The sequence below is a fragment of the Bradyrhizobium sp. URHC0002 genome (genome assembly GCF_054059515.1).
This window is the reverse complement of record NZ_JBSSCF010000001.1, coordinates 3,126,588-3,181,879: the sequence shown is the minus strand read 5'-3', so window position 1 is coordinate 3,181,879 and position 55,292 is coordinate 3,126,588. Positions and strand designations below refer to the sequence as shown.

Below are 55,292 nucleotides of genomic sequence, written 5' to 3'. Positions count from 1 at the left end.
ACTGGAGGCACCATCGACCTGGGCGGCCTCGACATGATCCTTGGGCACGTTCTCCAGAGCGGCCAGCAAAACGATGAAGATGAAGGGGATCCATTGCCAGGAGTCCCCCAGGACAACAAACCAGCGAGCGGCCCAGGCATCGGTTGACCACGCCCAATTCCCGAGACCGACCAATTGCCAGAAGGGCTGGAACGGACCTTTGGTCACATCCAGAATCATCTTGAAGGCATAGCCCACACCGAGCGGGGTAATCATGAGGGGGATGAAAAACAGCACCCGGAAGAAATTCTTGCCGATAATGGGCTGCGAGCACAGGAAGGCCAGCATCAGGCCGATGACGAATTGGATGGAGCAGCCGGCGACAACATAGAACAGGGTATTGAGCAGCGTGCCCCACTGATTACCGGAAAGCAGGGTGGCGGCGAACAGAAGCGCAATGAACATAGCCATGGCAGCGCTGATCAACCGCCCGGCCAAGCCGACCCAGGTGGCTCCGCTGACAACGGCGCGATAGAGCCACCACAGCAGAGCGCCGGCAATCACGAGGCTGAATACCCAGCCGGCGATGCTCATGCTCGTGAAGCGGCCAAGGAAGTGAACCTGCTGATTGCCGGTAAATTGCGCCGTAAAGTTCTCGAACCAAACCATCCGGAATTTGAGACCGGTGGCCGAGAACCTTACATGACTGATTGCAAAGACGATCGTGTAGAAGGTTGGGAAAATCGCAAAGAGCAGGACAAGTGTAACAGCCGGAGCGATGAAAAACGTTCTCGAATGGCGGTCAAACCACTCACCCCAGCTTTCACGCCGAGAAAGGCCAGCCGGGAAAATCCCCGGCTGGCTCGTAGCGGTCCCATCAGACATCAGGCTCGCTCACTTTGCAGGTCCCACAGCGAGTGCCATCTGCTTGATCTGCTCGTCGCGGCCGAAGTCTCTGGTGGTCTTTTCCCAACCGGCCTCAATGTTCTTCAAGGCCTCGTCCACGGTGATCTCGCCAGCCATATAGCGCGCCAGCTCGGTGTCGAGCACGACGGCGGTGTACTGCTGCGCACCGGGGATCTTGAGGTCCGAAGCCATGTTGGGGTTGTTGAGGGCATCGTTGATGGCGCCCATGTAATTCTTGGCAAGGCCCTCATCCATGCCGGATTTCACCCAAAGGTCCGTGCTCTTGAGCTGGCTGAGGCGGTATGGGTTGAAGCCCGTCCAGCCTATGGTCACGTCGACGTTGGATTGCTCTTTCTGACTTATGAACGACAAGAAGTCGTAGGCCGCCTGCTTGACCTTGGGACCCGACTTGGCGTTGACGGCGCCGCCCCAGCCGCCGAAGGCCGAGAACGGAGCATAGTTGATGCCGTCGATCGCATTCGGCGCAGACTCTTTGCTGACAGGAACAAGCTTGCCGGTCTTGCGGTCCAAGACTTCCTTCGAACCCACATTGGTGGCGTAGAGCTTGTTCTTGATCCCCTTTGCGTCGTCTTCGAGCTGGAGCGGGCCCGGATCGCCCCATTCGATCAGGAGGCCGCAACGGCCCGACTTGAACAGGGCACGGGTGTCGCCGATGTCCATGTTCAGTTCTTCAGGCGGTCCATATTTGGTTGTCTCCTTGTAGAGTTCAAAGGCCTTCTTCCAGCCGGCATTGTTGACAAGGGGCTTCATTGTGGCGTTGTCGAACTGAAAGCCCTGGGCCGTACCCTGGGTCTGAACGATCGTCGAAGCGATCGTCTGTACGGCGAAATAGCTCTGAGCGTTCCGCTTCTTGAAGATGCAGGAGCCGTAGCCTGGCTTGCCGTCGCCGCTCATATCCTGGCCGTTGATTGCCTTGGCGATGGCGAGATAGTCGTCCCATGTCTTGGGCGGCTGCAGGTTGTTCTTTTCCAGGATGTCCTTCCGGTAATAGACCATCTGGAAGTCGCCATCGACCTGAATCACCATCGTATGCCCGCCGATCTTCTGGGCAAATTCGCGGAAATAGGGAGCGATGTCCTGGAGGTCGATCTTCCCGTCCTTCGCTATGTAGGGATCGAGGTTTTCGAGCAACCCTGCGGCCGCGAGCTCGACGCCCCAGCCGGCGGCGAAGACGGCAACATCAATGGAATTCGTTCCCGTGGACCAGTCTTGCTGGACCTTCGGGAAGATCTCAGCATACGGCACTTCATTGACGATGATTTTAGCGCCCGTCAGCTTCTCGAATTCCTTGCCGCGCTGGGACACTGCGCCGGCGATGACGGGTCCCGGGCGCGTCAGGATGTTGATCGTAATGCCGTCATACTGGCCGGCACCGGCAATGCCCGACCACCCGCACAAGGCGACAGCCGACGCGGCAGCTGCCGCTAGCTTTCGAATGTCCATAGGTCCCTCCCGTGTACATTTATTATTTGAAGTGCTGAGCCTGAGCCCACGCAGTTCGTAGCCTACAGCATTTCGCTGTACGGAAAAGCCCGAGCATTCTTAATTTGGTGATTGGCGCGCCATCCCTCCGGCCTGGAGCTGGTGTGCAAGCGCAGCACGACCGCGTCCCGGCGTCACCGAACCATGTGACGTGACGCGCGTCTTCAAGCTCTTTGCCTTGCGCTTCGATGCGCTGACCATTCCCCGCCCCGGCATTGTCAATGAAATGTGGAGCGAGGTCGATTGGGATGCCGAACGTTGGACTCTTCCAGCCGCCAAGATGAAGACCGGTTGCGACCATGTCGTGCCTTTGTCACGGCAGGCACTCGCGATCCTGCGCAGCGTTCGGAAGCTGACCGGCCATCGCCGGTACGCGCTTTGCTGCTCGAAGTATGCCCCGCTATCGAACAACACGCTCAGCAGGCGCTTGCGCCTGCTTGGCATTGACACCAAGACTGATCATTGCGCCCACGGGTTCCGGACCACTTTCTCGCCCCTGTCTCCCCACGAAGAGTTCAAGGACGCCAAGGCAAGGGATGGCGATGTCGTCGAGCTGCAGCTCGCGCATCTCGATAACTCTACTGTGGAAGGTCTTTACAAGAAGCACGGACCGCTCGCGCTGATAGGCTCGCGCACGAAGCTGATGCAGCATTGGGCCGATCGGATCGATCACTGGCTCGATCCCAAGAAGGTGATGCCGATCAACGGAGGCGCGCAGGGTTGAGTCACCTATCATCAGGCTGGATAAGGTTGCCCAATTCAATCCGTGGCAAGCTCATGTCGGCGAGAAATTGTCCGCGAGCAGCCGCTGTGGTAACGCGCAGCCATCCCCCACTCTCGAGCAGACGGCAGAGGCGAACTCGTACGGGTAACGAAGAAAACTCCCAACTGAGTGGTCCGGTCTGGACGCTGGTATCGAATGTGATTGGTTTGCCGGGTGGTGCATCGGGCCTAGAAGGCGGACCCGCTGATTAAGAGACATGCTACTCGCATTGAAATATCTAGAGAATTTCTCCAACCAAGCCAAAATCAATCAATAGCTTACAGCGTGAAATCCAACTGCGAGAGGCGTAAGGCTGGACGGATCGACGCCCCGAAGCCGCCATTCTTGTGCAATCAATCGCCGCCTCAAATGGTCGCGAGGATACTAATCGGCAGGACCGACCTCGAAGCTGGGATGCAATCGAACCTGCCGGGCGAGCGCCGGATTAACCGGTCCGCTCGGTCGCGGATCCAAATCCGCCGCCCGGCGTTTTCAGCGTTAGCCGCATGGGCCAATCCTAGCAACTTACGTGGCAAAGAGCGCGCGCGTCGATCTGGCCACAATTGCAGTCCAGCGCCGGACCTGCTCACGGCGTCGCTCACACGTCAATTGGCCGCGAGATACGCGCTGTGAAGAATATCGGGATTCTCCCGCAATGCTTCGGGTTCGCCAGAAAACCGAATATGCCCCCGCTCCATGACGTGGACACGATGAGAAATCCGCAATGCAATGTTCGTGAACTGTTCGATCAACAACACCCCGACGCCATCCGCGGCAAGTTGAGCGATCACCGGAACCAGCCTGGCCACGATCACCGGGGCAAGACCGAAGGACAATTCATCCGCAAGGATATAGCGCGGGCGATCGACGATGGCCTGGGCAAGTACGACCATTTGCTGCTGGCCGCCGGAGAGTGATCCGGCCCGCGCGTCGAGCTTCTGGCGAAGCTCAGGAAACGTATCGAGCGCCGCCTCGATGCCGTTCTCGCGCTTGCGACCCGGCAGATGATGACCGGCGACCCGGAGATTATCGAGCACCGACAGTTCGCTGAGGACATGGTGCCCTTCGGGGACGGCTGCAACTCCAAGACGACGAACCTGCTCGGGCCGAAGGCCTGCGATCGATTTGCCGTCGATGAGGACATTGCCGGAGCAAACGGGCAATGCACCCGCCACGGCGAGAACCAGCGAACTCTTGCCCGCACCGTTGGCGCCGAGCAGAGCCGTAACCTGCCCCGGCGGAATCTCAAGATCCACGCCATGCACGACCTGCTTGCCACCGCGCGCAATTGCCAGGCGCTCGATCCGGATGCATTCGGTCATGCCGCTTCTCCGAGATAGGCGGCACGTACTTTCGGATCCTTCAAGGTAAGACCTACTGGGCCGTAGGCGATCATGGTACCGAAATCGAGAACCAGCGTCTTCGTGCAGGTCGACGAAATCAGGTCGACGTCGTGATCGACGAGCAGCACCTGGGCGCCGCTGAACTCCGGTATGCCTATGATGGTTTTACGCAGGAAATCCGACTCGGATTCGCTCAGGCCGGCACCGGGTTCATCCATCATGATGATCTTCGGCGCGCCGACGAGGCATCGCGCAATTTCGACCATACGCCGGTCGCATGTTGCGAGGGCGCTTCCCATCAGATCGGCTCGATCCGAGAGACCGGTATAGCGCAGAGCCGCATTGATGACGTCGTTGCGGCTGCTCGTCCCGAATGGAATATGATCGAGCATCCCTGCGACGTTGTCCCACACTGAGAGATTGAGCACCACTTGCTCGGTCTGGAAAGTACGACGGATCCCGAACGCTGAGCGCCGATGCGTCGCCAGACGAGCGATATCCTGCCCGTCGATCGTCACCGATCCGGCGGTCGGTGTGATGAAGCCGCTCATCACGTTGAGCAGCGTCGTCTTGCCCGCACCGTTTGGACCGATCAATCCCGTTACCGGTGCATCGAGCGACGCCGTCAACGCATTCAAGGCCATGACGCCGCCGAACCTGACCTCAAGGCCGTCGATCTCGATCATATGACTTTCTCCCGTCGCACCTGACCGGCAAAAGCCTTGATGCGTCCGACGGCATCAAGGATTTGGCCTGCGATGCCGCGCGGGGCAGTAATCAAGGCATGCAACAGGCCTGCCCCGAAGACGATCGTCGCGATATTGCCGTCGATATGCCAATCGTTGAGCAGTCCAGGAACAGCCCGCAACAGCAAGCCGGCCAGAATTGGGCCAAGCCAGCTATAGGCGCCGCCGATAACCGTCACTGCAAAGAGCAGGACAGACTCGCTCGCCGGAAACGAGGTCAAGTCGAGCGTGCCGATGAGGCCAGCGAGCAACCCGCCACATATGCCCGCAAGGAAGCCGGCGAGCGCAAAAGCCCATATCTTGTAGGCGACGATATTGACGCTTGCCGACAGCGCGCATGCTTCACTGCGACGTATCATCGCCCAGGCGCGCCCGACTCGCGAGCGCTGATGCCAGAGTACGACGAGATAGCCGACGACGAGCACTCCCAGGCAATAGCGAAAATAGCCTGCATCCGTCGTCGCCAATCCAGGGCGGCTCATATACTGGCGCGGCCCGTTGTAGATCTTGCCGATGAATCCGGCTCCTCCGTCAGGGAAATCGATTGCGGTGATCACCACCTGAAAACCGCCCGCGATCATCAAGGTCACCAACGCGAGGTACAGACCGCGCATGCGGAGTGCCGGCAACCCGAAGACCAGGCCGAGCAACGCTGCTCGACACCGCCGCACAATAGCGACATTTCGAAGGGCCAATGAATTGCATGCCAGGAGCGCAACGCGACCCAACCGCCGATGCCGACCAACGCGAACTGGCACAAGGAAACCATGCCCAATTGCGCATAGAGAATTCCGGTGGCGAGCGAGCCGAGGGCCAGGATAGCAGAACCGGTCAGCACACGCAGCCAGTAGGAGCTGGCGATTTCGGGCGTCGCCAGCGCCACCACCAGCGCCGCGGCAATTCCGGCGGCGACTCCGACCCATGCGCCACGGCGCACACTGCCTGCGGGAGCACTTGAGCGCGCGTCGTCGGCTCCCAGCCCTGCCCCTCCGCCGATCAGGGCTTGCCCATGACGCTGCAAGAAGACCAATGCGACGATAGCAAAAACGAAGGGGGTCAATGTGCGATAGGGCGCGATGAACGGAAATGGCGTACCGATTGCTTCGATCACGCCGATTGACAAGCCGCCGACCACCGCGATCCCCAGCGACTGCACACGCCCGGCGATCGCGGCCGCGATCGCCGGAATGACCATGAATGTCAGGAACAGAGGCTGCATCCGCGCGAGGTTTGCGAGCAGGATGCCGCTGACGCCGGCAATCAACCCCGACATCGCCCACGCCCAGGAATCGACCTTCAGAACGGGTACGCCGAGCAAGGCACTTATTTCCCGGCGATTGGCGAGCGCACGCATCGCCAGGCCCATGCGAGTCCGCCCCAGGAAAAAGATCGTGCCGACCGTAACGACGCAAGTGAGCGCCAGCGCGATCAGGCGCGTGTAGGTCACACGCACATCCAGAATACGGACACCCAAGCTGTCGGTCGGGAGACGCAGAACGCGGCCGTATTCGCCCCAGACGAAATCCATGACGCCGAGCAGCGCCAGCGCCAGGCCAAGTGTGGCCACCGCCCGCACCACCGGATCGCTATGGGCGACGCGCGGAGCCAGGAGGCGGCCATAGGCCAGCGAAACCGCTATCGCAGCGATCACGCCCGCTATCCACCCAATCCAGGGAGGACCGCCTGAATCCCCGATTTGCCAAGCGATAATCGCCGAAAACGCGCCGATCGCGCCTTGCGCAAGATTGACGACGCCGGACGCACGGAAAAGAATCACGATTGCGACCGCCGAGAGCGCATACACTGCGCCGGTGGCGAGCCCGGAAACGACGAATGGACCAAGGTTTGGCACGATCACCTACTCGATTGACTGGAGGCGCCAGGCGCTCTGCGGATTTCCGTCCGTGGACGGCAGTCCGCGCCGCCGCCGAGGAGACCAAGGGCGACAGTCATCGCCCTCGGTCCACAGCTGTCGCTTATTTGCGAATACCGACTTCCTTCTCGGTCGCCAGAACGTCGGCCAGATCAGGATCTTCGACCTCAAAGCAAGACTGCTGGGTCACCCATTGCCCGCCCGATGTCACGGCCACCGATCCGGCGTGGTTTGGATTATGCCGGTTGCCTGGGCCGAAATACCACGGCCCGCACGCGATGTCGGACTGAAGGCCCGATTTCATTCCGCGGAGAGCGGCCGTAACCGATGCCCGGTCGATCTTCGCTGGGTCCATCTGCAGCATGACCTCGACGATCCAACGCGCGGCCAGGTAACCCGCCTGATTGAAGGTATCGCGCTGGACGTTCTTGGCGGCATACTTGTCGAGCACCGCATACCAGTTCAGCATGTCGGGCGTTTTCTTGTCGAAAGGTTCAAGCTCGAGCTGCGCGTAAACCTTGTTATCCCAATAGGGACCGATCGTTTTCGGAAACTCGAGATTGTAGACGGAGGTCGGCGCTGCGAACTTCACCTTGGGAGCAAGGTCCTGGTCCTCGGCGGCCTTGAGCAAGGCGATCACACCGTCACGCGGCAAGCTCGCCTCGATCAGGTCAGGCTTGAAGGACATTGCCTGGAGGACGATAGAAGTCATGTCGATCGCCGCGGGATCAATCAGGATCACGTTGACCACCACGCCCTTGGACGCGCCCCACACCTTGACGCCGTCGCAGGAGAAATCGCCAACGCCGGGAATGTTGGGTGCAACGCAGACGACACTCTTGATGCCAAATTTCTGGTGCATGTACTGCACCGCTCCAAGGTTGCTCAATCGAGGACCTGCGTTCGTTGACGAATAGTTCCGGCCAAAGAAGCAATCCCGGGGAATGCCGACGCCGGCGACGACGAGCACGTCGTTCTTCTCGTAGGTCGCCTCGTTCGCCGCGCACTCGACGAAGCTGTTGCTGCCGGCCAGGGCGACCACCTTCTTGTCGGTCACCAGCTTGGCTGCAGCTTGCGCAGCCTGCTCGGGCTTCCAGGCGTCGTCCTCCAGCGTGTATTCGATCGGGCGGCCGTTGATCCCGCCATTCTCGTTGACGCACTTGAAATACGCTGCGGCGGCATCGCCCGACGAACTGAAGTCCGCCGGGCCAGTCCGACCAACAATGCCGCCGATCGGAATTGGCGCACCGGTTGCGGGCTTGCCCGTATTCAGTCCGCATTTCGGCGCCGAGGCAGATTCTGCGGGATGATCGAACGCCAATGTTGCAAGCGCGCATATGACCGCCACCACGGTCCCTTTTACAGATGGTCTCATCAAACTCCCCCTTTTGCTCAAGTGATAGACGGCTACGAGAAACCCAGCGCATCTTTGTGAAGCTCGCCGTCGGCGCTCCACACGATTGAAAGCTGCTCTCCCATGCCAGACATCTCCACTCCGGATGGCAATGACATCGGCGACAGCCCACTCATCAAATCGCACTCGACGCCGGGGCAAGCGGCGTCTTCCCTGCGATGAGATCCGCGGCGCGTTCGGCAATCATAATTGTCGGACCGTTGGTGTTGCCTCCCGGCACCGTTGGCATGACCGAGGCGTCGACTACCCTGAGCCCCTGCAGTCCACGCACGCGGAGTTGGGGATCGACCACTGCCGCAGGCCCGATCCCCATCGCGCAGGTGCCGACGGGATGATGACCGACCTCGGCCGTGCGCCGGACGAACGCGTCAAGGTCGGCGTCGGAGACGACCTCGGCGCCAGGCGACGTCTCTCGCTCGATCAGCGAGCCGAGCGGCGGGGTGTTGTAAATGCGCCGTACCAAACGAATGCATTCGCGTGCCGTCGCACGATCGCTTTCGGTTCCGAGAAAGTTGAGCCGGATACGCGGCGGGTCGCGTGGATCAGCCGAGCGCAGGCGCAACTCGCCGCGACTCTCCGGATAATTGATCGACGGATATCCCTCCAGCATGTGCTGCTGTGCCGGCGTGATCCCGGGAAACCACACTTTGGCGTCCATGCGCGTCGAGTTGAAGAAGAGTTGAATGTCCGGTCGCTCGATATCGGGTCGGCTGCGCACGAAGGCGAGCGCCGTCAATGCCTGGGTCGCAAAATCACCCGTACGGAACAGGGCCCATTGCAGGACCGACAGTGCAACGCGATCGGCGCGCAGGCGGCGCAGAAACGTGATCGGCTGCTTGATCGCGAACTGAATGTGAAATACCACGTGTTCGGACAGATTCTTGCCGACCGCCGGCAGTTCGTGGACCGGCGTGATCCCGTGTTCGGCAATTTCGTCGGCCGGCCCGATGCCCGACAGCAAGAGAAGCTGCGGTGAATTGTAGCTTCCACCGCACAGGATCACCTCGCGCCTCGCGCGAACGGAAACGCGCTTTCCGTTCGCGATGTAAGCCACGCCCGTCGCGCGGCCCTTCTCGATCAGGATCCGCTCCGTCAAGGCGCCGATCTTCACGGCGAGATTGGTCCGCTTCAATGCGGGGCGGAGGTAGACCGTCGATGCACTGCTGCGCTCACCATTCTTGATCGTCAGGTCGACGATACCAAATCCCTCGGGTTGCGCTCCCGAGAAATCCTCGGTCATCGGAATTCCTGCGGCAATAGCCGTGTCGCGGATCAACTCAAAATTCAGGTTGGAAACATCGGTTGGGCTGACGCCGAGCGGTCCTGCGCCCCCGTGATAATCGCCTTCGCCTCGCCAGCTACCCTCGGCGCGCTTGAAGTAGGGAAGAACGTCGGCATAGCTCCAGCCCTCGCACCCAGCCTGCCGCCACAAGTCATAGTCGCGCGGATGTCCCCGCACGTAGAGCATGCCGTTGATTGAGGACGATCCGCCGAGGACTTTGCCGCGCGGGAGCGAGAGGCGTCGTCCATCGAGAAAAGGCTCCGGCTCCGTCGCATAATTCCAGTTGAACTTGGGGCCACGCCAGATCTGGCGCCATGCCAGCGGCATCTTCATGAAGATGCTGTTGTCCTTGCCGCCGGCCTCAAGCACGAGGACGCTGACTTTCGGATCCTCGCTCAAGCGGTTCGCCAATACACAGCCGGCCGAACCGGCGCCTACGATGATGTAATCACACTCGTCCACGCACTCTCTCCCCAACCGCCAATCAGGCTCAGATGAACATGTCGTTGTTGATGGGGAGACCGTTTGCCTCGCAGTAACGTGTGTAATGTTCGATGAACCAGAAGACATCGGCGGTGAAATCATACTCGCCATTGTCATTGAAGAATTCGATCGCGCCGTTCAGCCAGAACAGCGCCTTCATCCCGTTAGGATCGTCGGAATACAGCGTATGCGCCGTGCCCGGGAGCTCGTAGATGAAATCACCTGGCCTGGCGATCCAGTCGTACTCGTAATAGCCCCAGGACCCTTCCAGCGTGACGGCCGACACAAAGCCGCGATGCTTGTGCGTGCCGATCCGGCCACCGCTCTTGACCCACAGAATGTTGGCCGCCGCGTTGTTGCGAACGTCGAAGCACAGATGCTTGATCGCCGCGACGTCGCCAAAGGGTATCCAGGGTGAGGACTTGTCATCGCCCGCGATGTAAGCCCCTTCCTTCGCGTAGCGCCTGATCGCTTCCGCGTGTGGCTCATCCGGCAGCTTCACGATTCTGCTCGCGTCACGCATTCCGATTCCCCCCGGAGCACTTGGACCCCTTGTTGGCCGGAGGTAATCACCCTGGTCGGAAAAGCGGTCAAAGAGGAAATCACCGCCGCGCCGCAACAACCCGTCCAAACATCAAGCAAGCCATTGATAATGATAGGGATGTTCCACCCCGTCCGGATCGGCGAAAGCAGCTCGGCGGGTGCGAGGGCGAGAACGAATAGAGCATTTCATCAATTTCGATTGATCAAATGATGCAAAGTCGGCAACTCTGCAACGAGAAGAAAAGCCTGGTGGCGGGGAGTGCGGGCAAATGATTTCCAAGATCGAAGAGAGCAGCCTTCTCGATCGCGGTGGACGGCCCACGCTGCGGGACATGCTCTCGCAGATCGTGTACGACCCCGCTCACGCGCATATCAGCTTGCGCAACGCGCGGCTTGTCCTCCATCGCGCCTCGATCGCCGTTCAGCTCCAGGAGGAACTGGTCCGCCGCTTCGGGTCTCACGACGCGCGGGTCATTCTGCTGCGGTTAGGCTTCCAGGCGGGAACGCAAGATGCGGAGTTTATCCGCACCTCCTGGCCCGGGCTCGACATGGGTGACGCGTTCACCGCAGGCACGCGGATGCACACCATGTGCGGCGTCGTGCGCGTGCAGACCGTCTACAACGACTTCAATTTCAAGCAGAACAAGTTTGCAGCAGAGTTTCTCTGGCATGGTGGCATGGAGGCAACTGAGTTTCTCAATCGCCAACGCAGCGCGTCAGAGCCCGTCTGCTGGATGCAAGTCGGCTACGCGTCGGGATATGCGAGCTTTTTTTTCGACAAACTGATCGTCTACAAGGAAACGGAATGTGCCGCGATGGGGCACAAGCACTGCCGGGTGACCGGCAAAACGGCCGACGCCTGGGGCGCCGACGACCCCATCGTCCGCATGTTCCGCGAGGAGGTCGTTCCATCGATTGCAGAACTTCCGCGCAAGATCGGCGGCGTCAAAACGGCAATCCATGCGTCAACGAAGACAACCTCCAAACACGGGGCTGCAAGCCTCGATGACGTTGTGATCGAGCCTGCTCGCAGCCGGCTGGATAGCGTTGCCGCAGGAGGGCTCCCTGCGCTGATCGTCGGTCCACATGGTTGCGGGAAACACCTCGCGGCGCGCTACCTGCACCACCGGCACCACGGAGCCGACGGCCGATTGCGGCGCCTTGTCTGCAGATCCATCACCAGCGAGCAGATCGATATCTGGCTCAGGAAGTTGAAGCAATCACGCGAGACGTGGCTACTGGAGGATATCGAAACTCTGTCCGAGGAATGCCAACTCCTGTTGGCGGAAAGAATCGAGAACCGGGACTTGCCGCCCGGACTGCAATTGGCCGGCACATCCATACATCGACTGAGCGAGTTAATCGCCATGCCCGCACTTCGGCGGGACTTTCTCTTCGCCCTTGCGGTTCTGCCGATTGAGCTTCTCGGCCTTCAGCACAGGCGCGGCGATATTGCCGACATCGCTCAGGCCATGCTCGCAGCGATGAGGGAGAACGAAGCCTTGCCGAAATATCGTCTCTCCCGTGCGGCGCTGGACTCGCTCAAGGCCATGGCTCTTCTCGGAAATCTACCGCAATTGCGCTCGATTCTCCTGAGCGCCTCGTTCAACGCCAAGCTCGACGGCGTTAACGAGCCACTGGGGGAAATTCAGCCGAAGCACCTTTCGCGCGAGCTTACGTCAGCGTCTCCCAGTTCTGCAGACACTTATGTGGGCAGCATAGTCGATCAAATGGCTGCCAAATCGCTCACGATCAACGAACTAAACCAGCGCATCTACGCGGAGGCGCTGCGACGCGCGGATGGAAGGGTTTCGACAGCAGCGCGGATGCTTGGCGTCACCAGGCCCCAGTTCGTATATCGAGCCAGAGGGATTGAACACGAAAATTGAGGACCAGCTCTGACCCTTGATAGATCGGTGCGACGATTCTCGATTGTCAGGAGCGACTACGATCGAATCCAAGCGCAACCTATCGATTTAGACCGAGCCGGTTGCGTGACGTGTGCGGGGAGCTTTTTCAACAACAGGAGGTGCGGGGCCTACATCGTTCCGGTCGGCCAAATAAACGAAGGCCACGCGATTTGCAGCCATAGTGGTCCCTGGTAGCGGGGCAGCGACCGACCGCCCCGAGGACACCTGCTGGGCGGACTGCTGCACGGCTGCAATTCCGCGCAAGCGCATCATCTTGACCGATTGTCCGCTTTGTTCTCAGTAACCGCTTGACCAGTGGGCATTCGCAGAGATCCCAGAGCACCCAACTCGTCCATCATCACCAGCACCAAACGCTTCGAGCGTTGGTGGTTATCCCCGCGCCCTCCTCTTGGCGAGGCAAGCAGGCCAGCGCGCTCTAAACAGATATCTGCCTTCGCGGCGGGAAATGAACGCTGAACGACCCACGTGAACCAGACTCCACTGTGTCCAAACCATGTGACACAGGGCACGCCGCAGCGGCCGGCGAAGCATCCGATTCGTTGATTTCGTTGAAGAATTTCGGGAGTTGGTACCCCCACTGCAATTGGTAGCGAGAGAGGGACTCGAACCCCCGACCCCAGGATTATGATTCCCGTGCTCTAACCAGCTGAGCTACCTCGCCACGGTTCACCGCCACGGCACACATGCCGCATTCGCGAACGCGCGGCATATAAGGAGTGGGTCGCTGACCTGTCAAGCAAAGCCAGCGGTCCTGCCAAGCATCTGCAAAATAGCGCTATTTCGGCCGGATTGTCGGGTCGCCCCCGGGGCTGCCGGGCGGCGGAATCACGGGCGTCTTTCCGGTGTCCGGCGCAGGCGCGTGCATTTCGGGATCGACGCCGGAGGGCGGACACAATACGCCGTCAGCGCGCGCCAACTTATCGCCGAGGGGCTCGGCCCGTTGGCCGGTGGTCGCACCCTCCGGAACCGCGGTGCCGGAGGGCGGCGCGGACTGCATCGGCGCGCAATTGGCGGCGCGTGAAGGCGATGGCGGCGCGGTTTTGGCTGGAGGCGTGGTTGGACCAGGCGGAGCCTGCGCACTCGCCAAGTCAGGCGTGGTCAAGCCGGCGGCCACCATCATTACACATGAGATCAGAAGGGCGCGTTTCATTGCCATGTAAGGGAAACGGCCTGTGCGCGCGGAGGTTCCGCAGTCAGTTTGTCGCTTTTTGGTTGGCACGGTTTTCTTGAGGCGAACCGGATCGGCTTCGCTCGAAAACGCTACGCGCTCACGATTTCCGATAACGAATCAGCGAAAAATGCCCCATCGGCGGCATCGGCCGCCGCTCGGTCAGGGTGACGCCGCCATGTTTGGCGGCCCAGTTTGTCAGGCGTTCCCACGGGAATTCCGGCCGCCAGCCGAGGCGCCGCGCCAATGGCGCGAACGCCAGTTCGAACATGCGGCGCGGGCCACTTTCCGCACCGATGTGATTGACCAGAATGAGCTCGCCGCCGGGTTTCAGGACGCGGATGAAATCATCCAGCGTGCGTTCCGGATCCGGCACCGCCGTGATGACATATTGCGCCACCACCGCATCGAAATAGGAATCCTTGAACGCGAGATTCTTGGCGTCCATCACCGCCAGTGTCTCAACATTGGTCAGGCCGAACTCGCGCACGCGCTTGAGCGCCCGCCGCAGCATCGGTTCGGAAATGTCGACGCCGCATAATTTCGTGTTGCGCGAATATTCAGACAGCGACAGCCCGGTGCCGACACCGACGTCGAGAACGCGCCCACCGATCTTGTCGGCTTCCGCGATGGTCGACCGGCGGCCCTCGTCGAACACCTTGCCGAACACGAGATCGTAAACCGGCGCCCAGCGCCCATAAGCCTTTTCGACCCCCTCGCGGTCGATGTCCCCAGCCATTCCCTATGCCCCGATTTTTTCTTAACTGCGCATCACCTCGGCGAGCGGCGCTGTCGTTTGCTGCGCCCCTGCCCTCGCCGCCGCATTCGTTGCGGTCGCGCTCTTGATGAATCCGCCGCCGAGCACGCGCGCCTGTCCCGCCGGCGCATCATAGAACACGCAGGCCTGGCCGGGCGAGACGCCCTCTTCGCCGGCAACGAGTTCGACTTCATAACCGCCGTCGATCGCGCGCAACCAGGCCGGCTGCGGCGCCCGCGTCGAGCGCACGCGCACGAACATCTCGATGCCATCGCCGATGACGCGATCCAGCGGCCCGTCGCCGATCCAGTTGACGTCACGAAGGCGGATGCGATCCATCCGTAACGCCTCGCGCGGGCCCACCACGACGCGGCGGCTGGCCGCATCGAGTTTGACGACATAAAGCGGTGCGCCGGAGGCGATGCCGAGCCCCTTGCGCTGGCCGACGGTGAAATGAACGATGCCCTGATGCCGGCCAATTGTGCGGCCATCGAGATCGACGATGTCGCCGGGCTCGACCGCGCCGGGCCTCAGACGACCGATGATGTCGGTATAGCGCCCGGTCGGCACGAAGCAGATGTCCTGGCTGTCCTGCTTGTCGGCGACTTCAAGGCCGAAGCGCCGCGCCAGTTCGCGCGCCTGCGGCTTGGTCATGTCGCCGAGTGGAAAGCGCAGATAATCGAGCTGCTCGCGCGTCGTCGCGAACAAGAAATAGCTCTGGTCGCGATCGGCGTCCGCAGCGCACACCAGCGCGCGCGATCCGTCGGCGAGGCGGCGCGAGGCGACATAGTGTCCGGTCGCGAGCGCACTCGCGCCGAGTTCGCGCGCGGTCGCCAGAAGATCGCGAAACTTGACCGATCGGTTGCACTCGATGCACGGCACCGGCGTTTCGCCGAGCGCGTAGCTGTCGGCAAAATTGTCAATCACGGATTCGCGGAAGCGGCTTTCGTAGTCGAGCACGTAATGCGGAATGCCGATCCGTTCGGCGACATTGCGGGCGTCGTGGATGTCGCGGCCGGCGCAGCAGGCGCCCTTGCGATGGGTGGCCGCGCCATGGTCGTAAAGCTGCAGCGTGATCCCGACCACGTCGTAGCCCTCGGACTTCAGCAAGGCAGCCGTCACCGACGAATCGACGCCGCCGGACATGGCGACCACGATCCGTGTGTCCTGCGGACGGCCTTCGAGATCCAGACTGTTTCGCATGCCAGAGGTCATCGACTTCAATCGCAAGCGCGCTACGCGGCTCACGGCCAGGGTTAAAAAGCCTTTTATTATAAGGCCTTAGGGCATCATTCGGCCATACGGGGCCGGATCGGGCGCTGCTCTTTAATATAGGCCGTATTCCCGCGAGGCAATCAGCCGATCGCCATTTTGGAGCGGCTCCAGGACGGCAAATCTTGCCGCCGGGCAGAAAAGGGGGCCGCGGTCATGCCTCGCAATTTGGTCGCCGCTTACGTAAGTACCTGAAATAACATGATATTTTCTGCCGGCCGCGGGTGGCCCGGTCCTTGCTGAATAGTAGCCGAGAGCTCAGCGCGAGGGTCGCCCGTGGTTAGTGTCACGTCAGAAGTATCGGCAAGCACATCTTTTCAGAACGCGGCGGCAAGGTCCGCCCGGCCGGATTCCGAGCCGCCGGCCCGAAACGACAGCTTCGCGACGCTGGTCGACAGCAATACGGCCGCCAGCAACAACGACAATCGCACCCAGGACAACGCGCCCGCCCCGCGCCGCTCCGACGATGCGCAAACCACGTCCGACAACCGTTCGCGCGACAATGCTGCCGCATCGGACAAGGCCGCGCGCAATGATTCGAATGATCGCAACGCCGCCAGCAAAGCACAAAGCGATAAGGCACGCGACGACAACACAGTCGACACCAAGGCCGATCCCGATACCAAGACCGATATCGACACCAAGGCCACGACGACCCGCCGCGCCAAATCGAAGGCCGACGCGGCGAAGTCCGATGGCGCGAAGTCCGACGAGACGACCCAGGCCTCTTCGGGCGAAGCTTCTCCGGCAACTGAACAAACCGGGACGGCGCAGGATGGAACGGCCGTGGTGACGGCCGACGCCATTGCCGTTGCCATTCCTGCTGCCACAGCGCCGGCGGCGACACCCTACGCGACCCAAGCAACCGACAAGTCGACCGCGCCACTTGCGATCGCAGCCGCAGCAATCGCAGCCTCCGCTTCGCTCGCCGCCGAGACCGCGCCGGCCGCTCCCGCCACTGACGGCACCGAGGCCGCCGCCACCGCAGCTCAACCCGCAACCGCGAACGCCGCGCAGGCCGACGGCGGCGCCAAGACCACCGCGCAAGGCGCGGTCGGTCAGGCCATCAGCGCCCAGGCCACATCCACCGACCCATCCATCGCAACCGGCATCGCTCAGGCCGCTTCAGTGGTCGCGGCGACGCCCGCCGCCCCCAAAGCCGCCGCGCAACTCAAGAACCCCGATCTCGCCAGGAAGGGCGCCACGACGGCGGTCGAGCAGGCCGTCACCACCGACACCGCCGCGCCCACGACACCTGCCGCAGAAACCATCGTGCCCGCCGTCACGGCGCCGACCGAAGCCGCGGGCAAGCCGAAGTCAGAGAATGGCATCGTCGACGCCGTGAAGGCCGACGCGTCAGGCAATTCCATCGCGCCGACGGCCGCCAACGGTCCGGCCAACACGCATCTTGCCGCCGCTGATATCGGCCAGACGCCGGTCAATTCCTCCGGCAACGGCCTGCAGGCCGCCGGCGCAATCCAGGCGCAGCAACCGGCCGCTGCCGCCACGACGCCGGCACCTGCGGCGCAGCTCACCGCCACGGCCGCGGCAAACGCGCCGGTACCGGTGAGCGGACTTGCGATGGAAATCGCAGCCTCTGCCAAGAGTGGCAAGACCCGCTTCGAAATCCGGCTCGATCCCGCCGAACTCGGCCGCATCGATGTCCGCATCGATATCGACCGCCACGGCCAGGTGACGTCGCATCTGACGGTCGAGCGGCCGGAAACGCTGTCGATGCTGCGTCAGGACGCCAACCAGTTGCAGCGCGCACTCGATAATGCCGGACTCTCGACCGGCAATAGTGGCCTGCAGTTCAGCCTGCGCGACCAGTCTTCGCAGGGCCAGAACGACGGTAGCCAGTCCAATCCCAACGCGCATCGCCTCGTCGTCGGCGAGGAAGACAGCGTACCGGCCGTCGTCGCCGGCCGCAACTATGGCCGCATGCTCGGTGTGAGCGGCGGCGTTGACATCAGGGTTTAAGGGAGAGCGCCATGGCAGCTGATGTAAACATGCCGACACCGGTCGTCTCGGCGCCCGGGAACGGCTCCGCCACCGGCAACAAGACGGCTTCGGACAAGACGACGGGGATCGCGGATAATTTCCAGACCTTCCTGACGCTGCTGACCACGCAGCTCCAGCACCAGAACCCGATGGATCCGCTCGACACCAACCAGTTCACGCAGCAGCTGGTGCAGTTTGCCGGCATCGAGCAGCAGCTCAAATCGAACGACCAGTTGAAGTCGCTGGTGGAGATCGAAAAGAGCGCCCAGGCGACGCAGGCGCTGGTCTATGTCGGCAGCAACGTCGCGGTCGACGGCAGCAAGGCGCAGTTCGACAAATCGGCGACCTGGAATTTTCATTCCGACAAAAACACCAGCGCGACGATCACCATTACAAATTCGGCTGGACAGACGGCCTATACCGGCAGCTATTCCCTTAAGCAGGGCGATTCCAGCTTCGTCTGGGACGGCAAGGGCAATGACGGGGTGCAGTGGCCGGCCGGCACCTACACTTTGACCGCTACGGGCAAGGACAGCTCGGGTAACAACGTGGCCATTTCCACCGAAGTCCAGGGGATTGTCGATTCAGTCGATCTCACGGCCTCCCCGCCGCTGCTGTCGATCGGAGGTCAGACCTACACCACCGACAAGATCAAGCGGGTGGTGCGTCAGACCACCAAGTAGCGCCCCTGCGCTCGCGTCGTTTGATCCGCCGCCCCCGGCCCGGCAATCCCTGATTGTACGCAAAAGCGTCACAGGGAACCCGGGCCGAAGCTATTTTCCATCATTTTCAAGGAGATTCGTATTGAAGCCGTGGGCTTAGGCAATTTTTAAGCCGGGGGGCGTAAGTTACTACCGTGAGTTCAGTGGTTGAGAGTTTGTGAGTACGCCATGACAGAACCCCATCGCCCGAGGGTAAAATACGTCATCGGGCCTGACGGTAGTCCATTAACAATTGCCGATCTGCCCGCGCCCGGCACCAAACGGTGGGTCATCCGCCGCAAGGCCGAAGTCGTTGCGGCGGTCCGTGGCGGCCTGCTCTCCCTCGAGGAAGCCTGCAGCCGTTACACGCTGACGGTCGACGAATTCCTGTCCTGGCAGTTTTCCATCGACCAGCATGGTCTAGCCGGCTTGCGGACCACCCGGATCCAGCAATATCGGCAGTAAACTCTCCCGAACCGAAAGATTTGATGAAAACCGGCTTCGTTTTGCGAAGCCGGTTTTTTTCATGCCCGAACTATTCGCGGCGGCTTTAACGGTCGTTAACCATATGGAAACCATCCCCTAGGCAATAATTGCCCAGTCGGTCCCTGGGGCCGAATCCCTGGGGGCGGTTGGTGCAAAGTCTCGTTGCTTTCCTGAGAGGTCTGGGCGCCTCGCGGTTGATGGCCATGGTCGCGGTGACAACCGCACTGATCGGCTTCTTCGCCTTTGTCATCATGCGCGTCACGACGCCGCAGATGACCACCCTGTTCACCGATCTCACCACCGAAGATTCCTCCAGCATCATCAAGGATCTGGAGCGCCAGGCGATTCCCTTTGAGCTGCGCAACGAAGGCGCGGTCATCATGGTGCCGAAGGACAAGGTCACGCGGTTGCGGATGAAGCTGGCCGAAAGCAACCTGCCGAAGGGCGGCGGCGTCGGCTACGAGATCTTCGACAAGTCCGACGCGCTCGGCACCACGAGCTTCGTCCAGAACATCAACCATCTGCGCGCGCTGGAGGGCGAACTCGCCCGCACCATCCGCGCCATCGACCGCATTCAGGCCGCCCGCGTCCATCTGGTGCTGCCGGAACGGCCCTTGTTCGCGCGCGAGGCGCCGGAGCCGTCGGCCTCGATCGTGGTGCGGGTGCGCGGCAGCCTTGAACCCCAGCAGATCCGCGCCATCCGCCATGTCGTCGCCTCCGCCGTCAACGGATTGAAGCCGCAGCGGGTCTCGATCGTCGACGAAGCCGGCCGGCTGCTGGCTGACGGCGCCGGCAAGGAAGCCGATATCGCCGTGGGTGAAGAGCGCCGCGCGGCCTTCGAGAAGCGCATGCGCAACGAAGTCGAGGCGATCGTCTCCTCGGTGGTCGGCCAGGGCCGCGCCCGCGTCCAGCTCACCGCCGACTTCGACTACAACAAGGTTACCCAGACCTCGGACAAGTTCGATCCCGAGGGCCGCGTGCTGCGCTCCAGCCAGACTCGCGAAGAATCCGCGTTGTCGGCGGAGAATAACGGCCAGGTGACGGTCAACAACGAACTGCCCGGCAACCAGGCCAACACCACCACGCCGACAGCCCGCGACCAGAGCAAGAAGAGCGAAGAGACCAACAATTACGAAATTTCCCGCACCACCAAGACCGAGGTCACCGAGGCCGGGCGGGTCAACCGGATCTCGGTCGCGGTGCTGGTCGACGGCGCCTATTCCAAGAACGAAAAAGGCGAAATGGTCTATCAGGACCGTGCCAAGGAACAGCTCGACCGCATCGCCACCCTGGTCCGCTCGGCGATCGGCTTCGACCAGAAGCGCGGCGACCAGGTCGAGGTCGTCAATCTTCGCTTCGCCGAAGCGCCGTCGGTCCCCCCGGTCGCGGAGCCGACCGGTCTGCTCGGCATGCTGCAGTTCACCAAGGATGACGTCATGTATGTCATCGAACTCGGCGTCATGATGCTGCTTGGTCTCGTGGTGCTGTTCATGGTGATCCGCCCGCTGGTCAAGCGCATCCTCGCTTCCGAAGTCGTTCCCGCGCTGGCCGAACCGGTACCCGCTTTGGCCGACGGCACGCATGCCGAACTCGGACCCGGACAGGCCCTGATTGCCGGCACCAGCGGCACCGCCCAATTGATCGACGTCGCCCAGGTCCAGGGCCAGGTCCACGCGCAGGCCGTGCACCGGGTCGGCGAACTGGCCGAACGCAATCCGAACGAGACCGCCACCATTGTTCGCCAATGGCTGAGCGAACCCGCCGAGAGCTGACATGGCCGCCGTACCCCAGAACTCAAACGCCAACGACATCACCACCGTCATCTCGGCGCTGGCCAGCCGTCAGGCAGGCCGCGCCAAGAGCAAGCCGTTGAGCGGCCCGAAGCGCGCCGCCATCCTGATGCTGGCTCTGGGTGAGCAATATGGCGGCAAGGTGTGGGCGCTGCTCGATGACGACGAGGTGCGCGAACTGTCGATCCACATGTCGACGCTCGGCACCGTCGAAGCGGACATCGTGGAAGACCTGCTGCTCGAATTCGTCTCGCGGATGTCGGCATCCGGCGCATTGATGGGCACCTTCGACGCCACCGAACGGCTGTTGCAGCAATATCTGCCGACCGATCGCGTCACCGGCATCATGGACGAAATTCGCGGCCCCGCCGGCCGCAACATGTGGGAGAAGCTCTCCAACGTCCAGGAAGAGGTGCTCGCCAACTACCTCAAGAACGAATACCCGCAGACCATTGCGGTGGTGCTGTCGAAGCTCAAGCCGGAGCACGCCGCGCGCGTGCTGGCGATCCTGCCCGAGGATCTCGCGCTCGACGTGGTCGGCCGCATGCTGAAGATGGAAGCGGTGCAGAAGGAAGTCATCGAGCGCGTCGAGCAGACGCTGCGCACCGAATTCATGTCCAATTTGTCGCAGACCCGCCGCCGCGACGCCCACGAAGTGATGGCCGAAATCTTCAACAATTTCGACCGCCAGACCGAGACCCGTTTCATCACTTCGCTGGAAGAAGAAAACCGCGAATCCGCCGAGCGCATAAAGGCGCTGATGTTCACCTTCGACGACCTGATCAAACTCGACTCCGCCTCGGCCCAGACGCTGATGCGCAACGTCGACAAGGACAAGCTCGGCATCGCGCTGAAGAGCGCCAATGAGGAGGTGCGCGCCTTCTTCCTCGGCAACATGTCGTCGCGCGCCGGCAAGATGCTGATGGACGACATGGCCGCAATGGGACCGGTGCGGCTGCGCGACGTCGACGAAGCGCAGGCGCTGCTCGTCAACCTTGCCAAGGACATGGCCGCCAGAGGCGAAATCACGCTGACCAAGAACCGCGCCGACGACGAGCTGGTGTACTGATGGCCGCACCCGCAAAATTCCTGTTCGACACGGACTTCGCGGCGCCCGACAAGGCGCGCGAGCGTGCGGCGACGGCCACCGAGATCGCGCAGAAGATCGCAGAGGCCGAGGCGCGTGCCTACCGCGCCGGCTACGAGGCGGCCCAGCACGAGGCCAGGGTGGAGAGCGACCGTCGCTCGGCGCTGGCGCTGGAAGAGATCGGCATCACCATCCGTAGCATCGCCACGCGCTTCTCCGGCATCGAGGCCAGGATGGAAACCGAAGCGGTCGAAGTCGCGGTCGCGGTGGCACGCAAGCTGTGCAGCGAACTGGTCGCCCGCGAGCCGCTCGGCGAAATCACCGCCCTCGTCTGCGACTGCTTCTCGCATCTGGTCGCCACCCCGCATCTCGTCGTCCGCATCAACGACCAGCTCTACGAGGCCGCCCGCGAGAAGATCGAACGACAGGCGGCCCAGAGCGGCTTCGAGGGCCGCCTGGTGATCCTCGCCGAGCCCGGCATCGCCACCGGCGACTGCCGGATCGAATGGGCCGACGGTGGCGTGGTGCTGGAACGCGCAGCCATCGAAGTGAAGATCAGCGAACTCGTCGGACGCTATCTGGCGTCCCGCGATCAGGCCGGAACGTAAAGGCCATGAGGACTGAACCATGAGTGACACCGACGCACAGGTACCGCTACCAGATCTCAACGCCGCGGACGCCCCGCCGATCGACGATCTCGCTTACAACGAGGACGAACAGGCCTCGCGCATCGCGGCCGACCTCGAGGCGGTGTTCGACGTGCCCGTGCAGGTCTCGGCCGTGCTCGGCCGCTCCAAGATGGACGTCGGCGAGCTCTTGAAGCTCGGCCCCGGCACCGTGCTCGAACTGGACCGCCGCGTCGGCGAGGCCATCGACATTTACGTCAACAACCGCCTGGTGGCGCGTGGCGAGGTCGTGCTGGTGGAAGACAAGCTCGGCGTGACCATGACGGAAATCATCAAGGCGGAACGCAGCTAACAATTTTGGCGATACGCGCCGCGAACGGCGCGAACAGACGGACAGGAGATAGGAAATGCGGCTTCTCATCGTTGGCACCTTGAAGGGCCAGCTCACGACCGCCACCAAGATCGCGATGGACAACGGGGCTTCGGTGACCCACGCCGAAGCGATCGAACAGGCAATGGCCGTGCTGCGCGGCGGCAAGGGCGCCGACTTGCTGCTGGTCGACGTCGCCCTCGACATCCGCGACCTGGTGATGCGGCTGGAAGCCGAGCATATCCACGTCCCGATCGTGGCCTGCGGCATCTCCAACGACGCCCGCGCCGCGGTCGCAGCGATCCACGCCGGCGCCAAGGAATACATCCCGCTGCCGCCCGATCCGGAACTGATTGCCGCGGTGCTCGCCGCCGTCGCCAATGATTCACGCGACCTGATCTACCGCGACGAAGCCATGGGCAAGGTCGTCAAGCTGGCGCAGCAGATCGCGGGCTCGGATGCCTCCGTGATGATCACCGGCGAATCCGGTACCGGCAAGGAAGTGCTGGCGCGTTATGTCCACTCCCGCTCGAACCGCGCCAAGCGGCCGTTCATTTCGATCAATTGCGCGGCGATCCCCGAGCATCTCCTGGAATCCGAACTGTTCGGCCATGAGAAGGGCGCCTTCACCGGCGCCGTCGCCCGCCGTATCGGCAAGTTCGAGGAAGCGTCCGGCGGCACGCTGCTGCTCGACGAAATCTCCGAGATGGACGTCCGCCTGCAATCCAAGCTGCTGCGCGCGATTCAGGAGCGCGTCATCGATCGCGTCGGCGGCACCAAGCCGGTGCCGGTTGACATCCGCATCATCGCGACCTCGAACCGCAACCTCTCTGATGCCGTGCGCGAAGGCACCTTCCGCGAGGACCTGCTGTTCCGCCTCAACGTCGTCAATCTGAAGATCCCGCCGCTGCGCGACCGTCCGGCCGACATCCTCGAACTGGCGCAACATTTTGCGAAGAAATATGCCGACGCCAACGGCGTGCCGCTACGTCCGATCTCCGCCGATGCAAGGCGGGTGCTGACCTCAAACCGCTGGCAGGGCAACGTCCGCGAACTGGAAAACACCATCCACCGTTCGGTGCTGATGGCGCAGGGCGACGAGATCGGTCCTGAAGCGATCCTGACACCGGACGGCGACCGCCTCGACCTCGCCAAGACCGCGCCCGCGGTGGCGCACGCAACCTTTGCCGCCGAACAGGTGACGCGTGCACTGGTCGGCCGCACCGTCGCCGATGTCGAACGCGATCTGATCCTGGAGACGCTGAAACACTGCCTCGGCAACCGCACCCATGCCGCCAATATCCTCGGCATCTCGATCCGTACGCTGCGCAACAAGCTGAACGAATATGCCGACGGCGGCATCCCGATTACGCCGGCAGGCGCCGGGGAGCATCAACGCTTCGTCGCGGCGGGGTAGACTGAGAATAGCTCGGCGCGTCGGGCTTGCGAAAGATGCGAATGGGATCGCCGGGCTGCAAATCGCGCCCGGTGAAAACCGCATAGGCGTACAGAGCGAGATAGGCGATCGCAAGCGCGCCGACAGCGTAAAATGCCCAGGTTGCAAGACGTTTCATTCGCCGGGTTTAGATCGGCAAACCGGGAAAAGCCAGCCCCGGCGCGGGACGGCGGCCTCGGTCAGAACTTGCGTGCGGTCTTCCGCACCGGCACGCTGACCTCGGCAAGCTTCGCCGCATCCTCGTCCTGATCGATGGCGACATAGCGCCCCTGCCAATAGGCCAGAGCCGCGCTGCGTGCCGACACCGCAACATCCAGAACGCGGCCGATAACGATCGCATGCGAATGCCGCTCGACGATGTCCTCGACCTCGCAGTCGATCGCCGCCAGCGCGTCCGCCAGCAGCGGCACCCCTGATGCGCGCGTCGTCCACTGCGCGCCGGCAAAGCGGTCGGCGCCCTTCAGTCCGCCCTTGCCAGTAAACCGCTCGGCGATATCGATCTGGTCCGACGTCAGGATGCTGACGCCGAAGGAGCCATAGCGCTTCACCAGCGGCCAGGACGACGCTTCCCGGTTGATGCTGACGATCAGGGTCGGCGGATCGACCGAGAGCGACGATACCGAGGTAACGGTCATGCCCGAGATATCCCGGCCCCTGCCTGCGGTGATGACGCTGACGCCACCGGTCAATTGGCGCATGGCATTGCGAAAATCGCTTGCTGTCACTTCGGCTTCGATCGACACGGCGCGGACAACGGAATTCATGGTCACCTCACAGGTCGGAAGTATCTTCCGTACCTTCCAGAAGATTTTTCAGGATCGCGCCTTCCAGCGCCGCCAGTTCGGCCGAACCGCGCTGCCTTGGACGCGGAATATCGACGCTGAAATCCTCGGCGATGCGGCCGTCTTCGATCACCAGCACGCGATCGGCCAGCGCCACGGCCTCGGCGACGTCGTGCGTCACCAGGATCGCGGTAAAGCCCTGATCGTGCCAGACCCGCTCGAGCAGCCGCTGCATCGAAATCCGCGTCAGTGCGTCCAGCGCGCCGAGCGGCTCGTCGAAAGCGAGCACGCGCGGCTGGCTGACCAGCGCACGGGCCAGCGCCACGCGCTGCTTCTGTCCGCCCGACAGCACCGCCGGCCATTGCGTCCGCTTCTCAGCGAGACCGACCTCCACAAGCGCGCTCTCGGCACGGGCCTGCGCGTCCGGCGAATTCCGCTCGCGGCCGAGACCGACTTCGACGTTCGACAGCACGCGCGCCCATGGCAGCAGCCGCGGCTCCTGGAACATCACCCTGATATCCTCGGGGCGCGCGTCCTCGCCAAGGCTGATCGTGCCGGCAGTAATGGTCTCAAGACCAGCGATCAGCCGCAGCAATGTGCTCTTGCCGCAGCCGCTGCGGCCGACGATCGCAACCGACTGGCCGGCCGGGATATGCAGGTCGATGCCGCGCAATACCTCATTGTCGCCGAAGGATTTGCGCAATCCCCGGATGGTGAGCGAAAGCCCGCGCGAGGACGCTTCCGATCCGCGTCGAAGCAATCGCGCCTGTTCGACGAAGTCGGCGCGATCGACCGGCTCCGCGCCGGGAGATAGAAAACGAAGGGCTTCCTGCATTTCTTGTCCTCAATGTTTCTGGAAGGCCGGATGCCAGGACAGCGTCAGCCGTTCCAGCGTGCGCGAGGCGCTGTCGGCGAGCTTGCCGAGCAAGGCATAGATCAGGATCGACAGCACCACGACGTCGATCAGCATGAACTCGCGCGCCTGCATCGCCATGTAGCCGAGGCCCGATGACGCGGCGATGGTTTCGGCCACGATCAGGGTCAGCCACATGATGCCGAGCGCGAACCGCACGCCGACGAAGATCGACGGTAGCGCGCCCGGAAAAATCACCCGGCGGAACAATTCGCCGTCGGTCATGCCATAGATGCGGCCCATCTCGATCAATTGCGGATCGACGGTGCGGATGCCGTGCAGCGTGTTCAGATAGATCGGGAAGAACACGCCAAGCGCTACCAGGAACAGCTTTGCCGACTCATCGATCCCAAACCACAGGATGACAAGCGGGATCAGCGCCAGATGCGGGATGTTGCGCACCATCTGCAGCGTCGTGTCGGTCAGCTTGCTGGAGATCGGCGAGAGGCCGTTGGCAAGGCCGAGCGTGAAACCGATGCTGCCGCCGATCAAAAACCCGATGCTGGCGCGCCAGAAGCTGACCCAGATGTTGCGGACGAGTTCGCCTGACAGCAGGAGCTTCCAGCCCGCCAGCGCGACGTCGCTCGGGGCAGGCAGCACGCGTGCGGACACGAAACCGGTGACGCAGGCAAGCTGCCATACCAGAATGATCGCGAGCGGCACGATCCACGAAATCAGGCCGTCGACCCGCGGCAGTTTCGGTGCACTGACGCGAGAAAAACTGTCGATGAGACTCATGATTGCGATGCCTGCTTTTGCGGCCGGTATTCGTTGCCGATGGTTTCGCCGAACGGCCCGGTATTGAGGCGGATCGGCGTGACGTTGTTTGGCTGTGCAAGCGACAGCAGCGGGAACACCAGCTCGGCAAAGCGATAGGCTTCCTCCAGATGCGGATAACCCGACATGATGAAGGTATCGATGCCGATGTCCTGATACTCCCTGATGCGCGCCGCGACGGTTTCGGGGTCGCCAACCAATGCCGTGCCCGCGCCGCCGCGCACCAGGCCGACACCGGCCCAGAGATTGGGGCTGATCTCGAGCTTGTCACGGCGGCCGCCATGCAACTGCGCCATGCGTTGCTGGCCGACCGAATCCATCCGCGAGAAGATCTTCTGCGCAGAAGCCACCGTTTCGTCGGTGACGTGCTGGATCAGTTCATCCGCCGCCTTCCAGGCCTCCGCATTGGTTTCGCGCACGATCACATGCAGGCGAATGCCGAACGAGAGCTTTCTTCCCCGCGCGGCCGCGGCAGCTTTCACCCGGTTGACCTTCTCTGCGACCTGCGCCGGCGGCTCGCCCCAGGTCAGGTACTTGTCGACGGCGTCGACGGCGACGTCGATGCCGGCGTCCGACGATCCGCCGAAATAGAGCGGCGGCCGCGGCGACTGCATCGGCTGGAACAGCAGCCGGCCGTCCTCGATGCGGATGTGCTTGCCCTCGACATTGACCGTCTTGCCTGCGAGCAGATCGCTATAGACGTTGAGGAACTCGCGAGTCACCTCGTAGCGTTCGTCATGCGGCAGGAAGATGCCGTCGCCCTTGTTCTCGACGGGGTCGCCGCCGGTGACGACATTGATCAGCAAACGTCCATTCGACACCCGGTCGAGCGTCGCGGTCATGCGTGCGGCGACACTCGGCGATTGCAGCCCGGGCCGCACAGCCACGAGATACCGCAGCCGCTCGGTCCAGGGCGCAACGGCCGAAGCCACCACCCAGGAATCCTCGCAGCTTCGCCCCGTGGGGAGCAGCACGCCGAAATAGCCGAGCTGATCGGCAGCCTGCGCGATCTGACGCAGGTAGTTGAAGTTCACCTCGCGTCCGCCCGCGGTGGTGCCGAGATAACGGCCGTCACCATGCGTCGGCAGGAACCAGAGAATGTTGGCGTTGGGTTGCGTGCTCACGATCCGGACCTCCGGGCCACGTCAGAAATCTTGATTTGCTTTGGAATAAGCCCGAGCGCGAAGAACGTGTCCGCGACCTGTTGCTGGTCGGCAATCACGCTTTCGGTGATCGGCTTGATGCCGTAGGACTGCCGCTTGAGAGCAACTTCAACCACGGGAACGGAAAGCCCGATCGCAGGCGCCAGTTGCTCGGCGACGGCGTGGATGTCGTCCTTGGCCCAGTCGTCGACCTCGCTGAGCTGTGTCAGCACGAGATCGACGATCTTCGGATCGCTCTCCACGAACTTCTTCGAGGAGAAATAGAACTGGTAGTTCGCGACGATACCGGTGCCGTCGGCAAGCGTGCGCGCGCCGGTAGCGGCCTCGGCGGCGGCCTGGAACGGATCCCAGATCACCCAGGCATCGACCGCGCCGCGCTCGAACGCCGCGCGCGCGTCGGCCGGCGCCAGAAACACCGGTTCGATCTCGGAATATTTGACGCCGGCGTTCTCCAGCGCCTTCACCAGCAGATAGTGAACGTTGGAGCCCTTGTTCAGCGCGACTTTCTTGCCTTTGAGGTCGGCGACCGAATTAAGCTTGCTGTCCTTTGGCACCAGGATCGCCTCGCCCTTCGGGGCCGGCGGCTCAAAGGCGACGTACTGGATCGGTGCGCCCGCGGCCTGTGCGAAAATTGGCGGCGCTTCGCCGGTGTTGCCGAAATCGATCGCCCCGACATTGAGCGCTTCAAGCAGCGGCGGGCCGGATGGAAACTCCGTCCACACCACCTTGTAGCCGGCAGTCTTCAGCTTCTCTTCCAGCGTGCCCTTGCTCTTGAGCAGCACCAGCTTGCCGTACTTCTGGAAGCCTATGCGAACCACCTTGTCCTGGCCGTAGGAAGCGCCGACGGTCGCCGCGACCATGCTGACCGACAGCACGGCGCTCGTGATCCAGCGTTTAAATAAACGCGTCATGAGTTATATCCTTTGTTGGAATTCAGCTTTGGGTATGGCGCCAGACGATGTCGCGCACGGCGATCGGCTTCGGAATCAAGCCGAGCTTGTGGAAGCGATCGGCGACCGCTTGCTGCGTCGTGACAATCTCGTCGGTCACGGGGCCGATCAGGAATGAAGCGCGGTTGGCGGCGACGGTCTGGACCTCGACCGGCACGCCGGTGACGGCCGCGAGCGCACTGGCGACCTCGGCGCGATTGGCCTCGGCCCAGCGCGCGGCCTCCGCCAGGCCGTCGATCACCTCGCGGGTTTCCCGCACATGGGTGTTGGCGAAATCACGGTTGGCCAAATAGAACGAATTGGTCTTGGCGACTTCATGGGCGTTGACGAGAATCCGGCCGTTCTGGCGCTTCTCGCCAATCGCGAAATATGGATCCCAGACCGCCCACGCCTCGATGCTGCCATTGGCGAATGCCGGCCCTGCATCGGGCGGCGTCAGATAGACCGGTGTGATATCCTCATAGGTCAGCCCGGCTTTTTCCAGCGTGGCAATCACCACGTTGTGCGCGCTGCTGCCCTTGGTGAATCCGACGCGCTTGCCCTTCAGGTCGGCGATGCTGCGAATGCCGGAGTTGGCGGGAACGAGAATGCCCTGCCCGTTGGTGATCTTCGATCCCGCCACATAGACGATATTGGCGTTCGCGGCCTGGGCGAAGATCGGAGGGGTATCGCCGACCGCGCCGAGATCGATGCTGCCGGTGCCCATGGCTTCCAGCAAGGGCGGCCCCGACGTGAACTCGATCCACTTGATGCCGATTTGCTTGCCGGCGAACCGTTTCTCCAGCACAGCCTGCTGCCGTGCGATCACCAGCACGCCGGTTTTCTGGTAACCGATACGGATTTCCTTAAGGGGTGCTTGCGCACGCACCTCCGGGGATAGCGACGCAACCGCCGCTGCACCGAGCGACAGTTTAAGGAACTCTCGACGCTTCATCACAATCTCCTGAACGATCGCTTCTTTGCTCGATGCGATGCAGGAATGATGATGATGCTTCGAACGAGTGTCGAGTGCTCTGCAAAAATAGCAATGACAGCACTGCGCGCTTGGCGTTACGCGACAGGATTGTTGCCGGATCTCGATCAGGTGCGACGCATTTCTCTTATGTGGGGCGCGATGCACATTTTCCGATCACACGCATTCGACCTGCACGACGTCGTGATCGAGGCGGCGATGGAACGATGAATGGTAAACGACTGAAATTTTTCATCTGCAATCCGAACCCGGGGTAGCAAGGTTGCCTTGCGGCTCAACAAGGCCCGGCTCTGGTCTCTGGATCATCTGCCTGAATACGCTGGGAACACCGCCGAACTCACCAAACTTCCCGAAGACGTGCTGCTGAGCGCCTACAAGGCGCAACGAACCAGCCCGATCGCGATCGACGGAAACATCGTCAAGGAGATGCTGGAAGCATCGGACCGCGCCACCCGCTACGGCATCCTTGCGAAGACACTCGACGTCAACAAGGCGGTCGACCGCAGCTTTACGGCGGCGGCAAACTTGAACTGATAGTGCCTACGGCCGGATCGCCGTCATTGCGAGGAGCGAAAGCGACGAAGCAATCCATCTATCGGTTGTGCCGCACTATGGATTGCTTCGCTGCGCTCGCAATGACGCGGAGATACGGACACCCTTTCGGGGCCTGCGGCGTCTGTCGCGCCGATCCAACGCGATATTGCTGGATACCTACCCCGCCGCCACCTTCGGCGCCGGTGAGACGCTCACCGCCAGCTTGCCGTAACGATCCTTGAAGGCCTCGGTGTCGATCTCTTCGAGCTGGATCGCACCGCTCATCACGCCTTTCTTCCACGCATCGTGCTCGGGGTCGTTCTGGAATTCCGGCATCACTTCCTTGCCGAACAGCTCGAGCGATTCGCAGATGTGCTCGTGGGTGTTCTTGCCGGCCTGGTTGAGCAGGATCACCTGGTCGATGTGGGACGAGCGGAAACGCCGCAGCTTTTTGCGGATGGTCTCCGGCGATCCGATCAGGCCGCCGCGCAGCGCCGCCTCCTGCGCTTCCGGGTTCTCGCGCTTCCACTTGTTGTACTCGTCCCACATGTTGACGGTGCCGGGGTCAGGACGCTGCCGGTTCTGCGAGGCGCCGTAATAGCGCAGCGCGAACTGGAAGAAGGTGGCGCCGTCGGCGCGGGCGCGGGCCTCCTCGTCGGTCCTGGCGCACATGAAGAACGAGACCAGCGCCATGTTCGGATTGATCTCGTAATCGGCGAGTTTCCTCAAGCGCTTGGTGATCGCGTTGTAATAGGTATGCACCCAGGCATGCGCGGCGTCCGCGCTGACGAACTGGAAGCCGAGCGCGCCAAAGCCGTTCTCGCCGGCGCGCTCAATGGTCGGCAACTGCGAGCACGCCATCCACAGCGGCGGATGCGGTTTCTGCACCGGTTTCGGCACCACGTTGCGCAGGGGAATATCGAAATACTTGCCGTGATGCTCGGTGCCCACTTTCGTGAACATCGGAAAGATCGCCTGCACCGCCTCCTCGAACACCTCGCGCTTGGTCTCCATGTCGCGGCCGAACGGCGTCAGTTCGGTGATCGATGCGCTCTCGCCCATGCCGAACTCGCAGCGGCCGTTGCTCAGGAGATCGAGCACCGCGACGCGTTCGGCGACCCGCGCGGGATGATTTGTCGTGAGCTGGAAAATGCCGTGGCCGAGCCGGATATTTTTCGTCCGCTGGCTGGCTGCGGCGAGAAACGATTCCGGGGCAGGCGAGTGCGAATATTCCTCGAGGAAATGATGTTCCACCACCCAGGCGTGGTCATAGCCGAGCCGGTCTGCGGTCTCGAGTTGGGTCAGCGCGTTCTGGTAGAGCCGGAGCTCGTCGCCCTCTTCCCATGGGCGCGGCAGTTGCAGCTCGTAAAAGATGCCGAATTTCATGACGCCTCCCAAGGACCGCTTGTTGTTTTCAGGCAGTGTATTCGCCATCCATCCCAAGTCCAGCCTCGACCGCGAAACAGCAATTCCGTGGCGCGGAAGCAGCCTTGCATGGAACGCGCGAATGGTTAGCTTTACGCTTCCGTTGAGTCGCGGCCTCACCGCCCCGCTCTGCTCCCATCTGGACCCCATGACCACGTTCACGCCGCATCAGGATTCCGCGCTGAAGGCCGTTGCCGACTGGCTGAAGGCCAAGCCCGGCAGGGGCGGCACGCCGCCGGTGTTCCGGCTGTTCGGCTATGCCGGCACCGGCAAGACCACGCTGGCGCGCCACATCGCCGAGGGCGTCGACGGCGAGGTGAAGTATGCCGCCTTCACCGGCAAGGCCGCGTTGGTAATGCGCAACAAGGGTTGCGACAACGCTTCCACCATCCACTCGCTGATCTATCGCGCCAAGGAATCCGGCGTCGAGCAGCCGAGCTTCGAACTGTGGGATGACGCGCCCGCTTCCAAGGCAAAGCTGATCGTGATTGACGAATGCTCGATGGTCGATGCCGAACTCGGCCGCGACCTGATGTCGTTCGATTGTCCCCTGCTGGTGCTCGGCGACCCCGCGCAATTGCCGCCGATCCAAGGCGGCGGCTTCTTTACGGACTGCGAGCCCGACGCGATGCTGACCGAGGTGCATCGCCAGGCCCAGGACGATCCGATCGTGCGGATGTCGATGGATATCCGCGAAGGCCGCGAGCTCGAAATCGGCCGCCACGGCGAGAGCGAGGTGGTGCCACGCAGCGAGCTCGACCCCGACCGCGTGATGAGCGCCGACCAGGTGCTGGTCGGCCGCAACAACACCCGCCGCGCCTACAACATGCGGGTTCGCCAGAAACAGAACATCGAGGACGCCTTTCCGGTGGCCGGCGACAAGCTGGTCTGCCTGCGCAACAACCGCAAGAAGGGTCTGTTCAACGGCGGGCTGTGGCGGGTGAAGTCACGCACCCAGCCGCGGTCGAAATCAAAAATCCTGACCATGCGGCTGTCGCCCGACGAGGAGTTCGGCCACAAGGTCACCAAGGTCTCGGTACGCCATGATTGCTTCGAGGGCGGCATCGAGGCGATCCCGTGGGAGCAGCGCAAGCCGTATGACGAGTTCGACTATGGTTATGTGCTCACCGTGCACAAGTCGCAGGGTTCGCAATGGGACGACGTGGTGCTGTTCGACGAAAGCTTTGCGTTCCAGGACAGCCGGGCACGGTGGCTCTACACGGGGATTACGCGCGCGGCGAAGCGGCTGAGCGTGGTGGTGTAGCTTCGCACCACAAGGCAGTCCTCATCCTGGGGAGCCGCCACCGGGTCCGCGCGCAGCGCGGCCCGATGACAGGCTCCGCGGCGTCTCGAAGGATCGGCCGCGGGCCACATGGTTCGAGACGGCGCTGACGCGCCTCCTTACCATGAGGATCGAGATAGATGCGAGGCGCCTCGCAAGGACGCTGATGCGTCACTTCCCCGCCACGAAATAAAAATCCTCGCGCCCGGGCGGCGAACCGTAGGTGAACGGCTGCTGCGTGCGTTTGGTGGCGTTCAGGACGTCGTCGCGGACGATATCGAACAGCTTGCGAATATCGACCTGCGGCGCTTTGATGTCGCGAGCTAGGGCCTTCGCGAACGGACTGTTGTCGGAATCGCCGTCGAGTGCGGTCTCGCCGTGCTTGGCCGCGTAGACCACCATGAATCCGGCTTCCGGCTCGATGTTGGAAAACCCCTTGCTGACCAGTTTCAGCGCCATGGTTCGCTGCATGGTCTTTTCGAACGGATTGTCGCGGCAGGCGTCGAGCATCACCAGCCGCAGCTTGCGCGCGCCGGCGACCGACGCGATCACCTGCTCCAGCGCCACGGCCTGGCTCTCCGCGTCATGGTCAGCCGCCAGCATGGCATCGGTCGGAATCAGGTAATTCACGCCGCCGATTTCCATGCCGTGACCCGCATAATAGACCACCGCCCAGTCCGCCGTTTCGGCGGCGCGGCCGAATTCGTGCAGGGCTGCAAAGAATTTGTCACGGGTGAGATCCGGCGCAAGCGTCACGGTGGCAAAGCCGAGTTCGCGAAAAGTCGACGCGATCAGCTTTGCGTCGCGGGGCGGATTGGGCAGTGGCTGCACGTTCTTGTAGCCGCCATTGCCGATGATCAGTGCCACCTTGCGCGGACCCGTCGGCGGCGTCGACGCTTTCCCCGCGTTCGACCCGGCCTGCAGCGCCTCGAGCCGCTCCCTGGCAAAACGGCGTGCCAGCGTGGTTTCAATGTCTTCGACCTTGGCGAGCGCGGCGCTGGCAGCGCGGTAATCGGAGCGTGCCGCGCCTGGATCACGGCGCTTCTCGAAAAGCTGAGCGCGGCCCACATAGGCGCGAATATAATTCGGATTGATCCGGATCACTTGATTGTAGTCGGCCAGCGCCTTGTCGAGATCGCCCTTGGCCAGATAGGCGTTGGCGCGGCTTGTCAGGGTGTAGATCGCCTTCGGGTATCGCGTTAGCACCGCGTTGCAATCGGCCAGCGCTTCATCGAATTTGCCCATCTCGGTGTAGGCGATGCAGCGAAATACCGAAACCTGCGGCGCCTCCGGGTTGAGCTGCCGCGCTGCTGCGAAGTCGGCCAACGCCGAATCATATTGCTTGCGCAGGGTCTGTACCCGGCCGCGGTTATAAAAATTGGTGTAGCGGTTCTGGGGCACGTTAAGCTTGATCGCGATACTGTATTCCTCGAAGGCCAGATCGAAATCGCCCCTGCGCATGAAGATATTTCCGCGATTATTGTGCGGCGCGGGGAAATTCGGCCGCAGCTTCATGCATAAATCGTAATCCGCCAACGCGGACTCGTCGTCACCCTTGTTGCCGTGGGCCATGCCGCGCAGATTGATGTAGTAGACGTTTTCGGGGTCGGCTTCATGCGCCTTGGTGAAGGCTAGGATCGCGCCGTCGTAGTCGCGCTTTCTCGCTAGGGAGTCGCCGATATACGCATGGGCGGCGGCCTTGAGTCCGCTGGCGATCGTGGCGTCCGCAATCACCGCCGAACAGGCCGCGAGCCGCGCCTCGGATGTGGCCCCGGTATCCCTGCAAGTCTCGATTTCGGAAGCGGCTAGCGCGGGGGCAGCGATGGCCACCCCGAGGATTGAACCAACAATAGCTCGAAACATGTACGGAACGCTCCGGCAAGATCTCTTGCAAACGAATCCCTTGTCGCCAAGCGACCGGCAGTTGCATTGTGGAAAGGGATACCGGCACCGGTCAAGCGTGGTTTAACGGCTGACCCTAAGACCCTGCGAGAGCGAGGCTTTATTCACGAACTCGTGTGACGCCCGTCGTAACAATCCGCCGGCCACGCCGTATCTTGGGTATCGGAACGCCCTGAGCCGATTGCGAAACGCCGATCCCGCTCTAGACTGCCCCCAACCATTGCCGAAAGAGGAAACCATGTCCCCTCGCCACTTCAGCCTGTCGCTGTGCGCTGCCGCCATCGGTGCGCTGGCCATCGCCGCGGTCGCCATCAGCCCGTCGCGCGCCTCGGAGGAAGCCGTCATCATTCCGCCCCCCGCCGTTGACGTGCAGGCGGCCGACGGCATCCAGACCGCCGTGATCGCCGGCGGCTGCTTCTGGGGCGTGCAGGGCGTGTACCAGCACACATCCGGCGTGCTCAACGCCGTGTCCGGCTATTCCGGCGGCAGCAAGATGACCGCGAATTACACCATGATTGGCACCGGCACGACCGGACACGCCGAGGCGGTCGAGATCAAATACGATCCGAAGAAGATCAGCTACGGCAAGATCCTGCAGATTTTCTTCTCCGTCGTGCACGACCCGACGCAGTTGAACCGCCAGGGCCCGGACACCGGCACGCAATATCGTTCGGCGATCTTTACCGCCAATGACGAGCAGAAGAAGGTGGCGGATGCCTATATCGCCCAGCTCAACGCCGCCAAGGTCTACAAGAAGCCGATCGTGACCAAGGTCGGCCCGCTGCAGGCGTTCTATGCGGCGGAGGACTACCACCAGGACTACCTGACGCTGCACCCGAACCAGCCCTATATTGCATTCAACGACATCCCTAAGGTCGAGAACCTGAAGAAGATCTTTACGGAGAACTACATCGAGAAGCCGACGCTGGTCAGCAACGCCAAGGCTACCAACTGACCCACCCGTTTCCGTCATTGCCCGCGACAAACGCGAAGCGTTTGCGCAGGGGAGCGAAGCGACGAAGCAATCCATTTTTTCCCGTGCGGAAGTGTGGATTGCTTCGCTCCGCTCGCAATGACGATTAACTAGAGGAGACTACATGTCCGACACCAAAACATCCGGCAAGGTCGCCAAGAGCGAAGCCGAGTGGCGCAAGGAACTGACGCCGATGCAGTACGCCGTGCTGCGCGAGAAGGCGACCGAGCGGCCGTTCTCGGGCGAATATGAGCACGAGCATCGCGAGGGCACTTACACCTGCGCCGGCTGCGGCCAGACGCTGTTCGAATCCGACGCCAAGTTCGACTCCGGCTGCGGCTGGCCGAGTTTTACGGCGCCCGCCGTGGATAGCCATGTCGACGAGGAGCGCGATGTCAGCCACGGCATGGTCCGCACAGAGGTCCTGTGCTCGAAGTGCAACGGCCATCTCGGCCACGTCTTCCCCGATGGCCCCGGCCCGACCGGCCTGCGCTACTGCATCAATTCGGCGGCCTTGAAGCTGCAGCCGAAATAGTTCGCGTAACACTCGAACCTGTTTTTCGCCCCGTGCGACCAAGAGCTGGTCGCGCGGGGTTTCTGTTTGGTGGGACGCTTCTGCCGGTTTCTCCCGCACGCAAATTAGGGAAAATTTCGAAATGCACATGTCCAAACGTCTGCTGCTCGGTCTAGGCCTTGCCACCCTCATCATGGAGAGCGTTGTGATCCAGCCTGCCTTTGCCGCCGACAAGGTCTCCCTGTTCAAGGTCATCACTGCCAAGGACGAGATCGTGATCGGGATCAGCGAGGGCGACCTTGCGCAGATGGACGGCCAGAACGCCGGCGGCGTCGCCAAAATGCTGGTCGCCAAGGGCTCGATGAGCGCGTGGCAATACGCGGTGCGCAAATCCGCCGGCGGCGATCTCGAGCAGGCACCGCTGCACAAGATCGGCCTGATCGCCACGGACTCCCTCCGCGTCGAGCCCTATGCAACGCCTTTGAAGGTGCTGCCGATCGACGAGACCAAGAAGTGACCTCTTTCCTTCTCCCCTTGTGGGAGAAGGAAAGCGCAGCGCCTCGCCCCCTTTCGGTGGATCGACCAAGGACTCGCGGCCCGGAATATGCTTTGATCGGGGCCGCGGGAGCGTTTTTGGGGACGCCCGCGGGCTGTCGGAGAGCGCGCCATGTCGCTTGGAACGATACTCGTCATTATCCTGATCATATTCCTGCTCGGCGGCTTCTCGGGCCGTTTCCGGGGATATGGCTATGGCTACGGCCATTCCGGCATGGGCCTCGTCGGCGTGATTTTAATCGTGCTACTGATCCTGCTGCTGCTCGGCAAGATTTGAGCCATTAAGCCATTGAAAAAACTTGATTAAATTTCTATTCCCCGCAGCCATGCGTGGATTCATCATCACCCCCGATCCGCTCGTTCAGGGGTCGCATTTTTGTCAAAGAAGCTTATATTGGACCTGAAATGACGTGCACGGCGTGGCCCGCAATTGTGGCCCACCGTCATCCAATCCCCATTGCTCCTACGCAAGAGCCGAAAAAGATTGAGGTCACCGTCCATGCGTCCCTTCAGCTACAACACCTCCGCCGAACTGTTTCCCGCTGCGATCCGTAAGAAGAAGCGGGCCGGGTTCGCCTATCGGCGCTTCGGCACCGCGGCGGAAGCGGTTCGCTTCGCGATCGAGGAGCTGCCAGCGGACTCGCTCAACGGCGCCTATCTGCAGGTCGAAGAAGCCCGCTTCGACCAGAGCGGCATCCGCACACTCTACGAAAGCGAAGCCTTCCCGCTGCCGCGCCGTCCGCGTGAGCCCGCCAGCGCCGAAGACAAGGCCGACGCGGCCTGAGATTCCGCTATCGATAAATGGACTGCCCTCGGATCATCTCCGGGGGCAGTGTTTTTTTGCGACATATTTCTGGCGTCATGCGTTAGCGCGGCTGCCGGTCGAGCCAGTGCTTGAGCATGCGCACGTTGCGAACGTTGGCGCGGAACATGACGTCAAAAGCGTCGCCCGCGACCGGCACCAGGCCGACCACGCCGTCAACCGCGACATTGGCGAGCATCCGCGCCGTGATGTGCCAGGGCGCCCCGAGCGCGCGCGCCTCGCGCACCACCCACAGCGAAATCGCCGTTGTGATGATGTCGCCGACCACGGGGATCAGCCCGATCAGTCCGTCGATGCCGTAGCGGAATTTGGTTCCGGGCACGATGAAAGCGACATCAAGCAATTTGGCGAGGGCATCGAGCCGCGCCAGCCGCTGCTCGCGCGTCAGATCGCCGAACGGATTGGCGCCGGAATGGCCGAAATCGAACCGCAGGCCTTCAAATTGTGAACGCGGGCCGGCATTGGGGATTTCGCGCCCTTCCTGGTCGATGACAGGTCCACGGACAGGCTTACGCCCCGTGGCGTGTTCCCGGAACGGCCGCTCGCTGCGCGAACGCGGCGGCGTATAGATATCGTCGTTTGACATAGTCATCAGATGGTAACGCCAGTGCGAGGTACAAGTTGCGTCAAATTATCACGACGCATTCGGACGCCATTGATTTGACGCGTTTTCTGGCGCGAACCGGCTTCCACTTCGCTTGAAAACGCTTTATCTCCCCCGCGCCGCCGTCGGCGTCAGCCCGAAGCGGCGGCGGAAGCAGCGATTGAAATAGGACAGATCGTTGAAGCCGCAAGTGAAGGCGATGTCACTGATGCGCCGCTCGGTAGGCTGCGCCAGCAAGTCCGCCGCCCTGCACAGCCGCAATTCCAATAGCCGCATGCTGAGGCTGGCGCCGGCTTCATAGAGCAATTCGTTGACATAGCGCTCCGACAGTCCGGCGGCGGCAGCAAGTTTCTGCGCCGAGAAATCCGGCTCGGTGAAGCGCTTTTCCAAAATCATCAGCACGGCCTTCAGCCGCACCGCGCGGACGCCGCCGCGCCGGGCGCTTGCGGCAATATCGCTGCGCGCGCCGAGGCCAAGCGCCGCCAGATCCATCAGATGACTTGCGATGGCAAAGCCCGCCTCGTCGACGGCGCCCGGATGGCGCAGCAACAGGTCGCTGTAATCCATCGCCAGCGACAGCGCCCCGCCCGGCTCCAATTCGCGGCCGACCAGATCGTCTACGCCGGACACCAGGGCCTTCAGCGTCGCCATCGGCAGATGGACATTGGTGAAGCGCTTTTCGTTCATGCCGTCGGCCGCGAAGAACGGCTCGTCGAGCTTGAGCAGCGCCATCGATCCCGGCCGCATCACGAATTCGCGGCCGCGATGGGTGACACGGGATTCGCAGGCGCCGGTGTTGCGTGCCAGGCAATAGCGGTCGTCATTGGTCGCCAGCACCTGGCGCTTTTCGCGCCGCACCGTGGTGAAGGTGCCATCGCAGCGGCCGAGCATGGTGGTGCCGACATGGATCGAATTCATCGCCGCCCGAAACGGCACGTCGTCGGCCGGATCCAGTTCGCCGGTATTGGAGAAATGCTCGAACAGCTCGGCGAAGAACATGAAGCGCTGCCGCTCGCTCAGGCCCTGCGGCAGCATATCGGTCGACAGCATTTTCTTGAGGACGGGCATCGGCGGGGAAGTTCTGGTGGCAGGCGTACAGTCTGGCCACGGCCGGATGAACGCCGGCTGAAGGCCCCATAGCCTACAGCCATTTTGATCCTGATTAAATCAGGACCAAAATGGCTGTAGGTCTTTTGTTTTGACGCGTTTTCTTTACGCGAACCGGGTGTCCCACTTCGCTCGAAAACGCTGTGGCAATACGGCCTTGTGAAGAAAACAGCGCCGGACAGTCCAAATCGGCAATCTTCCGGCGCCTGCCAGTCCAAGACGCGGCCTCCGATCGGGCTTAACCGTGCGGCGGCAGCGGCCGCCGGGGGCTGCCGCATTCCGCGACCGGAATGGCCAGTGTTGGACAACTTCAGAGGAGACCAGGAGATGACGACATCCTTCGCCCGCAAGGCGCTGCTCGGGACCGCGATCGCCGCCAGCATGGGCATCGGCTACGCCATCGGCGCGCAGCCGCACATGACCGCCAGCATCGGCCTGTTGCAATCGGCCCGCGCCGAACTCGGCGCCGCGACGCCGAACAAGGGCGGCCACCGCGAACGCGCGATGGGCCTGATCGACCAGGCGATCGGCGAGGTCCGCGCCGGCATGGCGTTCGCCGGCGGCTGACGGAAGCCGTCTTGCTGAACAGATCGGGAGAGATTTCATGAACAGACTGACCGTTACCGCTTTCGTTTTCGGCATCATGGTCGGCGGCGCCAACGCCATGCCGATGGGGCCGCTCGCGCCCGCAACCAACAGCGAAGTCATCGAGGTCGCCGGCGGATGCGGCCGTGGCTGGCACCGCGGCCCCTATGGCGGCTGCCGCCGCAACTACGCCAACCCGGCCGCTCACGCCTGCCCACGCGGCTGGTACCCCGGCCCCTTCGGCCGTTGCCGTGCCAACGGCACGTGACGCGCGATCGACAACCCGCTGCCCACCCCGGTATTTACCGGATAGACCAGCCGCGAAAAAACCCTAGAATTCAAGCTTCAACCGGTTGAAGCGGGCTCGGGGCTTTCATTCACGTAATGCGTATTGCTATATTGCACGAGCGGCGGGCCGAAAGGTCCGCCGCTTTTTGTTGCAGCACGAAGCGCCAAATTCCCGAGTTCGTCATACGCTGCGAAAGCGGGTATCCAGCACGCTGCGGCTTATCGGTTCAGCAGTCCGCAGGGTGGGCAAAGCGCAAGCGTGCCCACCATCATGCGCGAAATGCTTGATGGCGGGCACGGCGCTATCGCGCCTTTGCCCACCCTGCGGATCACTACGATTTCGTATCGATCGAAGCGTTACGTCGAATGCGCCGCCTGCGGCGCGTCGGCATATCTGTGCGCCAGCCACGACGACAGCATCGCAGGCACCAGGCCGACGAGGCCGTAGAGCACAAACTGCTGCACACCGGCATCCGGCCCGCGCGAGCCATAGAGCAACGAGGCGGTGGCAAAGCCGATAGCGCCCAGCATCAGCATCCGCACCACGGGAGAAATGCGCTTGATGTGATAGATAATGTCGTCGATGGCGCCGAGCATCAGCATCGGCACGATGCCGAACAGATAGCTGTACTGCAGCGTCTTGACGAACGCGCCGAGGAATTTTCCGATCTCCGACCAGTTGGTCTCGGTCCAGTAGCCCGAATCCACCGTGGTCGCGAACAGCATCAAAAACCCGCCGACGAGCGGGCCGATAGCTCCGAAGATCAGATAGCGTTTCATGGCGACCTCTGCGTTGAATCCATCTATCGCGAAGCCAGACTCACCATCAGGCCAACCGTGTGCTTGCGTAACCGAAACATGATCCGGTTTCGTCAGCACTTTGGCCGGCCACAATCTCAAATCCAGCCAAAGCAGAGTCAAGAGGCCAACGGCCTTCGAGGCGGCAAGCTATGACGGTGATTGCCAGCGGCTTTCGCTCGCCTGCCAAGCCGACGTCAGGCAGGCTGGCTCACCTTCTTGCCCGCCGTAGCCGCTGCAGGCTCGTTCTTCTTGGCCAGAATCCGATCCGACCCAAACCGAATGGTCCATTGCGCGACCGACAGCAACAAGGACTCAAACACCGCCACGCATTGTTCGAGTTCCCGGTCGGTGGATGGCGGGCAATTGGGCCGGTTGCGGACGATCATCGTCGTCGTCGACCAGGTCAGCCGGGCGGCCTTGCAGGCGACGATCAGTCCGTACACCCGGTCGGGTTCGAGCAAGGGTTCGATCGCCTCGACCTTGACGTCGGCCTTCAAAGCAAGGGCTGCGACCACGTGGATGTATTCACCCCTCACCGCAAACCGGTTGACGATTGAATCATTCAGCTTGCCGGTGCGATTGAGCGTCACGACCTCGCTTTGCGCCTGGGTGTAGTCGATCGCCTTCCGGGGCGCGCTGGCCTGTCCGGCGGCCGCGGCAGAACCTTTCCCCCGCGCGACGGGTCGCGCCGCCGTCAGAAAGCGCGCGCGAACCACGTCGGCAACCTTGCCAATGAGCTCCCGCAGCAGGCTGCCGGGCATGTCCAGGCGAACGCCGAGCTTTTCCGCCAGCCCCTCGTCCTTCTCCGCCCGCCCCACCAGCGTCGCGTAGCCGCATTCGGAGAAACGCGCACCCGTGTTCCGGGCGAGCGCATTGGAGACATGGACGTCGCCAAATCTCATCAGCGCGTCCGTCAGCGTTTCGTTGAGCGTCTTTCGGTCGCAGATCGCCAGCAGATGCTGCTGGCCACGGCTTTTGACGATTTCAAGAAGGTCTGCTTCCGACAGACAGTTGGAGCTTCTCAGAACCGGCGCGGCCACCTGCGGCTGTTCGTGAAACGCAAGCTGGCGGACGGTCTGGCGCGGGGCGCGGTCGATGGTGGCCAGGGCCTCGCTGAGCTGGATCACGGTCGTTGCGTCCACCCGCGCGACCAGGTGGGCGAGGACGCCATCGACCGCCGCGATCTGCGAGTCACCGAGGCGGCCAACGTTGGACAGGAACAGGTCCGTCACCTCGCCAAAGATCCGGGCATCGTGCTCGGGTCCATCCTCTTCGGCGCCGTTCAATTCTTTGCGCAGATCCGACGAAGCGGCAGGCATGGCTATCCCACCTCCGCACCGGTCGTGCCGGCTCGCCGTATGACCTCATTTCCGCCAATTAGCGTCATGCCTTCAGGCCCACGGTTCGAAACGCTTCCAGCAGCGGCCATTCCATCGCGCGGATGGCCGGGGTCTTCGTGGATCCATCGGTAGCGGAATGAACAAGCATTTGAACGCCATTCGAAAGGCCGGTTGCGGCAGCCTTTTCACTCCATCGAAAGCAATGAGCCGGGTGCGAGCAATAGCCGCTGATCGTACCCGGGCTTCCCTAACGGGTGGTTGTTCCGGAGGCGAGATTTTCCGCATTTATACTGAGTTTTGCAGCGCGGAAGGCGAGCCGGGCCGGCTGGGGCAACCGTGCCTGGCAACGTCCGCCTCCGAAAGGCCGTAGGGATCGCAGGGGTCGGGGAAGCCGCGCCATAGCGCCTGGGGTAGCGGCCGCGCAGGACGTTACGGGGCGGGAAGGACGCGTTGCTCGCCCACGCCGCAACCGCGCCGGCGAACGCGATGTTCGGCGGGCGGGCTGTTCGATCGCGGTCGAGGACGAAAGACGCAGAGACCCGCATCTGTTGCTTCTTCGGATCCGTCGAGCTTGTAGAAGCGCAGCGTCAAAATCGAGTTGTAGCGCATCTGCGCTTCGCTCGACGTGGCCTGCACGCAACAGTCCAGGAAGTGTTGACGCGAGCCATTGCAGCTTCACAGCATTGGCGCATAATTCGCAGCGGGGCGGCGCAGCACTTTTGATTCGAACATCGGCAGAAATCGAGCAACCACACCGGGTGACTCCCGTGTGATGGATGACGTGTGCGGCAGCGCAAGCCGCGTGCAGCGCCCCCAGTGAATAGCGGCCAGCACCGTGCGCGCAACCTTGGGGAACGCATCAATGACTTTCCATCGCACCAGCAAAGTAGCCCTTCTTTTTGCCTTGGCGGCGGCGGCGCTTTCCGCACGCCCGGCCCCTGCCTTCTCGTCGGAAGCGCAGCAGATGTGCACCGGCGACGCCATGCGGTTATGCAGCCATGAAATCCCCAACGTTCAGAGAATCACCGCCTGCATGGTCCGGAACCGCGCGCAGGTCAGTCCGGGCTGCCGCGCCGTGATGGACCGCGACCACGCCGCGCGGAGGCGAGCCACCGCCGCCGCCGAGTGACGGCTGCTTCGCTTGAAGGCGAACGGCTTCAGCAGAGCTAGCGTATAATGCTGAGGCCGTCGTCTTGCCGGACTCGGTCGCTATCCGCGCAGCGATCAATTTAGCTAGCGACTCCTGGCTCAGTAGAGATCCGCTGAGGCTTGAGCGCGGATCTGCGGCGCTCCAGCTGTTCGCCCCTACTCCCCCCAGGTCGCAAACGCGTCGTTGAACGCGCGTTCGCCGGGGGCGCCCTTTTCGATCGCGATGATGGCGCGGCGCTGGTTGACATAGACCAAGGGCACGTCGAACCAGGAACGCTCCTTCAGGAGCTGCAGATTGCGGGCGCGGTCGGAATCGACGTTGGAGAGGCCGACTAGGAAGAAGCCGTCGGTGACCTTGACGGCGAGGCCGGCCAGCGGCGTGCCGCGCGCCTGCTCATTGGACTTCATCAAAATGCCCGGCACGTTGCCGACACCGCCGCCGGAGAAATCCGGCGGCAGGATGAAGGTCAATTCCGCGGTGTGGCTCGCCGGCAGCGAGGAGTCGGTGTTGCGGCGGAACGACATCGTCATCTTGAACTTGCGGTCGGGAATCTCGATGTCGGCGCGCACGGCGATGTCAGGCTTCTGGTTGCCGCTCGCCTTGATCGGTTCGGTGCGCCAGATCACCGAGCCGACATATTGCTTGCCCTTGGGATCGGACGGGTCCTCGTCATACAGCACGACGCGCTGGGCCACGGGCGCGACGTTCTCGCTCGACGACGGCTGGCCGACACGATCGGGGATCTTCGGGCGCGACTGCGGCGCGTTGGGATCCTTCGGCGCCTCCGCCACGGGGGAGGATTTGAACAGGCCGGCCACGGCCGTGACCGCCGACCTGCCCCACAGGATGCCGGCGCCGACCAGAATGAGCGCGATGCCGACCGCAATCGCGCTCTTGAACGGAAACACCGTGCCTGTCCGGGCGCTCTGATTTTTCGGCTCGCGGTCGCGATCCTGCGACAGCCGCGAGCGCTCACGCGAGGGCGGCTGCGGCGACGGCGGCTGCGGCGCGTAGCGGTCGGCTTCCTCCAGCGATTCGTCATACGAATAGGGCGCGTCGGGATCGGCGCCGCGGTTTTCCATGCTCGGCTCGAGCCGGTCGAATTCCGGCGAGGGCGACGGCACGTTGGCATAGGTTTTTCGCGCGGCACGGTTGGCCTGGGCTGCGGCGCGGCCAAGATCGTCGGCGTCGGCGGCGATGTCGCGGAAGCCGCGCATGCCAGGCGCCGGCGGTGGCGGTGGCGGTGGCGGCGGGAGGCCGTTTTCGGGGCCGCGGCGAGGGGGGCTGCCGCCGCGCTCGCGGGGCGGCGGCGGTGGCGGCAGGACGGCATCCTGCATCGGAACCTGCGGCGGCTGCGGGCGCGGCGCGCCGGGCGGCGGCGCATCGGCGCGCAGATTGCGCGGCGGACGCTGTTCATCCTGGCCAAGTGGCGGACGCGCCTCGCGCGAGGGGGGTGGAGTAGGCGGACGGGGTCGCTGCGCGCCGGGCGGCGCGCCCGGAGGGCCTGCGGATTCCGGCGGCCGGGCATTGGCGCGGCGGAAAGCGTCGCCGCCGCGCGGGGGACCGCTGCCGCCGCCGGGCCGCGAGGCCTCACGGGCGCGCTGGGCGGCTTCGGATTCGACCTTGCGCACGGCTTCTTCCAGCGACAGCCGCTCGCGGGTGATTTCTGATTCGGAAAGCGGCGGCTGAACGCTGCGCAACTGCGCGATCAGCGCGGTGCGGGCCCGCTCATAGAGCGCACGGCGGCTCTCGCCTGGAGCATTGGGGTCCAGGCCGGCGATAGCGCGTGCGATGAGCGGGTAATAATCAGCCATTTTTCATCAATACTGCAGCTCTATTTTTGAAGTCTTGGCGGTAGCATCTCGTTAAGCCTCGAACGGGTTCTGTACCAGAATAGTATCCTCGCGTTCGGGGCTGGTGGAAAGCAATGCAATCGGACAACCCACGAGTTCCTCGACCCGACGCACATATTTGATCGCCTGGGCCGGCAGGTCCGCCCAGGAACGGGCGTTGGCCGTCGGCTCCTTCCAGCCCTCGATCGTCTCATAAATAGGCACCACCCGGGCCTGGGCGCCCTCGCCCGCCGGCAGATGGTCGATTTCCTTGCCGTCCAGCATGTAGCCGGTGCAGACCTCGATGGTGTCGAAGCCGTCGAGAATGTCGAGTTTCGTCAGTGCGAGCCCGGTGATGCCGCAGGTGCGGACGGTCTGGCGCACCAGCACCGCATCGAACCAGCCGCAGCGGCGCTTGCGCCCGGTGTTGACGCCGAACTCCTTGCCGCGGCGGCCGATCTCCTCGCCGATCTCGTTGTTGAGTTCGGTCGGGAACGGGCCCTGGCCCACGCGGGTCGTATAGGCCTTGCAGATGCCGAGCACATAGCCGACCGCGCCGGGGCCCATGCCGGTGCCGGTCGCCGCCTGCGCCGCCACCGTGTTGGACGAGGTGACGTAGGGATAGGTGCCGTGATCCACATCCAGCAGTGCGCCTTGCGCGCCCTCGAACAGAATGCGCTTGCCCTCGCGGCGTTTGATGTCGAGCAGCCGCCACACCGTCTCGGTGTAGGGCAGCAGTTTTGGCGCCAGCGCGGTGAGCTCCTTGAGGATGCCGCCGCCGTCGATCTCCTCCAGATTGAGCCCGCGGCGCAGCGCGTTGTGATGCGCCAGCAGACGGTCGATCTTGTGCGGCAGCGTGTCGAGGTCGGCCAGGTCCATCAGGCGGATGGCGCGGCGGCCGACCTTGTCTTCATAGGCCGGCCCGATGCCGCGGCGGGTGGTGCCGATCGCCGTTGCCGAATTAGAGGATTCGCGCAGCGCGTCGAGCTCGCGGTGCAGCGGCAGGATCAGCGTGACGTTCTCGGCGACCCGCAAGTTTTCCGGGCTGATGGCGACGCCCTGGCCCTTCAGTTTTGCAACCTCGTCGAGGAAGGCCTGCGGATCGAACACCACGCCGTTGCCGATCACGGCCAGCTTCGAGGGCCGCAGCACGCCGGAGGGCAGCAGCGCCAGCTTGTAGGTCTCGCCATTGATGACGAGCGTATGGCCGGCATTGTGACCGCCCTGGAAGCGCACGACGATATCCGCCTGCTCCGACAACCAGTCGACGATCTTGCCCTTCCCCTCGTCGCCCCATTGGGCGCCGACGACGACAACATTGGCCATTTCTAAGGTGTTCCCTGCAAATCTGGTGGTCCCAGCATGACCTTTCCGGAAAACCGGTCTCCACTTTTCCGGGTCATGCGATAGCTTGCCCAGCCAAAATCACGGCCGGGGCCGTTCGCATGCGAGGCAGCCCCACCGGATAAAGGAAGCGGGTGCTCTAGGCAAGCAAGAAGGCGGTTTTAGGGGGGTCTTAGAACCGATCCAACCCATTGATATCCCCGTAAAATTCCTGACCGCCGGGCGAGAGACCCATTAACATCTGGCAATGACGGAAAGGCGATGTCGAAAATCACCCGTGCAACGCAGGCGCTGGAAAAGCTTGGGGTGAAATTCACCCTGCATGCCTACGACTACGATCCGGATGCGGCGAGCATCGGGCTGCAGGCGGCGGAAGCGCTCGGCATTGAGCCTGCGCGCGTGCTCAAGACGCTGATGGCCGAGGTCGACGGCAAGCCGGTCTGCGCCGTGGTGCCGTCGGACTGCGAGGTCAGCATGAAAAAGCTTGCGGGCGCCTTCGGGGCCAAGGCGGCGAAGATGATGCGGCCGGCGGATGCCGAACGGCTGACCGGATACCGTGTCGGCGGCATCTCGCCGTTCGGGCAGAAGAAGCGCGTGCCGGTCGCGATCGAGGAAGCCGCGCTCGGCCATGCAAGCGTGTTCCTCAATGGCGGTCAGCGCGGCTTGCAGGTCGAACTCGACCCCAACGACGCCGTGAAGGCTGCGGGCGCGATCGCGCGCGCACTCGTGGCGTGAGGGGCCTTCGCGTCGGCTGGGCCCTACCTGGTGAGTTTTGGCTGCGTCTGCGCCCATAGCATCGCCTCGATGATGGCCTTGCGCAGTTTCGGGCGCTGCTCCTCATCGCATTCGATGAACGCCAATATGGAATTGGCGCGAACGGCAAACTGGTGACGTGTTTCGGCTTCGGCTTCTTCGGCCGACCCTGGCTTGTTCAAAGGAATGACCCATCATCTCTAGAAATTCGACCTCACGGCCAAAGGGGCTGCCGAAAACGAAGCCGCCTGCAATCCCGTGGTCCCAACGATCGAACGCCGATACTGAAAATAACCCGGAAAAACCTCATGCAACCCCGAAAACAAACAAAGGTTGGATTGCATGAATCAATCGTCCGTTGATTGCATATTCGCCCGCCCGCTGGCAACCCCAAACAACAGACAAGGAACAAACAAAGGCAGGCTGCATGGTCGCGATGCGTCCCGCGCCATTGATGAGGGCCGCAAATCCGTGTCTGTGGCGGGGGCCGGGCTACATTCCGGCCCGGCGACGTCGGCCGGGCGGGCCGCGGCGCCATGAATTGGGGCCTTATCCTTAAAATGACGGCTACCGAACAGACTTCCTCCGCCCGATCCGGGAACTGGCTCGCCCACCAGCCTTATCTGCTGCTCAGCATCACCGCGCTGTGCTGGGCCGGCAACGCCATCGTAGGAAGGATGGCCGCCGGCCACATCGCGCCGGTGACGCTTTCGTTTCTGCGCTGGTCGCTCGCATTCCTGATCATCCTGCCGTTCGCCTGGCGGCATCTGGTCCGCGACTGGGGCGCGATCCGCAGCCGGCTCGGCATCATGATCGTACTCTCGATCACCGGCATCGGCGCCTTCAACACCCTGCAATACTGGGCGCTCGAGCACACCCAGGCGCTGAATACGCTGTTGCTGCAGTCGGCGGCGCCGCTGGTGGTCGCGGTGTGGTCTTTGGCCCTGCTCGGGGTGCGGCTGACGCTGGCGCAGGCCGCGGGCGTCCTGCTTTCGATGGCCGGCGTGCTGGTCATCCTGATGCATGGCGACCTCACCAAGCTTTCGAACATCGAGTTTAACCGGGGTGATCTGATCTTCATCGTGGCCCTGGTGATCTTCGGACTGTATTCGGTGCTGTCGCTGAAGCGCCCTGACATTCACGCCTTGTCCTTTGTCGCCTTCACCTTTGGCGCCGGCGCGGCCTGCCTGATCCCGCTGATTATCTGGGAATTGTTCACGCGGCCGCTGATGCAGATCGACACTGCGAATTTGCTGACGCTGTTCTACGTCGCGCTGTTTCCCTCCACGCTCGCCTATCTCTGCTTCAATCGCGGCGTGCATCTGATCGGCGCAAACCGCGCCGCGCCGTTCTTCCACGTGGTGCCAGTGTTCGGAACCGTCATGTCGATCGCCTTCCTCGGCGAGCACCCGCAGGCGTTCCAATTCATCGGCTTTGCGCTGGTGCTGACCGGGGTGTTCGTGGCGTCGCGAAAGGCCTCTGCGTAGCGTCCCCTCTCCCCGCTCTTCGCGGGGCGAGGTTAAGGAAGCCGCGGTGACTTGGCCCGGCAAATCCGCTATCTGTTGCGCCTGCTTCACAGGGTTTCAATGAGAGCGCGCGCCAGCAACGTAATGATCGGCACCCTGACCCTGGCCTTGATCGCCGGGTCGCTTGGTGCGTTCCTCGGCTATCAGAAACTCGCCGGCATCAAGCAGAAGGTGCCGTTCCGCGTGATCTTCGAAGGCTCGGCGTCCGGCCTGCGCAAGGGCGGCAGCGTGAATTTCGCCGGCATCCGGGTCGGCGAAGTGGTGTCGCTCAAACTCGACCATCCGCGCCGCGTCGTGGCGCTGGCCATGATCGACGGCAACACGCCGGTGAGAAGCGACACGCAGGTCGGCCTCGAATTTCAGGGTCTGACGGGCATTGCCGCGATCTCCTTCACCGGCGGATCGGACGAAGCGCCGCCGCCGCCAAAGGGCCCGGACGGCATTCCCGAGCTGACCGCCGATCCGGACGGGACGCTCAACACCCAGGAAAAGATCCGCGCGGCGCTGCGCAACGTAGACAGGGTGATTGCCGACAATGAGGTGGCGATCAAGGATACGCTGCTAAATTTCGAGACGTTTACGGCCTCGCTATCCGGTGACGGCGAGAAGATCGCCAGCATCATCTCGACCGCCGAAAACGGCGTCAACGCCGTCGACGACGCGCTGTCCAAGACCAAGGACTTCCTCGGCAGCCTCGCCAGCGACAAATATGGTGGCGAATTGCTGCCGACCGTGATCTCGATGCGCGAGCTGATCGAAAGTTTCGACAAGAAATCCGGGCGGATGATCGCCGAGACGCGAAAAATGCTCAGCGACGTTAGCGAGTCCGTCAACAAGGCCGGCCAGAAATTTGGCGGGCCCGCCCCCCGGCGTTAGCGCCGCTCCGCACCAACCCAAAAAATGGAACGCCCGTGCTCGACAAATCCGCCGCTGTGACCGCGCCGCCCACGACCGTGACCCGCACCGAGAGCAAGGTGCCGCGCTCTTTGCAAAAATATCTCGCGCTCGACGATTTCGAGCCGGTGGCGCGGCGGCGGATTCCGAAATTCCTCTACGGCTACATCTCCGGCGGCGCCGAGACCGACGCCGCGATGCGCGACAACCGCAAGGCCTTCGACGAATACGGCTTTGTGCCGCGCGTGCTCAACGACGTCTCCGGCCGCGACCAGACCACCACGCTGTTCGGCAAGACCTACGCCTCGCCGTTCGGGATTCCGCCGATGGGCTCTTCGGCGCTCGCCGCCTATCGTGGCGACATCGTGCTGACGAAGGCTGCGAAGGCCGAGAACGTGCCGATGATTCTCAGCGCTTCGTCGCTGATCACGCTGGAGGATGTGCGCGCCGCCAATCAGGCCGCGTGGTATCAGGCCTATCTCGCCGGCCTGCCGGAGCGGATCGAACCGCTGGTCGATCGCGTGGCGGCGGCCGGCTACGACACCTTCGTCGTCACCGCCGACGTGCCGGTGCCGCCCAATCGCGAGAACAACATCCGCAACGGTTTTCAGGTGCCGCTCGCAATCACGCCGCGCGTGTTCTGGGACACGGTCACCCATCCGCACTGGCTGTTCGGCACCTGGGCGCGCACCGTGATGAATTTCGGCATGCCGCATTTCGAGAACATGGATGCCAAACGCGGCCCGCCGGTGCTGGCGAAAAACCTGATGCGCAATATCGGCCACCGCGACCAACTCGCCTGGAAGCATGTCGAACTGATCCGCAAACGCTGGAAGGGCAAGCTCGTCGTCAAGGGACTGGTCTCGCCGGCGGATGCGCGCATGGCGCGCGAGAGCGGCGTCGATGGCGTGATGCTGTCCAACCATGGCGGCCGCCAGCTCGATTACACGATGTCGGGCCTGCGCACGCTGCCGGAGATCGCGGCCGAAGCAAAGGGCATGACGATCATGGTCGATGGCGGCATCCGCCGCGGCACCGACGTGATCAAGGCGCTCGCGCTCGGCGCGCATTTCGTCTGGGTCGGCCGTCCCTTCCTCTATGCCGCGATCGCCGGCGGCGAAGCCGGCGTGCAGCGCGCGATTACGCTGCTCAAGGCCGAGATCGACCGCGATCTGGCGCTGCTTGGTATTCGCTCGATCAGCGAGATCACGCCGGACCTGGTGAGGAAGTTTTGAGGCACTACGTTCTCAGCGAGTAAACTGTCGTCACCCGCGAAAGCGGGTGATCCAGTATTCCAGAGACCTGAGCTGGAGCCGAGAAGCCGCGGCGTACTGGATGCCCCGCTTTCGCGGAGCATGACAGAGGTGGATGTTGATCCTGCGCGCTCCAGCTCATCCGACCTTGAACTTGCTGTACGCTTCCCTCGTCGCGATGATGAGGTGCTCGGCGCAGCCGTTGGTGCGGTGCGGATCGCAGCGCTGCTCGTAGTCTTCAGACGTCATCATGTCGATGAAGGCGGCCACATCGGGATAATACACCAGGGCCAGATAATCCCATTGATTGCCGTCCTGCCGCCCAAGCGCGACCGCCTTGGCGTCGCCGGTCCATAGCAGCGTGCCGCCGCGGGCCTTGATCATCGGCACCGTGAGCGCGCTGTAGCGCAAGTAAGCGTCCCATCCGGATCCGTCGCCGTCGAGCGAACGCTCGCGAAACCGCATCAGGTTCACCATCACCACCGGCGCCAATGGATCGAGCTCCTGCAGGCCTTTCACGTTCAGCAAATCCACACCCATCGACGTACCTCGCGACAATCCTGGGACATTGTAGCATTGCATGCATGGGACTTGTCGCGCGACGGAAAATCCGGCCCTATCCCGACTCGCGACATGACCCAGCCCGCACCAGCGCCGCCTGCCCTCGATCCGATCCGGTGGTTGAACAACCAGCCTTATTTGCTGCTAACCCTGACCTCGCTGTTCTGGGCCGGCAACATCGTGCTGGCGCGCCATGTCGCCGGCCACGTGCCGCCCCTGACGCTGTCCTGCGTCCGCTGGATCGCCACCTTTCTGATCCTGCTGCCCTTTGCCTGGCCGCATTTGAAGCAGGACTGGCCGGTGCTGCGCGCGCATCTGCCGATGATGCTGTTTCTGTCGTTCGTCGGGTTCGCCTACAACAATGCAATCTCCTACTGGGCTCTGCAATATACCGAGGCGCTGAACGCGCTGTTGATCCAGTCGTCGGGACCGCTGTTTGTCGCGCTGTGGTCGCTGGCGCTGTTCGGCATCCGCCTCACGGGCGCGCAACTCGCCGGCATCACGATTTCGCTCGCGGGCGTCCTGACCATCATCCTGCGCGGCGATTTTGGCGCGCTCGCCAGCATCAGCTTCAACCGCGGCGACCTGATGTTTGCGAGCTCCCTGGTGTCGTTCGCACTGTATTCGGCGCTGATCCCGCGCCGCCCGGTGACGCACGCGCTGTCGCTGATTTCATTCACCACCTGCTGCGGCGCGCTGATGCTGGTGCCGTTCGCGATCTGGGAATATTCGACCGGCGCGACGCTGAAGTTCGACTTCATCTCGATGGCGACGCTGGGCTATGCCGTGATCTTTCCCTCTACGCTGGCCTATCTGTTCTTCAACCGCGGGCTGGCGCTGATTGGGCCCAATCGTGCTGCGCCGTTCTTCCATCTGGTGCCGGTGTTCGGCTCGGCGATGGCGATCCTGCTGCTCGGCGAGCAATTGCGGCTATTTCATCTGGTGGGCTATGCGCTGGTGCTGGCCGGCGTGGTGATCGCCTCCCGGCGGGCCTCGGCCAAGAAGGCTTGAGCCCGCCTGCGGCGTGGCATCTTACCGGCTTCCCCTTTCAATCCCGGCAGGCTAGCTTGCCGACCAATCCGACATAAAAAAACAACCGAGGAAACAACTACATGTTCGTGTTATGGAAACGGTACCGGCACGCCGCCGCAGTGGCTCCCTTGATGCTGGCGATGATCGCCACGGCTTCTGCGCAGGCACCCTACCCGAACCGCAACATCACGCTGGTGCTGCCATTCGCCGCCGGCAGCGGCACCGACACCACGACGCGCCTGATCGGGAAAGAACTCGGTGTCGCGCTCGGCGTCAGCACGGTGATCGACAACAAGGCGGGCGCCAACGGCTCGATCGCGGCGAGCTATGTCGCCCGCTCCGCGCCCGACGGCTACACGCTGTTCGTGACGACCAATACGACGCATTCGGCAAATCCATATCTGCTGAAGAACATGAGCTACGATCCGGTCAAGGATTTCACCCCAATTGCGCGGACCGGCGACCTGCCCTTCATGCTGGTGATCCATCCGGACATCCCGGCGAATTCGGTGGCCGAACTGATTGCGCTGGCCAAGAAGGAGCCGGGCAAATACTCCTACGCCAGCGGCAGTTCCTCCGCGATCGTGTCGGGCGCAACCTTCGCCCGTCTCGCCGGGATAGATCTGCTTCACGTCCCCTACAAGAGCTCGCCGCCGGCTTTGACCGACGTGATCGCCGGCCGCGTCTCGATGATGTTCATCGACGTTCCGACTGGCCTGCCCCATGTCAACGCCAAGGCGCTGAAGGCGCTGGCGGTCACGACAAAGAAGCCTTCGGCCTTGTTGCCGCAATTGCCCACCATGGACGCCACGGTGAAAGGTTTCGACATCACCTCGTGGCAGGGCTATCTCGGGCCGGCCAACATGCCCAAGGAAATCGTCGTCAAGCTGAATGCGGAAATCCGCAAGATCATCGAGCGGCCGGATATCAAGAGCCAGCTCGCCGAGCGCGGCATGGAAGCATTCTCAGGCACGCCGGAAGAGTTCGACGCCTTCCTGAAAGAGCAGCTGGTGCTCTGGGAGAAGTTGATCGCGGATGCCGGGATCGAGAAGCAGTAAAGGAAGCTGGCCTGGCGCCGCCAGCGAGGCCGTTATCGTCCGCCTTGTGCGCAACTGCGCCCTGGAGCGGACGATAACATACCCTGCACCTGTTGGAGTTGATCGCTAACGGCGGGGCGCACCGTTAGCCGGAAGTCCTCTTCTTTGATTTTGTGAACCCGAATCGGCTGCCTTCTTCTTCTGCGCTCTCCGCTTTTTTGTTGCGGTCTCCAGTGACCTCAGCGGCTGCAGATTCGTGTTGAGGACGTTCTTTAGCAAAGTCTCGAGACGGTCCTGATACTCGCGTTCGCTAATACGATCTTTGTACTTCATCGCCTCATTCCATTCCCGTTACGCAACGCACTTCGCGACGATCATCCGCTCCGAGAGAAGGCCGCACGGTCCCGTTGGGATTGGCGAAAACACGGAAGCCTTGCGGGTCATAGCACTCACGGGTTGGAGGATCGGTGCGCAGGCAATCAGCCGGCGCTGCTTGTCAAAATTACCGTCCGGTTCAAACCTGCAAAGCAAGGTTAGATGCACGATTTGCGACAGCGTCGCTGCCCGATCATCAGGCCGATGCTGCGCTGCCCAGAGTTCGCCGATGTTCGCGAATCTTCTTTGGCCGCATTGTCAATCGGGGTGAAAAATTACCGCAAAAAAATAAAATCTATCGCGAAGTCAGTTCGTTGGATTGTGGAAGAGATTCGTGTTGCCTGATTGCCCCTGTGAATAGCACTCGTAGGCTGGGCAAAGCGAAGCGTGCCCACCATTCTCACCATGACTCGTCGATGGATGGTGGGCACGCTGCGCTTTGCCCACCCTACGGGTTACCGCTTCTGCTTACGCCGCGCGCACCTTGCCCAGGAATTCGTCGACCGCGCTGCGCAGCATGCCGGACTGGGTGTCGAGTTCGCGGGCGTTCGCCAACACCTCGGACGCCGCCTGGCCGGTCGCCGCCGCCGCCGTGGTGACACCGCCGATATGGGTGGAGATCTCGTTCGATCCGGCGGCCACCGACTGAATGTTGCGGGCGATCTCGCGGGTGGCGCCGCCCTGCTGCTCGACGGCGGTTGAGATCGAAACCGTGATCTCGCTCATCTGCGAGATGGTTTCCGTGATGCCGCCGATCGAGGCCA

At 62.7% G+C, this 55,292-nt stretch carries 56 protein-coding genes, 1 tRNA gene and 3 pseudogenes (2 of these 60 cut by a window edge); 28 read left to right on the top strand and 32 right to left on the bottom strand.

Annotated features, from left to right (window positions below):
• Together ACVWVY_RS15390 and ACVWVY_RS15385 are read right to left on the bottom strand one after the other, a co-directional pair.
• On the bottom strand, positions 1–864 hold the 5' portion of the coding sequence (locus ACVWVY_RS15390) for a carbohydrate ABC transporter permease (protein ID WP_456627148.1). Its footprint begins 294 nt before the window's first position; the window shows 864 of its 1,158 coding nt (coding positions 1–864); the start codon lies at positions 862–864; the stop codon falls past the left edge of the window.
• Between the two features lie 9 nt (positions 865–873).
• Positions 874–2,349: an ABC transporter substrate-binding protein gene (locus tag ACVWVY_RS15385; protein ID WP_456627147.1), complete on the bottom strand. Its 1,476-nt coding sequence runs from the start codon at positions 2,347–2,349 to the stop codon at positions 874–876.
• A 217-nt stretch (positions 2,350–2,566) separates the two neighbouring features.
• Here ACVWVY_RS15385 and ACVWVY_RS15380 point away from each other — a divergent pair, with 217 nt between their 5' ends.
• On the top strand, positions 2,567–3,112 hold the full coding sequence (locus ACVWVY_RS15380) for a tyrosine-type recombinase/integrase (RefSeq protein ID WP_456627146.1): 546 nt from the start codon (positions 2,567–2,569) through the stop codon (positions 3,110–3,112).
• Positions 3,113–3,756: 644 nt separating this feature from the next.
• On the opposite strand, the gene ACVWVY_RS15375 is transcribed toward ACVWVY_RS15380, so the two are convergent.
• The 8 genes and pseudogenes from ACVWVY_RS15375 to ACVWVY_RS15340 all read right to left on the bottom strand — a co-directional run bounded on the left by ACVWVY_RS15375 (position 3,757) and on the right by ACVWVY_RS15340 (position 10,815).
• The gene (locus tag ACVWVY_RS15375; protein WP_456627145.1) at positions 3,757–4,473 is read right to left on the bottom strand and encodes an ABC transporter ATP-binding protein; all 717 of its coding nucleotides are present in this window, start codon (positions 4,471–4,473) and stop codon (positions 3,757–3,759) included.
• Positions 4,470–5,180, bottom strand: coding sequence for an ABC transporter ATP-binding protein (locus tag ACVWVY_RS15370; protein ID WP_456627144.1), 711 nt, complete (start codon positions 5,178–5,180; stop codon positions 4,470–4,472). The genes ACVWVY_RS15375 and ACVWVY_RS15370 overlap by 4 nt, the downstream gene beginning before the upstream one ends.
• On the bottom strand, positions 5,177–5,854 hold the full coding sequence (locus ACVWVY_RS15365) for a branched-chain amino acid ABC transporter permease (RefSeq protein WP_456627143.1): 678 nt from the start codon (positions 5,852–5,854) through the stop codon (positions 5,177–5,179). Before ACVWVY_RS15365 ends, ACVWVY_RS15370 begins: the two co-directional genes overlap by 4 nt.
• On the bottom strand, positions 5,827–6,891 hold the full coding sequence (locus ACVWVY_RS15360; protein ID WP_456632491.1) for an ABC transporter permease subunit: 1,065 nt from the start codon (positions 6,889–6,891) through the stop codon (positions 5,827–5,829). The genes ACVWVY_RS15365 and ACVWVY_RS15360 overlap by 28 nt, the downstream gene beginning before the upstream one ends.
• Positions 6,892–7,092, bottom strand: a pseudogene (locus ACVWVY_RS15355) (branched-chain amino acid ABC transporter permease); the annotation flags it as partial.
• Positions 7,093–7,216: 124 nt separating this feature from the next.
• A complete protein-coding gene (locus ACVWVY_RS15350) occupies positions 7,217–8,710 on the bottom strand; it encodes an ABC transporter substrate-binding protein (protein ID WP_456627142.1) in 1,494 nt (497 codons plus the stop codon).
• The gene (locus ACVWVY_RS15345) at positions 8,643–10,271 is read right to left on the bottom strand and encodes a GMC family oxidoreductase (RefSeq protein ID WP_456627141.1); all 1,629 of its coding nucleotides are present in this window, start codon (positions 10,269–10,271) and stop codon (positions 8,643–8,645) included. The genes ACVWVY_RS15350 and ACVWVY_RS15345 overlap by 68 nt, the downstream gene beginning before the upstream one ends.
• Before the next feature lie 28 nt (positions 10,272–10,299).
• Complete coding sequence (locus tag ACVWVY_RS15340; protein ID WP_456627140.1) at positions 10,300–10,815, bottom strand: 2,4'-dihydroxyacetophenone dioxygenase family protein; 516 nt, start codon at positions 10,813–10,815, stop codon at positions 10,300–10,302.
• A gap of 289 nt (positions 10,816–11,104) precedes the next feature.
• Between ACVWVY_RS15340 and ACVWVY_RS15335 the strand changes: the two genes are divergently transcribed.
• A complete protein-coding gene (locus tag ACVWVY_RS15335; RefSeq protein ID WP_456627139.1) occupies positions 11,105–12,724 on the top strand; it encodes a XylR N-terminal domain-containing protein in 1,620 nt (539 codons plus the stop codon).
• A gap of 101 nt (positions 12,725–12,825) precedes the next feature.
• Positions 12,826–12,927 (top strand): annotated as a pseudogene (locus ACVWVY_RS15330) (LysR family transcriptional regulator); the annotation flags it as partial.
• A 423-nt stretch (positions 12,928–13,350) separates the two neighbouring features.
• On the opposite strand, the gene ACVWVY_RS15325 reads toward ACVWVY_RS15330, so the two are convergent.
• The 4 genes from ACVWVY_RS15325 to mnmA form a co-directional block, all read right to left on the bottom strand.
• A tRNA-Met gene (locus ACVWVY_RS15325) sits at positions 13,351–13,427 on the bottom strand.
• Positions 13,428–13,541: 114 nt separating this feature from the next.
• Positions 13,542–13,886 carry a hypothetical protein gene (locus tag ACVWVY_RS15320; RefSeq protein ID WP_456632218.1) on the bottom strand — a complete coding sequence of 115 codons (345 nt, stop codon included), beginning with the start codon at positions 13,884–13,886 and terminating at the stop codon, positions 13,542–13,544.
• A gap of 148 nt (positions 13,887–14,034) precedes the next feature.
• Positions 14,035–14,673 (bottom strand): class I SAM-dependent methyltransferase, encoded by a 639-nt coding sequence (locus ACVWVY_RS15315; RefSeq protein WP_456627138.1) that lies wholly within the window; start codon positions 14,671–14,673, stop codon positions 14,035–14,037.
• A 21-nt stretch (positions 14,674–14,694) separates the two neighbouring features.
• The gene (gene mnmA, locus ACVWVY_RS15310) at positions 14,695–15,894 is read right to left on the bottom strand and encodes a tRNA 2-thiouridine(34) synthase MnmA (RefSeq protein ID WP_456627137.1); all 1,200 of its coding nucleotides are present in this window, start codon (positions 15,892–15,894) and stop codon (positions 14,695–14,697) included.
• 345 nt (positions 15,895–16,239) lie between these two features.
• On the opposite strand from mnmA, the gene ACVWVY_RS15305 reads away from it, so the two are divergent.
• The 8 genes from ACVWVY_RS15305 to flbD all read left to right on the top strand — a co-directional run bounded on the left by ACVWVY_RS15305 (position 16,240) and on the right by flbD (position 24,441).
• Positions 16,240–17,943: a flagellar hook-length control protein FliK gene (locus ACVWVY_RS15305; protein ID WP_456627136.1), complete on the top strand. Its 1,704-nt coding sequence runs from the start codon at positions 16,240–16,242 to the stop codon at positions 17,941–17,943.
• A gap of 11 nt (positions 17,944–17,954) precedes the next feature.
• Positions 17,955–18,647, top strand: a complete 693-nt coding sequence (locus tag ACVWVY_RS15300) for a flagellar hook assembly protein FlgD (RefSeq protein WP_456627135.1) — start codon at positions 17,955–17,957, stop codon at positions 18,645–18,647.
• 207 nt (positions 18,648–18,854) lie between these two features.
• Entirely contained in the window at positions 18,855–19,130 is a 276-nt protein-coding gene (gene sciP / locus ACVWVY_RS15295) for a CtrA inhibitor SciP (RefSeq protein ID WP_002714638.1), read from the top strand.
• 170 nt (positions 19,131–19,300) lie between these two features.
• Positions 19,301–20,923 carry a flagellar basal-body MS-ring/collar protein FliF gene (gene fliF, locus ACVWVY_RS15290; protein ID WP_456627134.1) on the top strand — a complete coding sequence of 541 codons (1,623 nt, stop codon included), beginning with the start codon at positions 19,301–19,303 and terminating at the stop codon, positions 20,921–20,923.
• A gap of 1 nt (position 20,924) precedes the next feature.
• Positions 20,925–22,010, top strand: coding sequence for a flagellar motor switch protein FliG (gene fliG / locus ACVWVY_RS15285; RefSeq protein WP_456627133.1), 1,086 nt, complete (start codon positions 20,925–20,927; stop codon positions 22,008–22,010).
• Entirely contained in the window at positions 22,010–22,636 is a 627-nt protein-coding gene (locus ACVWVY_RS15280) for a FliH/SctL family protein (protein WP_456627132.1), read from the top strand. The genes fliG and ACVWVY_RS15280 overlap by 1 nt, the downstream gene beginning before the upstream one ends.
• Positions 22,637–22,655: 19 nt before the next feature.
• Complete coding sequence (gene fliN / locus ACVWVY_RS15275) at positions 22,656–23,006, top strand: flagellar motor switch protein FliN (protein WP_108521346.1); 351 nt, start codon at positions 22,656–22,658, stop codon at positions 23,004–23,006.
• Positions 23,007–23,061: 55 nt separating this feature from the next.
• The gene (flbD, locus tag ACVWVY_RS15270) at positions 23,062–24,441 is read left to right on the top strand and encodes a sigma-54-dependent transcriptional regulator FlbD (protein WP_456627131.1); all 1,380 of its coding nucleotides are present in this window, start codon (positions 23,062–23,064) and stop codon (positions 24,439–24,441) included.
• Positions 24,442–24,659: 218 nt separating this feature from the next.
• Here flbD and ACVWVY_RS15265 read toward each other — a convergent pair whose 3' ends face one another.
• The 6 genes from ACVWVY_RS15265 to ACVWVY_RS15240 are packed head-to-tail and all read right to left on the bottom strand — an operon-like array spanning position 24,660 to position 29,999.
• Positions 24,660–25,244, bottom strand: a complete 585-nt coding sequence (locus ACVWVY_RS15265) for a flavin reductase family protein (protein ID WP_456627130.1) — start codon at positions 25,242–25,244, stop codon at positions 24,660–24,662.
• A gap of 7 nt (positions 25,245–25,251) precedes the next feature.
• The gene (locus tag ACVWVY_RS15260; RefSeq protein ID WP_456627129.1) at positions 25,252–26,097 is read right to left on the bottom strand and encodes an ATP-binding cassette domain-containing protein; all 846 of its coding nucleotides are present in this window, start codon (positions 26,095–26,097) and stop codon (positions 25,252–25,254) included.
• A gap of 9 nt (positions 26,098–26,106) precedes the next feature.
• On the bottom strand, positions 26,107–26,913 hold the full coding sequence (ssuC, locus tag ACVWVY_RS15255) for an aliphatic sulfonate ABC transporter permease SsuC (protein WP_456627128.1): 807 nt from the start codon (positions 26,911–26,913) through the stop codon (positions 26,107–26,109).
• Positions 26,910–28,079, bottom strand: a complete 1,170-nt coding sequence (gene ssuD, locus ACVWVY_RS15250; RefSeq protein WP_456632217.1) for an FMNH2-dependent alkanesulfonate monooxygenase — start codon at positions 28,077–28,079, stop codon at positions 26,910–26,912. The genes ssuC and ssuD overlap by 4 nt, the downstream gene beginning before the upstream one ends.
• Positions 28,073–29,026, bottom strand: coding sequence for a sulfonate ABC transporter substrate-binding protein (locus ACVWVY_RS15245; protein WP_456627127.1), 954 nt, complete (start codon positions 29,024–29,026; stop codon positions 28,073–28,075). The genes ssuD and ACVWVY_RS15245 overlap by 7 nt, the downstream gene beginning before the upstream one ends.
• A gap of 22 nt (positions 29,027–29,048) precedes the next feature.
• The gene (locus ACVWVY_RS15240; RefSeq protein ID WP_456627126.1) at positions 29,049–29,999 is read right to left on the bottom strand and encodes a sulfonate ABC transporter substrate-binding protein; all 951 of its coding nucleotides are present in this window, start codon (positions 29,997–29,999) and stop codon (positions 29,049–29,051) included.
• Between the two features lie 45 nt (positions 30,000–30,044).
• On the opposite strand from ACVWVY_RS15240, the gene ACVWVY_RS15235 reads away from it, so the two are divergent.
• Together ACVWVY_RS15235 and ACVWVY_RS15230 are read left to right on the top strand one after the other, a co-directional pair.
• Entirely contained in the window at positions 30,045–30,248 is a 204-nt protein-coding gene (locus tag ACVWVY_RS15235; protein ID WP_456627125.1) for a hypothetical protein, read from the top strand.
• Between the two features lie 57 nt (positions 30,249–30,305).
• Positions 30,306–30,572, top strand: a pseudogene (locus ACVWVY_RS15230) (aliphatic sulfonates ABC transporter substrate-binding protein); the annotation flags it as partial.
• Between the two features lie 177 nt (positions 30,573–30,749).
• Here the strand turns inward: ACVWVY_RS15230 and ACVWVY_RS15225 are convergent.
• Positions 30,750–31,958 carry an LLM class flavin-dependent oxidoreductase gene (locus tag ACVWVY_RS15225; protein ID WP_456627124.1) on the bottom strand — a complete coding sequence of 403 codons (1,209 nt, stop codon included), beginning with the start codon at positions 31,956–31,958 and terminating at the stop codon, positions 30,750–30,752.
• 187 nt (positions 31,959–32,145) lie between these two features.
• Here ACVWVY_RS15225 and ACVWVY_RS15220 point away from each other — a divergent pair, with 187 nt between their 5' ends.
• Entirely contained in the window at positions 32,146–33,261 is a 1,116-nt protein-coding gene (locus ACVWVY_RS15220; RefSeq protein ID WP_456627123.1) for an ATP-dependent DNA helicase, read from the top strand.
• 189 nt (positions 33,262–33,450) lie between these two features.
• Here the strand turns inward: ACVWVY_RS15220 and ACVWVY_RS15215 are convergent, their stop codons facing one another.
• A complete protein-coding gene (locus ACVWVY_RS15215) occupies positions 33,451–35,142 on the bottom strand; it encodes a caspase family protein (RefSeq protein ID WP_456627122.1) in 1,692 nt (563 codons plus the stop codon).
• Positions 35,143–35,419: 277 nt separating this feature from the next.
• On the opposite strand from ACVWVY_RS15215, the gene msrA reads away from it, so the two are divergent.
• From msrA to ACVWVY_RS15190, 5 genes are all read left to right on the top strand, one after another.
• Positions 35,420–36,136 carry a peptide-methionine (S)-S-oxide reductase MsrA gene (gene msrA / locus ACVWVY_RS15210; protein WP_456627121.1) on the top strand — a complete coding sequence of 239 codons (717 nt, stop codon included), beginning with the start codon at positions 35,420–35,422 and terminating at the stop codon, positions 36,134–36,136.
• Positions 36,137–36,278: 142 nt separating this feature from the next.
• Complete coding sequence (gene msrB, locus ACVWVY_RS15205) at positions 36,279–36,689, top strand: peptide-methionine (R)-S-oxide reductase MsrB (protein WP_456627120.1); 411 nt, start codon at positions 36,279–36,281, stop codon at positions 36,687–36,689.
• 127 nt (positions 36,690–36,816) lie between these two features.
• On the top strand, positions 36,817–37,185 hold the full coding sequence (locus ACVWVY_RS15200; protein WP_456627119.1) for a hypothetical protein: 369 nt from the start codon (positions 36,817–36,819) through the stop codon (positions 37,183–37,185).
• A gap of 150 nt (positions 37,186–37,335) precedes the next feature.
• Entirely contained in the window at positions 37,336–37,500 is a 165-nt protein-coding gene (locus tag ACVWVY_RS15195) for a DUF3309 family protein (protein WP_456627118.1), read from the top strand.
• Positions 37,501–37,722: 222 nt separating this feature from the next.
• Positions 37,723–38,007, top strand: coding sequence for a hypothetical protein (locus ACVWVY_RS15190; protein WP_456627117.1), 285 nt, complete (start codon positions 37,723–37,725; stop codon positions 38,005–38,007).
• Positions 38,008–38,089: 82 nt separating this feature from the next.
• Here the strand turns inward: ACVWVY_RS15190 and ACVWVY_RS15185 are convergent, their stop codons facing one another.
• Positions 38,090–38,638, bottom strand: a complete 549-nt coding sequence (locus tag ACVWVY_RS15185; protein ID WP_456627116.1) for a DUF4112 domain-containing protein — start codon at positions 38,636–38,638, stop codon at positions 38,090–38,092.
• A 117-nt stretch (positions 38,639–38,755) separates the two neighbouring features.
• Entirely contained in the window at positions 38,756–39,718 is a 963-nt protein-coding gene (locus ACVWVY_RS15180) for an AraC family transcriptional regulator (protein WP_456627115.1), read from the bottom strand.
• A gap of 366 nt (positions 39,719–40,084) precedes the next feature.
• Here ACVWVY_RS15180 and ACVWVY_RS15175 point away from each other — a divergent pair, with 366 nt between their 5' ends.
• Positions 40,085–40,324 (top strand): hypothetical protein, encoded by a 240-nt coding sequence (locus tag ACVWVY_RS15175; protein ID WP_456627114.1) that lies wholly within the window; start codon positions 40,085–40,087, stop codon positions 40,322–40,324.
• Between the two features lie 37 nt (positions 40,325–40,361).
• Positions 40,362–40,610 (top strand): GCG_CRPN prefix-to-repeats domain-containing protein, encoded by a 249-nt coding sequence (locus tag ACVWVY_RS15170; RefSeq protein WP_456627113.1) that lies wholly within the window; start codon positions 40,362–40,364, stop codon positions 40,608–40,610.
• Between the two features lie 377 nt (positions 40,611–40,987).
• Here ACVWVY_RS15170 and ACVWVY_RS15165 read toward each other — a convergent pair whose 3' ends face one another.
• The 5 genes from ACVWVY_RS15165 to ACVWVY_RS15145 form a co-directional block, all read right to left on the bottom strand.
• Positions 40,988–41,410 carry a DUF5413 family protein gene (locus ACVWVY_RS15165; protein ID WP_456627112.1) on the bottom strand — a complete coding sequence of 141 codons (423 nt, stop codon included), beginning with the start codon at positions 41,408–41,410 and terminating at the stop codon, positions 40,988–40,990.
• Between the two features lie 215 nt (positions 41,411–41,625).
• Positions 41,626–42,750, bottom strand: a complete 1,125-nt coding sequence (locus tag ACVWVY_RS15160; protein WP_456627111.1) for a DUF2336 domain-containing protein — start codon at positions 42,748–42,750, stop codon at positions 41,626–41,628.
• A 696-nt stretch (positions 42,751–43,446) separates the two neighbouring features.
• Positions 43,447–43,755, bottom strand: a complete 309-nt coding sequence (locus tag ACVWVY_RS15155) for a hypothetical protein (protein ID WP_456627110.1) — start codon at positions 43,753–43,755, stop codon at positions 43,447–43,449.
• Between the two features lie 321 nt (positions 43,756–44,076).
• Positions 44,077–45,735 (bottom strand): hypothetical protein, encoded by a 1,659-nt coding sequence (locus ACVWVY_RS15150; protein WP_456627109.1) that lies wholly within the window; start codon positions 45,733–45,735, stop codon positions 44,077–44,079.
• Positions 45,736–45,786: 51 nt separating this feature from the next.
• Positions 45,787–47,079 (bottom strand): adenylosuccinate synthase, encoded by a 1,293-nt coding sequence (locus tag ACVWVY_RS15145; protein ID WP_456627108.1) that lies wholly within the window; start codon positions 47,077–47,079, stop codon positions 45,787–45,789.
• 279 nt (positions 47,080–47,358) lie between these two features.
• Between ACVWVY_RS15145 and ybaK the strand changes: the two genes are divergently transcribed.
• Positions 47,359–47,832 (top strand): Cys-tRNA(Pro) deacylase, encoded by a 474-nt coding sequence (gene ybaK, locus ACVWVY_RS15140; protein WP_456627107.1) that lies wholly within the window; start codon positions 47,359–47,361, stop codon positions 47,830–47,832.
• Between the two features lie 23 nt (positions 47,833–47,855).
• Here ybaK and ACVWVY_RS15135 read toward each other — a convergent pair whose 3' ends face one another.
• Positions 47,856–48,032 (bottom strand): hypothetical protein, encoded by a 177-nt coding sequence (locus ACVWVY_RS15135; RefSeq protein ID WP_456627106.1) that lies wholly within the window; start codon positions 48,030–48,032, stop codon positions 47,856–47,858.
• A 378-nt stretch (positions 48,033–48,410) separates the two neighbouring features.
• Here ACVWVY_RS15135 and ACVWVY_RS15130 point away from each other — a divergent pair, with 378 nt between their 5' ends.
• The 3 genes from ACVWVY_RS15130 to ACVWVY_RS15120 all read left to right on the top strand — a co-directional run bounded on the left by ACVWVY_RS15130 (position 48,411) and on the right by ACVWVY_RS15120 (position 51,505).
• Positions 48,411–49,337: a DMT family transporter gene (locus tag ACVWVY_RS15130; RefSeq protein WP_456627105.1), complete on the top strand. Its 927-nt coding sequence runs from the start codon at positions 48,411–48,413 to the stop codon at positions 49,335–49,337.
• A gap of 51 nt (positions 49,338–49,388) precedes the next feature.
• Positions 49,389–50,252: an MlaD family protein gene (locus ACVWVY_RS15125; protein WP_456627104.1), complete on the top strand. Its 864-nt coding sequence runs from the start codon at positions 49,389–49,391 to the stop codon at positions 50,250–50,252.
• A gap of 98 nt (positions 50,253–50,350) precedes the next feature.
• Complete coding sequence (locus tag ACVWVY_RS15120; RefSeq protein WP_456632216.1) at positions 50,351–51,505, top strand: alpha-hydroxy acid oxidase; 1,155 nt, start codon at positions 50,351–50,353, stop codon at positions 51,503–51,505.
• A gap of 156 nt (positions 51,506–51,661) precedes the next feature.
• Here ACVWVY_RS15120 and ACVWVY_RS15115 read toward each other — a convergent pair whose 3' ends face one another.
• On the bottom strand, positions 51,662–52,063 hold the full coding sequence (locus ACVWVY_RS15115; protein WP_456627103.1) for a DUF1330 domain-containing protein: 402 nt from the start codon (positions 52,061–52,063) through the stop codon (positions 51,662–51,664).
• Positions 52,064–52,156: 93 nt separating this feature from the next.
• Here ACVWVY_RS15115 and ACVWVY_RS15110 point away from each other — a divergent pair, with 93 nt between their 5' ends.
• The 3 genes from ACVWVY_RS15110 to ACVWVY_RS15100 all read left to right on the top strand — a co-directional run bounded on the left by ACVWVY_RS15110 (position 52,157) and on the right by ACVWVY_RS15100 (position 54,873).
• Positions 52,157–53,095, top strand: coding sequence for a DMT family transporter (locus tag ACVWVY_RS15110; protein WP_456627102.1), 939 nt, complete (start codon positions 52,157–52,159; stop codon positions 53,093–53,095).
• A 101-nt stretch (positions 53,096–53,196) separates the two neighbouring features.
• Positions 53,197–54,174, top strand: coding sequence for a Bug family tripartite tricarboxylate transporter substrate binding protein (locus ACVWVY_RS15105; RefSeq protein WP_456627101.1), 978 nt, complete (start codon positions 53,197–53,199; stop codon positions 54,172–54,174).
• A 516-nt stretch (positions 54,175–54,690) separates the two neighbouring features.
• Positions 54,691–54,873 carry a hypothetical protein gene (locus tag ACVWVY_RS15100; RefSeq protein WP_456627100.1) on the top strand — a complete coding sequence of 61 codons (183 nt, stop codon included), beginning with the start codon at positions 54,691–54,693 and terminating at the stop codon, positions 54,871–54,873.
• Between the two features lie 123 nt (positions 54,874–54,996).
• Here the strand turns inward: ACVWVY_RS15100 and ACVWVY_RS15095 are convergent, their stop codons facing one another.
• On the bottom strand, positions 54,997–55,292 hold the end of the coding sequence (locus ACVWVY_RS15095; protein ID WP_456627099.1) for a methyl-accepting chemotaxis protein. The gene runs 1,390 nt beyond the window's last position; the window shows 296 of its 1,686 coding nt (coding positions 1,391–1,686); its start codon lies off the right edge, out of view — the gene reads right to left on this strand; it ends in the stop codon at positions 54,997–54,999.

Excerpts from the sequence above, each read along its gene's own strand:
- ACVWVY_RS15385 (WP_456627147.1), bottom strand. The coding sequence starts at position 2,349 with ATGGACATTCGAAAGCTAGCGGCAGCTGCCGCGTCGGCTGTCGCCTTG.
- ACVWVY_RS15375 (WP_456627145.1), bottom strand. The coding sequence starts at position 4,473 with ATGACCGAATGCATCCGGATCGAGCGCCTGGCAATTGCGCGCGGTGGC.
- ACVWVY_RS15370 (WP_456627144.1), bottom strand. The coding sequence starts at position 5,180 with ATGATCGAGATCGACGGCCTTGAGGTCAGGTTCGGCGGCGTCATGGCC.
- ACVWVY_RS15365 (WP_456627143.1), bottom strand. The coding sequence starts at position 5,854 with ATGCGCGGTCTGTACCTCGCGTTGGTGACCTTGATGATCGCGGGCGGT.
- ACVWVY_RS15340 (WP_456627140.1), bottom strand. The coding sequence starts at position 10,815 with ATGCGTGACGCGAGCAGAATCGTGAAGCTGCCGGATGAGCCACACGCG.
- ACVWVY_RS15335 (WP_456627139.1), top strand. The coding sequence starts at position 11,105 with ATGATTTCCAAGATCGAAGAGAGCAGCCTTCTCGATCGCGGTGGACGG.
- ACVWVY_RS15320 (WP_456632218.1), bottom strand. The coding sequence starts at position 13,886 with ATGATGGTGGCCGCCGGCTTGACCACGCCTGACTTGGCGAGTGCGCAG.
- ACVWVY_RS15315 (WP_456627138.1), bottom strand. The coding sequence starts at position 14,673 with ATGGCTGGGGACATCGACCGCGAGGGGGTCGAAAAGGCTTATGGGCGC.
- mnmA (WP_456627137.1), bottom strand. The coding sequence starts at position 15,894 with ATGCGAAACAGTCTGGATCTCGAAGGCCGTCCGCAGGACACACGGATC.
- ACVWVY_RS15300 (WP_456627135.1), top strand. The coding sequence starts at position 17,955 with ATGGCAGCTGATGTAAACATGCCGACACCGGTCGTCTCGGCGCCCGGG.
- sciP (WP_002714638.1), top strand. The coding sequence starts at position 18,855 with ATGACAGAACCCCATCGCCCGAGGGTAAAATACGTCATCGGGCCTGAC.
- fliG (WP_456627133.1), top strand. The coding sequence starts at position 20,925 with ATGGCCGCCGTACCCCAGAACTCAAACGCCAACGACATCACCACCGTC.
- ACVWVY_RS15280 (WP_456627132.1), top strand. The coding sequence starts at position 22,010 with ATGGCCGCACCCGCAAAATTCCTGTTCGACACGGACTTCGCGGCGCCC.
- fliN (WP_108521346.1), top strand. The coding sequence starts at position 22,656 with ATGAGTGACACCGACGCACAGGTACCGCTACCAGATCTCAACGCCGCG.
- flbD (WP_456627131.1), top strand. The coding sequence starts at position 23,062 with ATGCGGCTTCTCATCGTTGGCACCTTGAAGGGCCAGCTCACGACCGCC.
- ACVWVY_RS15265 (WP_456627130.1), bottom strand. The coding sequence starts at position 25,244 with ATGAATTCCGTTGTCCGCGCCGTGTCGATCGAAGCCGAAGTGACAGCA.
- ACVWVY_RS15260 (WP_456627129.1), bottom strand. The coding sequence starts at position 26,097 with ATGCAGGAAGCCCTTCGTTTTCTATCTCCCGGCGCGGAGCCGGTCGAT.
- ssuC (WP_456627128.1), bottom strand. The coding sequence starts at position 26,913 with ATGAGTCTCATCGACAGTTTTTCTCGCGTCAGTGCACCGAAACTGCCG.
- ACVWVY_RS15245 (WP_456627127.1), bottom strand. The coding sequence starts at position 29,026 with ATGACGCGTTTATTTAAACGCTGGATCACGAGCGCCGTGCTGTCGGTC.
- ACVWVY_RS15240 (WP_456627126.1), bottom strand. The coding sequence starts at position 29,999 with ATGAAGCGTCGAGAGTTCCTTAAACTGTCGCTCGGTGCAGCGGCGGTT.
- ACVWVY_RS15235 (WP_456627125.1), top strand. The coding sequence starts at position 30,045 with ATGATGATGATGCTTCGAACGAGTGTCGAGTGCTCTGCAAAAATAGCA.
- ACVWVY_RS15225 (WP_456627124.1), bottom strand. The coding sequence starts at position 31,958 with ATGAAATTCGGCATCTTTTACGAGCTGCAACTGCCGCGCCCATGGGAA.
- ACVWVY_RS15220 (WP_456627123.1), top strand. The coding sequence starts at position 32,146 with ATGACCACGTTCACGCCGCATCAGGATTCCGCGCTGAAGGCCGTTGCC.
- ACVWVY_RS15215 (WP_456627122.1), bottom strand. The coding sequence starts at position 35,142 with ATGTTTCGAGCTATTGTTGGTTCAATCCTCGGGGTGGCCATCGCTGCC.
- msrA (WP_456627121.1), top strand. The coding sequence starts at position 35,420 with ATGTCCCCTCGCCACTTCAGCCTGTCGCTGTGCGCTGCCGCCATCGGT.
- msrB (WP_456627120.1), top strand. The coding sequence starts at position 36,279 with ATGTCCGACACCAAAACATCCGGCAAGGTCGCCAAGAGCGAAGCCGAG.
- ACVWVY_RS15200 (WP_456627119.1), top strand. The coding sequence starts at position 36,817 with ATGTCCAAACGTCTGCTGCTCGGTCTAGGCCTTGCCACCCTCATCATG.
- ACVWVY_RS15195 (WP_456627118.1), top strand. The coding sequence starts at position 37,336 with ATGTCGCTTGGAACGATACTCGTCATTATCCTGATCATATTCCTGCTC.
- ACVWVY_RS15190 (WP_456627117.1), top strand. The coding sequence starts at position 37,723 with ATGCGTCCCTTCAGCTACAACACCTCCGCCGAACTGTTTCCCGCTGCG.
- ACVWVY_RS15185 (WP_456627116.1), bottom strand. The coding sequence starts at position 38,638 with ATGACTATGTCAAACGACGATATCTATACGCCGCCGCGTTCGCGCAGC.
- ACVWVY_RS15180 (WP_456627115.1), bottom strand. The coding sequence starts at position 39,718 with ATGCCCGTCCTCAAGAAAATGCTGTCGACCGATATGCTGCCGCAGGGC.
- ACVWVY_RS15175 (WP_456627114.1), top strand. The coding sequence starts at position 40,085 with ATGACGACATCCTTCGCCCGCAAGGCGCTGCTCGGGACCGCGATCGCC.
- ACVWVY_RS15170 (WP_456627113.1), top strand. The coding sequence starts at position 40,362 with ATGAACAGACTGACCGTTACCGCTTTCGTTTTCGGCATCATGGTCGGC.
- ACVWVY_RS15165 (WP_456627112.1), bottom strand. The coding sequence starts at position 41,410 with ATGAAACGCTATCTGATCTTCGGAGCTATCGGCCCGCTCGTCGGCGGG.
- ACVWVY_RS15160 (WP_456627111.1), bottom strand. The coding sequence starts at position 42,750 with ATGCCTGCCGCTTCGTCGGATCTGCGCAAAGAATTGAACGGCGCCGAA.
- ACVWVY_RS15155 (WP_456627110.1), bottom strand. The coding sequence starts at position 43,755 with ATGGCGTCGCCGGTGCACATCTGCTGCGCTTCCGACGAGAAGGCAGGG.
- ACVWVY_RS15150 (WP_456627109.1), bottom strand. The coding sequence starts at position 45,735 with ATGGCTGATTATTACCCGCTCATCGCACGCGCTATCGCCGGCCTGGAC.
- ACVWVY_RS15145 (WP_456627108.1), bottom strand. The coding sequence starts at position 47,079 with ATGGCCAATGTTGTCGTCGTCGGCGCCCAATGGGGCGACGAGGGGAAG.
- ybaK (WP_456627107.1), top strand. The coding sequence starts at position 47,359 with ATGTCGAAAATCACCCGTGCAACGCAGGCGCTGGAAAAGCTTGGGGTG.
- ACVWVY_RS15130 (WP_456627105.1), top strand. The coding sequence starts at position 48,411 with ATGACGGCTACCGAACAGACTTCCTCCGCCCGATCCGGGAACTGGCTC.
- ACVWVY_RS15115 (WP_456627103.1), bottom strand. The coding sequence starts at position 52,063 with ATGGGTGTGGATTTGCTGAACGTGAAAGGCCTGCAGGAGCTCGATCCA.
- ACVWVY_RS15110 (WP_456627102.1), top strand. The coding sequence starts at position 52,157 with ATGACCCAGCCCGCACCAGCGCCGCCTGCCCTCGATCCGATCCGGTGG.
- ACVWVY_RS15105 (WP_456627101.1), top strand. The coding sequence starts at position 53,197 with ATGTTCGTGTTATGGAAACGGTACCGGCACGCCGCCGCAGTGGCTCCC.
- ACVWVY_RS15100 (WP_456627100.1), top strand. The coding sequence starts at position 54,691 with ATGCACGATTTGCGACAGCGTCGCTGCCCGATCATCAGGCCGATGCTG.